Source organism: Bacillus sp. UNC41MFS5 (assembly GCF_000686805.1).
This window is the reverse complement of sequence record NZ_KK366018.1, coordinates 95,252-152,922: the sequence shown is the minus strand read 5'-3', so window position 1 is coordinate 152,922 and position 57,671 is coordinate 95,252. Positions and strand designations below refer to the sequence as shown.

The following is a 57,671-nucleotide window of genomic DNA, read 5'->3' as shown; positions in this document are numbered from 1 at the left end:
CCAAGCTTTCGTAAAGCTTTCCAAAAAAAGCGCTGTCTAGTCATTGCTGACAGCTTTTATGAATGGAAGCGGCATGAGGATAAAAGCAAAACCCCCATGCGGATTAAACTAAAGTCTGATGATTTGTTTGCCATGGCGGGTATATGGGAAGCTTGGAAATCTCCAGAAGGAAAAACACTCTATACTTGTTCTGTCATTACAACTGGACCCAATGACCTAATGAAAGATATACATGATCGAATGCCCGTTATTTTGAAGCCGGACGATGAAAAAATCTGGCTGGATCCATCCGGGTCAAATCCCAATGATTTAAATAAACTACTCGTCCCATTCGATGAAAGCCTAATGGAGACGTACGAAGTTTCTTCCTTAGTTAACTCACCCAAAAATAACTCAATCGAGCTTATTCAAAAAATCTGCTAATCCTTTTAAAAAAAATAGGCCTCTTTTTTAAAAATATTTTTTTAATATGGACAGGTTTACTACATGCATGTACAAGCTGCTACATATGATGTACTAACCCATAAAAGTTTTCCTTCTTTAGGAAAGTGGTTCGGCCACTTTCCTTTTTTTATGGAAAAAATGGTCAAAGCACCTGATAATATTTCATTAATCTACAAAAATAGGGAAATATAAGTAATATTTACTTGATATAGATAGGGTTGGATGCATATGGGGATGAAAATGAGAAAAATACTTTATCAATTAATAAAGGTTCGGGATAAAATTTTTATTCCATTTGTCTTTTTATACATATTAATGGCAGCCTTAGGAATTTATATAATTGAACCGAAAACATTTAAAACATATATTACCTCTATTTATTGGGTTTTGACCACACTGGCCACCGTAGGATTTGGAGACTATGCCCCTGTTACGCATGCTGGTAAGGTGTATACAATCTTCCTTTATATTACTGGAATCGGACTTGTCAGTGTGCTTATCGGAAAAATTTTCAATTCTGTCTTTCTAGTTGATAAAATGAAAGTTGGAGGCAATATGAAGTATACAGGAAAAGACCATATCATTTTGATTGGTTGGAGTGCGAAATCGAAATTAGCCATCGAAGAAATTCTAAAAACGGATAAAAAAATAGAAATTGTCATCATTGATAATTTAGAAAAAGCCCCCTTAATGGAAAAGCGTCTATATTATGTCCGTGGAGATGCCACCCATGAAGAAACCCTTTTTAATGCAAATCTACCGACTGCAAAGGGAGTAATTATTTTTGCCGACCAAATTACCCAGGATAATTATGCAACTCCTGACCAAGTACTAGTTGATGGAAAAACCCTATTAATTGCAACGGCCATTACTTCCATAGAAGAAAAATTACATAAATCGATTCACGTTACTGCCGAAGTGATTAATCAAAAGCACATCCGGTTATTTGAGCATGTAAATGTCGATGAGTTTATTCCTACTCAAGAAATGATCTCACACGCTGCAGTAAGATCATTATTTTCCCACGGTGTCACTCATATGTATTCTGAATTAATGAGCATTCAATATGGAGAAGCCATGTATGAAATTCCTACACGACCTGAATGGAAGACCTATCGGAATGCCTTTGAGGACCTTCTTAATAAAGGGGCAACCCTTGTGGCAGACCGAGGTGACCTTCATATAAATCAAAAGCTAGATAGTAATATCCCTGAAGACGCCCAACTTTTTGTGATATGTGATAAAGAGACCATTTCTCTTCTACAATAGAGTTACCGCACACGAAAAGGATGCCACTGCTAGCATCCTTTTTTAAATGGAATAATAATAAAAATAATTTGATTCTTTTTCAAAACCAATTTTTTCATAGAGCCGCTGTGCATTGTGATTTCCCTTACCTGTTTCCAGCATAATGCCTTTTGCTCCTGTTTCCTTTGCAAACTGAATCGCCTTATTTATTAATTGTTCTCCAGCACCCTTTCCACGGTACTGTTCCTTCACATACAAATCATTTAGTACCCATGACCGCTTCATACTTACAGACGAAAAGGTTGGATACAACTGAACAAAACCAACAGGATGATTCCTTTCAAACGCCAAAAAAACAATAGATTCTTCGTTCACTAATCTAGCTTTTAAAAACGCTTGTGCACCCTCCAAATCAGACTTTTGCTCATAAAAGACACGATATAAATCAAATAATTCTGTTAACGACCCCAATTCATTTATCGTTGCTTTTTGAATAATCATAAGTAAATTCCTCCAGGTTTTTAATATAATATAGAAGGGTAATTTTAATAAATGCAGAATATTTAAACATTATCAGAAAACTATGAAATTTGCTAGATTACTAATTCGCATTTTGGGGCTTGGGGGAAATAAAGATGAACGCTTTGAACGTTAGGCTCGATTTGTTTGAAAAAATTATTCCATTTAATCATAAGTTAGCACCATTATTTATTCGCGACAGCTTACATTCTATTATTCCGGAAGGAACAGAACATATTTTCGTGATTGGAATAGGTTCAAATATAATAAATGGTGACAGTCTTGGTCCATTTGTTGGTACCTTGCTTCATAATCTATATCCTCAACACTTAACAGTAGTCGGGAATCTACAGTCACCCTTAGATGGACAAACACTTGTCCCTAAGGTTTCACAGATTACTCTGCCCCAAAATAGTTTTGTCATTGCTATCGACAGTGTTCTCGGTTCAGAAAGAATCGTTAATTCCATCGTGGTTCGTGACGGGTCCCTCCTGCCTGGGTCCGGTTTAGGAAAAAAACTTCCCGCGATTGGTGACTGCAGTATTATGGGGGTTGTGTTGGAAAATGATCCGACATTAGAATGTTCTCTACTATCCACGAACCTTCATCTTATTTACACAATGGCCACAAATATTGCGAAAGGGATTTCCCTAGCTATCAGGCAGTACTATAAATATCCATCGTGCCATCCACTTTTACAAAATTGCTAGTAATCGCATGTCCGGTCTCTGGACCACCTAATAATAACAGATATTTCGAATAATTGAAATTTTAGTGGCCCGGAAGCGCACTATTCATCGAATCGAAACAAAATAGCCCGGAAGAGGCCCGGACTATCACGTTTATTTATGCTTTAGGTACTTTTACTTTTGATCCCATAGATAATTTACAACAGCATCATATTGTTCCTTTGATAATGAACCGGGTGCAGACTTAGGCATATTCTTTTGAATAAAACCTAAAAGCTCTTCTTTCTTTTGAAAATCGGCATGGATTTTCGCTGAATCTAGTTTTACTTGACCACCTGTAATGTCGCCGGAACTATGGCACGTGATACAGCTTTTTTGAAAAATGTCATCTCCTGCAGATGCTGTTGCAGGTTCACTAGCAGGTTTACTTGTAGGTTCTTTTGAGGAATCATCATCGCTACAAGCACTCAATAAACCAATCATTAAAATAAATAAACCCAAACCGATAATCCTTTTCAAGCTTTCACCCCTTTGGTAGTTTCCTAGGGGATTGCCTTTCTATTTGATTGAGCGGTATTCTGGCAATCTCTAGGTAAAAATAAAACATGCCCAATGACATCATATTTCTAAAGTCCTATGATTATTCCAGTATTAATACTGCGGTTTATTTTTACTGATTGACATTTTTAGCAAAGAAAAAGGACAGATTAAGCAGCGATGCTGCTATAATCTGTCCTTTTCTCCATTATCCGAATCATCTTTATTGAACCAAAGCGGGTCATTATTGTCCTCTTCCCCATTATAGTTGATCAGGATTTCTTCCCCTGCTTTGATATCTTTGTATGCGTAGAAATCGAACGTGTGATTTGGAAAATTAATTTCATACGTAGCATTCGGCTCATATGAATGGTTAAATAGCATCCCATATCCTAAAAGAAGTGCAGTGTGGTTGATTCCATATTCAAATGCATAATCAGCCAGCAGTGTTTTTTCAATATGAACATGCTCCTCATTTGGATAAGGAATAACGGGTGCTTCATGAATCAGCTCCCCTTTTGTAATATCACGAGTCGCAAATACCCCTCTATTTAATTCCCCATCACTAAGCTTGGATGTCTTAATCTCAATCATGTTAATCACCTATTTAATTCTTTCCAATGAAGTTTTTACTCTTTATATAGCTTGCCATTAACTAAACAAGAAAGCAAATGTTTTTTGCTTCTCCCACTTTTTCAGGTTCTTTTTTGAAGAGGTAAATCATAAAATAAGAATATATGTTCGCAACTAGAGGAGGGTACAAATGAGGAATCAGATTACAGGTGAAATGTTGGTGAAGTATTACGAGTTAAATAAGCAGAAGAAAGAAATAGAGATGGAAATGAATGCATTAAAGGATGCTTTTCAAAATTACTTTAATCATCTAGTGGGTACAGATCACAAAGGTGAAATTACCATTAGCGGCTATAAGCTCCAACGGCAAATTCGCAAAACTGAAAAATATGATGAAGCTGAAACCATTAAAAGATTAGAAGAGTTACAGATGAACGATCTCCTCCAGGTAGTGAAAAAGCCTGATGATGTAAAAATTAAGGCAGCTCTAAATTTAGGCTTGTTAAATTCCGATCATTTAGAAGGATGTATTATTTCGACTACCTCCCCAGCTATTAGCGTTAAGCCAATAACGCCTAGATAATCTTTAAGGCGAAAAAGGCGTAGAGTTATTTTCAACTCTATGCCTTTTTTGTATTATCTTATTTTACTAAAGCACTCCGTTACTTGAATAAGGAAACAGGCTCGACAAAGCAATCCTATCCTTAACTTACACACCCGTTACTTAACAAGCCTTTGTTCTAACTCATCCTTTTGGCGCAAGTGATGACGAAAATGCATACCAACTAAATCATACCATTCCCTGGCATTCAGCCAGCCGAACCCTCCATGCTCGCCTTTATAATTTGGGTTTATATTATCCACTTTCGATTCCCATTGGCTCAACCTTAGAATTACTTGATCGATTCTGCTGATAAGATCGTCCTTGCTATCTGAATTATTAGGTGGAGCATTTAGTTCATCCGGTAATTTAATTTTAATTGGTGGAAACCCTCCGATTTTATATAAATGCTCACCAAACTCCGTTTTCCCAAGGAGTTGTTCATTATTTAAGGTAGCACATGTTTCCATATTATCTAGATACTCATGGGCAACAAGGATTAAATGGTCATACATTTGCCCAATAGACCAAACCGCTTCTTCAGATATATATCTTAGCTGTGCCAAAGAGTAATTTTGAAGTTCGTTTTTGTAAGTATTAATCAGTTTAAGTTCGCTCAATTTAATTCTTCCTTTGTATTAATTAACTCAAATCTAAAACTTTTACATTTTTTGTATATATAACTAATTATTCAATATTTGATTACAAATACCTTCTTCAACAAACCTGCTCCTTTAGTTGAATAAGAAAAAAGCCTTACTCCTTATTGAAGTAAAGTACTCGTTAGTATAAGAATCGACTATTCTTATCGAACATTCGCTCGGCTAAATAATTATCTATCCTGCTCACTAAACTCTTTATATTCATCAATGTAGAAAGCTACATAACCACAATTTGAACAAACGGCTGCTTTAGCTTTTGCAGATACTTTGTTGAAAAAACCTTTCCCTTTTTTACTTATTCTAATCCCAGACGTATCAAATTCAACATTAACTTTACAATCTTTTATCATTTCATTTTGACATTGATTACATTTCATCTCTGTACCCACCTTTTTTTAACTAGCTAATTTTTTGGTGCAGGGCTTTTCGTTCATAAAATTGTTGTAAAATTGTAGAGGAATTTAAGGAATCATAGAGAAATAACTATATGTACGCGCTTACATTTTAGGTTGAAAGGAGAAAATCGTCATGGCAAGTCAAGAAAGTTTACTAGTTAGACAATATTTAATGACAGCAAAAGCAAGCCAAACAGCAGGAACTGACATTGAAATAGCAAGGCAGGGCCTAGAAGCATTGTCCTCCTTAACCCCTGTGGCACCGGATATCATAGTGGAGAAAACAAAGATTGAGGACATCACGGCAGAATGGGTCATCGCACCTAATGCTGTCGAAGACCGAGTGTTTCTTTATCTTCATGGCGGAGCATACATAATGGGAAGCTGCAACACTCATAGATACCTGGCTTCAAAACTATCACAGTCAACGGCCGCACGGGTTTTAGTTCCTGAATATCGACTTGCACCAGAAAACCCATTTCCAGCTGCGATTGAGGATGCCGTTAAAGTATATCGCGGGTTGGTTTCCTCCGGTATATCTCCTGATAAAATTATCATCGGAGGCGATTCGGCTGGCGGCGGTTTAACTCTTGCTACGCTCCTTTCTTTAAAAGATGAGGATGAAGCCTTGCCAGCTTTGGCAGTCCTATTGTCTCCGTGGACAGATTTGGAAGGTACCGGTGAATCAATGGAAACTAGAGCCGACGTTGATCCATGGTTATCACCAGATGCAACCCGAGCCATACCAACTTTGTATACCAGGGATTTGGATCTTAGTCATCCCCTTGTATCACCCATTTATGCGGATTTGTCTGGTCTTCCTACGATGTTGATTCATGTAGGTAACGATGAAATCCTTTTAAGTGATTCAGCCCGATTAGTCGATCGTGCACGTGAAGCAGGTGTGGAAGTAACCTTTAAAGTATGGGACGAGATGTGGCATGTTTTTCAAACGTTTGCCATACCAGAAGGTCAACAAGCGATTGATGAAATTGGGGAATTTGTTCAGAAGCATTTTAAATATTAATGGTTTAGTAGTTACAATTTTTTTAGAAGATAACATGTGCCGTCTTCGGCGAAGAATAAAGATTCGCCTTTGTGCACGTTAAAATTAACATTTTTTTTGTCATAAATCAGTTTTGCCACTTTTTCAAACTTCTCTACTTCTTCTACTGTCGGATTGACAATGATATCTTGTTTTGCGTTTGTCGTCACAAATCCTTTGGGGTTATATTTCCGATGAGGTTTCAATTCTGTGCCCCAACTTCCATCTAGGAGAACAGAAATGGCTGTAAACTTCGATTTTCGCGTTTGAATGGACCATAATTTCCGACAATTACAACGATGAATTTTGAATTTCATCACACGTACCCTCTTTCTGTAAATTCAAAATAGGATGATTGTAAATTGTATTCGCTTGGAAACTAAATTATTTATCAGGGTCAGGTTTGGAGTTTGGACTTAGTGGATATTTGAAATTTGTCCAGTAAATGGTACAATTACCAATGTTTAAATTTTATATAAAAGGGGTTATCACACATGTCTGTTGATGTTTATCTTAATTTTAATGGGAACTGTCGTGAGGCAGCAGAATTTTATGCGGAGGTATTTGGCTTAGAAAAGCCGCAAATTATGACGTTTGGGGGAGCGCCACAGAACTCAGACTACCCTCTTCCAGAAGAAGCAAAAGACTTGGTCATGCATACAAGGCTTAATATTGATGGAAGTAACGTTATGTTTTCTGATGTTTTCCCTGGTATGCCATTTGTAGCAGGTAATAACATAAGTCTAGCTATTGTTAATAAAGACTTGGATAAGATTAGCTCTTATTTTAACCAACTGAAAGAAGGCGGTACGGTAGTCATGGAGCTTCAAGAAACCTTCTGGAGCAAATGCTATGGTTCCCTAAAAGATAAGTTTGGAATTGAATGGCAATTTAATTATGATAATGGTGAAAGTGTGATGTAATTGGTTTAATAATAAAGGAAGACCGAGCAAAGTGCTCGGTCTTTTTTTGATTTTCTTATTGATGAGCATTTAGACCTTACACTGATTCCCATGGGTGGGATATTTTTGGACCAACGGGCATTAGAGGGCTTCTATGGTTACCGTTGGTCTTGTTTTTTTCGCTCAACGGGCATCATAGGACTCCTATGGTTACTGTTGAACGAATCTTCCGCATAACTGGCAACTAGGATGAACCTTTAATTTAAACCTCAATTTGTTGACTTTTTTGTGCTATCTCTTCCTCTTCTCCCCAACCTTTGCAAACATCAATCCATTCTTTTGCAAATGAATAGGTAAATAACTCTTCTTTCGTTAATTCAATCGCAGAGTTGGTACTTCCGCAAGCTGGATAAAGTGTTTCGAAGCGTTGCATGGAGACATCCAAGTATACGTCCAACTCATTATTCAATCCAAAGGGACACACACCACCAATGGCATGTCCGGTTTGTTCGAGTACTTCATCCGGAGAGAGCATGCGTGCTTTGTAACCGAACTGCTGCCGAAACTTCTTATTGTCGATTTTTGCATCCCCTGCCGCAACGATCAAAATAGCGTTATCTTCGCTCCCCCGAAAAGATAAAGTTTTAGCAATTCGAGCTGGTGCTACTCCAATTGTCTCAGCAGCTTGTTCTACTGTTGCGCTTGAAGTTTCAAATTCCATTACATCATTTTCACGATCCCATTGTTTAAAATGGGCCTTTACACTTTCCAAAGACATCTTATTCATCCTCTCTCGGTTGGTAATATTATGAATAATATCACACTTTAAAGGAATAAAGCGAACAAACGGCTTTTCCGGCAAGATTAACCTTTAATGAATCCCTTAGCATGATAATTTCCGCTAATTGCCTGAGTTGTTATCACACACCTGCATTAGGGGACATGTCATATGATATATTAGCTTTTGAATTTTCAATCACTTCTATCTTATAGGACGGTATTAAGGTGCAGATGCTTTTTTTCAAAAAAGGAACTTCAGGAGGGACATTTTGAAGACATTATTATTGGAAAACATTTTAACTGCCATGAACATTCAGCCTCATGAAAAGCAAAAAGGGATACGGATTGAGACGGTCACTGATGACAGATCTGAAATTAGCAGTCATACATTATATTTTCGTTTTAACAATAGAGAGGTGCCTGTTGATAGGATAAAGGAATACAAAAATGTATTCGTCGTTACTGATACACCTTTTTCTCACATGGAAAGTTTACATCCAAATCAAATCATTATGGTAAAGAATCTCAAAGATAGTTTCTTTAAATTCACCTCGTATTACAGGCACCTGTTTAACATTCCTGTGGTTGCCATTACAGGTACATGTGGAAAGTCTACGACGAAGGAAATGCTAAAACACATATTAGAAGATACACACAATGTCCAAGCAACCATATCCAGCAAAAATGCCGACTATTACAACCTTTCTTATTTATTGGGAATTGAGGAAGATACAGATGTGGCAGTGTTTGAAACAGCCGTTTCTAAAAAAGGGGATATGACGGAGTCTTGTAAGTATTTTTATCCGACGATGGGGATTATGACAATGATTGATGTCGATCATACGGATAAAATTCGATCATTTGATCGTTATCTAGCAGAAAAGGCAAAAATCATGCAAGGGATGAATAATGAGGGAATTCTCATCCTAAACTCCGACGACCCCTATCTCTCCTCGATTAATAAATCTAAATTTAAGGGAGAGATTATCACCTTCGGAAAAAACAAGAATGCTATTTTTAGGATTAAGAGATATCAATATACTTCATCCGGCATGACTTTTTGGATGGAATATATGCAAAGTGAATACAAAGGATATATTCCGGGACTTGGTGAGCATAGTGTATATAATGCAATCGCATCAGTAGCGGCTGCTGCCATGTTAGGTGTGGATATTCACTATGCTTTAAAAAGATTATCTTCTTATCCACACATGAGATCCCATTTTCAAGTAATGGAAGGACGAAATCAAATCACGTTAGTGGATGATACGTGGAAGTCAAATCCTGCTTCTTTAAGAACAGGCTTAGAAACATTAAGCAAGATCGCATTGCCATCCCAAAGAAAAATTGCGGTTCTGGGAAGAATGACGGCACTTGGAAAATATGCAGATGAAGAATACGAAAAGGCAGGACATTTAATCGCTGATTCGGGGGTCGATATTCTCATCACAAAAGGGTTTATTGCAAAAGATTTTCAAAAGCCAGCTATAGAGGCAGGAATAATTCCACATAATGTTTATCATTTTTCAGATGCAGATGAAATGAAGAGGTTTTTTGATTCATTTTTAATCCCAAATGACATTGTTTATTTCAAAACGGGCGGGAATGACTCAGACTTTGATGATGTCATCGAATATTTAAGAAGGTAAAATGATAGCAAATTTCATCAAAAAAAGGCAGCTTACCTAAATGAACCTCATCCCAATTGTTCACAATTGAAGGTGCAGTTCATTTGCGGCAAGCTGCTTTTTTAGTTTAATGTTTATTCGTATCAGCTAGATATTTTGCATACAAAATCGTATTTTTGGCTACATCTAATTCAAGACTATATATATTAGGCGGACCTGGTCTCCAGTTTACTTCAAAAAGCCATAATTTTTGGTCTCCATCAATTCCGACGTCAATTCCTAATTCATCTAATTCATTGTCATATAAAGAATCGAAATGATTTGAAAAACTTAGCGCAAACTGTTCAAGATACCTTTTAATATCATACCAAGAGTCACCAAACTCTGTTTTTAAAAAAATATCCAGATAAGTACTATAACCACCACTCCCCATATTAGATGTTATGGTACCTAAACGCCCGATCCTTGGATATATAGAAGTAATAACCCATTTTCCTTCTCCATTTTTTTGTACATGCAACCGGAAATCAAAAACATGACCAGATTTTGTTTGACTTGTAATAAACTGTTGAATGACGTAATCTTGTTCTTTTATTTTTGTGGATAACCAGTCTAACAATTGTTTTTCATTAATCGATGATTCTAATCCTGCATCAATTATTTTGTAATTTGAACCATATTTTTCAATAAAAACAACCCCTCCCCCTTGATGCCCAGATAAAGGTTTGATAATCACTTTTTGATATCGTTTAATCATGTCAAAAAAAATCTGAACGTCAGTTAATTCGTAAAAAGGAATAAGGTATTGTTTAAATTTATTGGCCTTTTTAATTCTGTTATATACCGTTAATTTGTCCCCGATTGAATGACTTGTAAACGGAATCCTATCATATAAATAATCAAAAATATCTTTAGTTTTTTCACTTGCTAGATAACTTGCATTATAAATGACATCTGGGAAAGGAAATTCCTTTTCAATCCATTTACCATTTTCATAGACTTTTCCTAATATTTTTTGCTGTTTAATATTCACCTTTCCTGGGGTAAAGTAAAAAAAGTTTACCCCTTCTGCTTTTGCTACAGCAGCATAAGCATATGCTTTCTTTACATTAATAGGATCTCTCCGATGATGAAGCATGCCAATTAGCGTCATTTCACTTACTTACCACCTCTCCAATTCTTCTTAAGCTAAGAATTTTTGTTCATCATTAATTTGCCACTCGGAAATTTTATATTGGGTCTAGGTAGAAATGCACCATGCTTGCTGCTCGTATGGCCATTCTTTTTGCTTCGAATTTTATATTTGAAGATGTCAAAATGTATCCGCAACGATCTCCCATTGATAAAGGCGGACGTACAATTTGTCCTTGTCTGGGTTTGATAAACACCTCTTCTACACCGGGAAATTGAGAGGCGAGGTCTTTCCCCGTTACCTTAATTAATTTTCCTCTAGATTCAACTGTTAAATAATGAGCGTATACATACTTACGGTGTTTTTTAGTAAGGCGAGGCTCTTTTCCTAGCATTAATTGAATGGTTTCCTCTACAAGATTAATTCCATATCCTACTTCAATGATTCGATTCATCGCTCCACCTGAGATTCTTGGATTAATTTCAATTAATTTCCATATACCATCAACTAAGCGCATTTCGAGGTGACAGGCACCATTTTTCATTTCAAAGGCCCTTAATATGGAATTTACAGTTTCATGAATACTCTCGTACATTCTTTGATTGATATTAGGTAGTAAACAATAACCGGTTACGATAAATCGTTTTAAAAAAGTAATCTGTTGTTCGATGATCGCGACGATATGAACTTTTCCATTGTGGACTAAAACTTCAATTAAATATTGGGGTCCTGTTAGATACTCTTCCAGTAAAATCTGTTCATTTTTTTTTCGTAATTCTTTTATGGCCACCTTCAGCTGGTTCTCGTTATTTGCTAGAATAACATCTTTTGAGCCAGCAGATGCGGGAGACTTTAGAATTAGAGGTAAATAGTCCTTTGCTTGATTGATAAAATAGTCTAAGGGGTAATCTGGTGTATAAAGGGCATAATAGGGAGAATTCGGGTGTCCTTTAAGAAGTTCACGAGTTAACACTTTATTTTCCATTTTTAAAATGGCATCAGTAGAGACCACACTTGTACAATATTCTTCTGCTAATACTGCTGCTAGGTGAACATAAGAATGTACAAAACTAAAAATGCCTTTTATTTGTTTACCTTGTTTTTGTAGATCATTGAGGTTATTTTTTATTACAACATCATTGGATAATTCCACTAAAATCATTTGATGGACTTCGGGAAATTCTGTTCTTTGCTGAATGTACTTTTGTCTATTGGTGAATAACACCGTAAAATAGCCTAGCCGCTCAGCCGCTTTTATGGCTTCTCTGCTAGAACCGGATTTATTCGTTTCAATAAATACAATAGTTCGCATAAGCTTTGTCATCCTATCTTTGAAGGTTTTTTATTGAAGGATGTATCTTTACCAGTTTTATTCTCAATTATCTGATAAGTACATTTTATTATATTGTCATAGGACAAGAGTGGTCTGGACAATCGTCATTATTCTTAAGACAATTAAATAAAAAAACAAAAAAAAATGTCACATATTTTATAGAACGAATATGTGACATCTTCATATTGTATTTGATCTTTAGATCTTGATAATTTACAGGTCTGCTTTAATGTTTATTCACCTAAGTCAACATTGTGATACACTTGTTGAATGTCTTCTTAGTCAGGGTAAGGAATGTTGATATACAGATAATTTTTAACTTACTTTTAGTATGAAATTATTTACATTTATAATAGTTTACAATATGGGTTTTTACAATAGCTAAAATTATGTATATCCTAATATATATATTCTTCATTTGTTTTTTTTGTCATATTATTTTTCACCAGTAATGTATTTACTTTTCAATACCTCTTTATCAATTTTTCAATGTCTAATTCCCCGACATATGTTACACTTCCCAAACCTTCAATGTGTTTAGATATAGATATTAATATTAAAGCCCCTCTCGATTGAGAAGGGTTTTATTTATCTGGTGTATGTATCCAATAAAAATTATTGAAAATACCAATGGCTTGCATAAATTCTTTGTCTTTTTCCTCAATTCCCATTTTTGATCCACCTCTCTTCCTCATATTCATTTAATGAAGTTCTTGTTTTATAGGAAGTCATCACTCCTTAATATTGTTGAGTTGTTGTTAATTCCATGTTAAGAAACATGTCATGGTATTCTTTATACTTCCTCTATCGAATAAGATTAAATGTAAATCCACTTTCTTAGGAGGTTAGTTAAATGGCAAATTTAAAAGATAAATTTACAATTGAAGACATGAAGGAATTAGATTATAGGATTAATCAGATCTTCTATCAAGTAACACATACTAATACAACGACAACTGTTGGTGTAACTGAGCTTCAATTACTTGGTGTTATTGACCATTTATGCAGAGTGTCAGGAATGCTCAGTGACATGATTGAACAACAGTTAGAAGGACATATTGAAACCTATGATCCTCATAGTTATATCGATAGAAAATTAAGTTCTGCTGAATTAGGAATAAAAAACTTCTTAAAGGTTAAGAAAATTGATTTAGATTAATTTCCGGGAAGCCTTTTAAGGCTTCTTTTTGAATTACCTTCCAGACTCAATCAGAGTTGTTATACCTTGATTTAATCCTAAATAATAGAAATACACGCTGAAGTAAATTTCGCTATCCAGATTAATTCCTAATGACTTTGAAAACGTTTTAAATGCTTTGTTGTTATTTTTATATCCTTTTATGGTTCGAGGGCTATAATTTTTTATATCCAAATCGTATAGAAATTCTTTATAAATATCATCTAAATCCATACAAAAAAACCCACCCTTGTTATGAATTTTTCATACAAAAGTGAGTTTAAAGTTTATCACAACATTTTACAGCTTTTTTTGTAAGTATATCACCATTCATAAATTCTAGTTGTTCAAAAAACCCTTTACAGGTCTGTTTTAATGTTTATTCACCTAAGTCAACATTGTGATACACTTGTTGAACGTCTTCTAGTTCTTCTAATACATCAATCATTTTCTCGAATTTTGCTTGTGCGTCTTCAGGAAGTGTCACATCATTTTGTGGAAGCATGGTTAATTCCGCCACGGTAAATTCTGAAACCCCTGCATTTTTAAATGCTTCTTGAACAGCATGGAACTGTTCTGGATCAGCGTAAACAATCACAGAATCCTCTTCTTCAATAATGTCACGGACGTCAACATCAGCTTCCATTAATAATTCAAGAACATCTTCCTCGTTTTTGCCTTCAACACCGATAACCGCTGTTGCATCAAACATATAGGCCACAGAGCCGCTTACGCCCATGTTCCCGCCGTTTTTACCAAATGCAGCACGTACATCTGATGCGGTACGGTTTACGTTATTTGTTAGAGCATCAACGATTACCATTGATCCATTTGGTCCGAATCCTTCATAACGAAGTTCGGAATAGCTTTCCTCTGATCCGCCTTTTGCTTTTTCAATTGCACGGTCAATAATGTGTCTTGGTACATTATATGTTTTTGCGCGCTCGAGTACGAATTTTAAAGCCTGATTGGATTCAGGATTAGGTTCGCCTCGTCTTGCTGCTACATAAATTTCAACTCCAAATTTAGCGTAAATACGGCTTGTATTTGCATCTTTTGAAGCTTTCTTTTCTTTGATATTATTCCACTTACGTCCCATTTCTGAACACTCTCTTTCTACTTCTGAATCTACACAAAATTAGTATAATGGACTATGCTGTATCCATAGCAAAGTTCAAAATAATAATTAGGAGTTCATAATTTATTGATGTTTCTATCATTGACAAATAATATTATACCTTAATTGCATCATTTGTTAAGAGTCTATTAAGCAAAATCGTGTAAGAAGTTGATTTTAGTCCCATTTAAACGACAAAAAGAGGTCGAACCCTCACGTTCGACCTTTACAAATGATAGGAACTATACCAACATTTGAAACAGAGTACTATCCTTATTTACTTCACGATATAAAAATCCTTTTGCTTTGATGCGTTCAATCAATGGCGAATAATCTCCTTTATCCTTCAACTCAATTCCCACTAATGCTGGGCCCGTTTCGCGATTATTCTTTTTCGTATATTCAAAATGGCTAATATCGTCGTTTGGACCAAGAACATCAAGTAAAAACTCACGTAATGCACCTGGACGTTGTGGGAAATTGACAATAAAATAATGCTGCAATCCTTCATAGATTTTTGAACGCTCTTTAATTTCCTGCATCCGGCCAATATCATTGTTTCCGCCACTGACGATGCAGACCACCGTCTTGCCTTTAATTTCTTCAGCATACATATCTAAGGCTGCCACTGAAAGTGCTCCAGTCGGTTCCACAACGATGGCATTTTCATTGTATAAGGATAATAGTGTTGTACAGACCTTGCCTTCAGGAACGACAAGGATATCGTCAATAATTTCCTTACAAATATTATAGGTTAAGGTACCTACTGTCTTTACCGCTGCCCCGTCCACGAATGGATCAATTTCCTTTAATGAGGTCACTTCCCCTTTTAAAAAGGATTCCTTCATGCCTGGGGCTCCTTGTGGCTCCACCCCAATTAATAGAGTTTGTGGAGAATAGTGTCTTAAGTACGTACCGACACCTGACATTAGCCCTCCACCGCCAATTGCACCAAAAAGGTAATCAATTTTCTCCGGGCAATCATTGAGTAATTCAACGGCCACCGTCCCTTGTCCGGCAATCACGTCAGGATCATCAAAAGGATGGATAAAGGTCCGATTTTCTTCTTGACTACATTCCATTGCTTTTTCATAGGCGTCGTCAAAGGTATCTCCAACTAAAACAATCTCAACATCTTCCTTGCCCCAAAATTTCACTTGGTTCACCTTTTGCTTTGGTGTGGTGCTTGGCATAAAGATTTTCCCATGAATATTTAAGAGATGACAAGAATAAGCAACCCCCTGTGCATGGTTACCTGCACTTGCACAGATAATTCCATTCTTTAACTCATCCTGATTGAGTTTTTTAATCCGATTATATGCCCCGCGGATTTTAAAGGAACGAACGCTTTGTAAATCCTCACGTTTTAAGTAGACATGGCATCCATATCGTTCTGATAACAAGTGATTGTATTGCAGGGGAGTTGGTGCAATTTCATCCTTAATGTTATGGCTGGCAATAATAATATCCTCTACATTAAACACTTTCTTATCAACTTGTTGACTCATCTTCCTTTTCCCTCCTAATTTTTTGCATCCATAAAGTAAAATTAATAAGTTCAACTACTATTTTTAAACACAAAAAACTCGTCCCCATTGTATAGGGACGAGTGAACTCGCGATACCACCCTACTTCCGCAGCAACCAACACTGCAGCTCTCGATCAACGTACCATCCTGGTACGAGTTCCATTGTAACGGCGGACATTCCGGTCTAGCTTACTCCATCGTTTCAGCTACACATCTCCGAGATGATCTTCGAATACGTCCTGACATCGACTTTCAGCAACTGTCGACTCTCTGTGGAACAAGGGCTTACTCTACTCTTCTCATCATTGATTCTTCTTCAATTTTTTATAAGGTTACCACTGAAAAAATAACCTGTCAATATTTTTTGACTATTTTAATTATTTTGTTAATTATAAAGCGCTTACATCTGTTCAAAACACTTTTAACACCGTTATTACCTTATTTTTTATATTTGATTTCGCCATCGATAATCGTCATAACAATCTCAGTGTTAAGTAATTCGTCGGGATAATCCATCGTAAATAGATTGTTTGAATAAACCGTGAAATCGGCGAACTTCCCTCTAGAAATGGATCCCTTATGATTCTCTTCGTTTGTGGCGTATGCGCCTCCAACCGTGAATAATTTAACGGCTTCTAGCATGGAGAGTTTCTCTTTCGCATTCCAGCCACTATGAGCATCCCCAGGTGCTTTACGGGTTACTGCTGCATGAATTCCAAGCAATGGGTCAACAGGTTCAATTGGTGCATCAGAACCGCCGGCACACAATACGCCAGAACTGAGTAACGTTTTCCATGCATATAAATATGACTCCCGCTTTTCTCCCACTCTTTCTTGCACCCATGGATAGTCCCCAACCACAAATCTAGGTTGAATATCAGCAATTCGGCTTGGGTCCGCTAAGCGCTGAATTAAATCCTTACGAACAAGGGACGTGTGGATGATTCGATCCCGGTATTTCACTTTTGGGAATTGATCAAGTATATTTAGAACATTTTCTAAGGCCTTGTCGCCAATCGTATGGACAGCCAGCGGCATCGAGTGTGCTCGGATCTCTTGTACCACTTGATAAAGGGTTTCTTGGTCATACATAGCATCACCGAACTGGTTAGGTTCATCGTGGTACGGCTCTGACAGCAACGCGGTTCTCCTTCCAAAAGCCCCATCAGCAAAAATTTTGATTGCGCCGATTTGTAATTTGTCATTTCCGAAACCAGCAAACATTCCTCTTTCTTTCAATTCAGGAAGATAGGGATAATCAATGAGCAGGTTACAGCGTAAACCTTGGCCTTCATGGTTAAGTAATTCGTCATACATTTTATAGGTTGAATCGAGACCGCTTAAATATGCAGGATCGTTAGTATGTACACTTGTTAATCCCTTTTTGACCGCAAATTGCATCGCTTGCTGTATACCAGCTTTTAACTCTTGATAGGTTCGCTCTGGTATGTACTTTGTAATCAGTCGAGAAGCGGACTCGAGCAGTAGTCCTGTCGGCTTTTTGGTCATCGGATCTACAACAACCGTTCCACCTGTTGGGACCTTATTCATCGGATGATATTGACTCATTTCCAGAGCCTTGCTATTCACCAAAAACGCATGGTGACAGATCCGCTTTAGATAAACGGGACAGTGTGGGGCCACGTGGTCTAATTCTTCTATAGTTGGAATTTGGCCTTCCGTAAAGAGATTTTCATCCCATCCCATTCCAACCAGCCACTGACCGGGTGCGACTGTGTTGGCCTTGTTTCTAAGTTTACCAAGCATTTCACTTTTGGATTTAACTCCGGTTAGATCCAAATCCAGAAAGTTGAACGCGACACCTGAAAGATGCAGATGGCTATCGATTAATCCAGGGGTAGCCATTTTTCCTTGTAAATCAACGATGTTTGCTCCCATTCTGCCCCATTGTAAGATCATTTCCTGATGAGAGCCGGTATCTACAATTCTACCATTCTCCACAACCACTGCTTCTACTATCGCCTGTCCAGCATCAAACGTGTAAATAACTCCATTTGTAAAAATTGTTTTTGTCATTTGAAACCTCCATTCAAAAATAACTTTTCTTCTATTATAATCAGTAAGCCGACATCACAAACAGAAAAAACTCTTTTCGAATGAACGAAAAGAGTTTTATAAAAGCATTTCAGGTTCTTTAATCAGATCCTGTAATTAACAAATCATCTTGGATGGTCGCAAGTACAGTTTGAGAATTTACTTCTTGCCCCTTCTTGACAGCTAATGAGGTGATATACCCGCTTATCCCAATTGAAATCTCTTCAATTTTACCGTTCTGGGTTTTAATTAAAAACAGTTTTTCCCACTCATAGACATGGTCGTTTTCCTCGGTTAAAACAGTTTCCACAGTACCCGAACATGGACTGAATATATCTTCTTCCGTAACTGACAAATTCCTTCACTCCTTTTTAGTTTCTTACAGCCGTTGAATAGTTAGAGATTTTTCCGTCCAAACGTTTTGGGAGAGTTCAGCTTATGATTTCTTTTATACCCAGCCTCTGAAACGAGAGGCCTCGGCTACTTTCCTAATTCCAACCATATATGCTGCTAAACGCATGTCAACCTGATGTGATTTAGCGGTTTGATAGATATTTTCAAAAGAATCAACCATTACTTTTTTAAGCTTTTCATCTACTTCTTCTTCGGTCCAATAATAGCCTTGATTATTTTGCACCCATTCAAAATAAGAGACCGTTACTCCGCCCGCGCTTGCAAGAATGTCTGGAACAAGGATAACACCACGTTCAGTAAGAATTCTTGTTGCTTCAATTGTTGTTGGTCCATTGGCTGCTTCGACAACAATAGGTGCTTTAATATTGGCCGCATTTTTGGCGGTGATTTGGTTTGAAATGGCTGCCGGAACAAGAATATCACAATCTAATTCTAGTAGTTCTTGGTTGGTGATGGTATTTTTAAATAGTTTAGAGAAGGTACCGAAGCTATCCCTTCGATCCAGTAAGTAATTAATATCCAATCCATTTGGATCGTAAATACCACCATATACATCGGAAACGGCAACTACCTTCGCCCCAGAATCATGCATAAACTTTGCCAAGTAACTTCCGGCATTTCCAAAGCCTTGAATGACAACTCGCGCTCCTTGAAGTTCCTTACCAATTTTCTTCAATGCTTCTTCAATACAAATCGTTACACCGCGGGCAGTGGCTGTTTCACGACCTTGCGATCCGCCAAGGACGATTGGTTTTCCAGTAATAAAACCTGGTGAATCGAATTCACGTAAACGGCTGTATTCATCCATCATCCATGCCATGATTTGTGAATTTGTATAAACATCTGGTGCAGGAATATCTTTGGACGGCCCAACGATTTGGCTGATTGCCCGAACATAGCCTCGGCTTAAACTCTCTAGCTCTCTGAATGACATGTTGCGCGGATCACAGATGATCCCGCCTTTCCCGCCACCATATGGAAGATTGGTAATTCCACACTTTAGGCTCATCCAAATGGACAATGCTTTTACTTCTTCTTCATCCACTTCCGGATGGAAACGGACGCCGCCCTTAGTTGGACCAACTGCATCATTATGCTGAGAACGATAGCCTGTAAATATTTTGACAGAACCATCATCCATTTTTACTGGTATGCGGACAGTTAATAATCTGATTGGTTCTTTTAATAATTCATACATTTCATTGTTATAGCCTAATTTAGTTAATGCCTGTTGGATGATCGTTTGTGTTGAATTAAATAGATTTAAGGATTCTTGTTCTTCTTGTTGTTGTTTTTCCATTTCAGTAACCATTGGTTTCACTGACATGCCTGACACCCCGTCGTATAGTAGATTATTAGATTTTATATTTTAAAAAATTAACTTAATACTGTTTTGATTTTTTCAAAGGCCCAATCGATTTCTTCCGTTGTAATGGTAAGTGGTGGTGCGAAACGAATCACTGTGTCATGGGTTTCTTTACATAATAAACCTGCTTCTTTTAATTGCTCACAATATGGTCTTGCAACTTCTGTAAGTTCAACTCCGATAAATAACCCTTTGCCTCTTACCGATTTAATTTTTGGATTGGTAATGGACTGTAATTTTTCAAAGAAGTATTTGCCTATTTCTAGCGAGCGGTCCGCTAGTTTTTCTTCCTCAATCACTTCTAAAGCAGCAAGTGACACCGCGCATGCTAATGGATTTCCTCCAAATGTTGACCCGTGGGAACCTGGATTGAATACGCCTAATACATCGGAATTAGCTACGACACAGGAAATTGGGAATACACCGCCGCCTAGTGCTTTACCTAGAATCAACATGTCAGGGTTCACATCTTCCCAATCGCAGGCAAACATTTTCCCGGTACGTGCTAAGCCCACTTGAATTTCATCAGCAATGAACAAGACATTGTTTTCCTTACATAAATCTGATGCCGCTTTCAAAAAGCCTTCTGGTGGTAAGATTATCCCAGCTTCACCTTGAATTGGCTCGATTAAAAATGCAGCTGTGTTTTGTGTGATGGCGGCTTTCAATGCTTCAAGATCACCATAAGGAATTAAATTGATTCCTGGAAGCATTGGTCCAAAGCCGCGCTTATATTCCGGGTCTGATGATAAAGAAACTGCTCCCATCGTACGGCCATGGAAATTTCCTACACAGGCAATTATTTCTGCTTGGTTTTCAGCGATTCCTTTTACATCATAACCCCAGCGGCGGGCTGCTTTAAGTGCTGTTTCAACCGCTTCTGCACCAGTATTCATTGGGAGGGCCATGTTTTTATTAGTTAATTGACAAATTTTTTCGTACCATGGTCCAAGTTGATCATTATGAAAAGCACGAGAAGTTAGAGTGACCTTATCTGCTTGGTCTTTTAATGCTTGAATGATTTTTGGGTGACGATGTCCTTGGTTAACGGCTGAATAGGCACTTAACATGTCCATGTAACGGTTTCCTTCTGGACTTTCCACCCAAACCCCCTCCGCCTTCGCAATAACAATTGGCAGTGGATGATAGTTATTGGCACCGAATTTATGTGTTTGTTCAATAATTTGATTCGTTTTCGTAGTTTCTGAGACTGTCATTATTGTTCCTCCTCTAATTTCCTCGGGTAGGTTGAGTTCCCGAACCCACCCGAGGGATCTATGATGTAGTTTTATAGTGTTTCAGATGTTGTTTTCGCTTGCATATGAAGCAGTAAATATTCTGGACCGCCCGCTTTCGAATCTGTTCCAGACATATTGAAACCGCCAAACGGTTGATAGCCAACAATTGCACCGGTACAAGTACGGTTAAAATATAGATTTCCGACATGGAATTCTTCACGTGCGCGTTCAATATGTTCGCGATTCTTCGAAATCAATGCGCCTGTTAAACCATAGTCAGTATTATTAGCAATGGTCATCATATGGTCAAAGTCACGGGCTTTACTGATACCAAGAACTGGTCCGAAAATTTCTTCCTGCATGAGGCGTGCATTTTCATCTAAATCAGCGAAGATTGTCGGCTGAATGAAGTACCCTTTAGAATCATCGCCTTCGCCGCCCGTCATAAGTCGGCCTTCTTGCTTGCCTACTTCCATATAATTCATGATTTTTTTGAACGATTTGCCATCAATAACAGGTCCCATATAAGTATTTGCCTCTTCAGGATTTCCAAGCGTAAGTGTTCTTGTTAATGCCACAACTTTCTCAAGCACGACATCATACACATCCTGATGAATCACTGCACGGGAACCTGCCGAACATTTTTGGCCTGAAAAACCGAAAGCGGAATAGACAATGCTTGAAGCAGCTAAATCTAAATCTGCATCGTTATCAACAACCACCGTGTCCTTACCGCCCATTTCAGCAATGACACGCTTGATCCATTTTTGTCCAGGATGAACCTTTGCGGCTCGTTCATTAATACGGCAGCCTACTTCACGTGAACCTGTAAAGGATACAAAGCGTGTTTTTGGATGATCAACAAGGTAGTCACCAATTTGCGCGCCACTACCTGGCACAAAGTTTAAAACTCCTTTTGGAAGACCTGCTTCCTCCATCAACTCAACGAATTTTGCTGCAACTACTGGTGTTGAGTTTGCTGGCTTAAGAAGAACAGTATTACCCGAAACAATAGCTGCAATGGTTGTTCCTGCCATAATCGCTAATGGGAAGTTGAAAGGTGAAATTATAATCCCTACACCTAGTGGTATATAGTGATACTGGTTAAATTCCCCATTTCGGCTATTTACCGGTGAACCTTCTTTCAATTTAAGCATTTGACGGCCGTAATACTCGATAAAGTCGATTGCTTCGGCTGTATCTGCATCTGCTTCTTTCCATGGCTTTCCGGCTTCTTTCACTAGATAAGCTGAAAACTCATGTTTCCTGCGGCGCAAAATGGCGGCTGCTTTGAATAAAATGTTGGCACGATGTTCTGGTCTCCACTTTTTCCACGTTTCAAATGTGGTTATTGCGGCATGCATCGCCTTTTCCGCTAATTCTTGGTCCGCCATTGACACTCGACCAATGATCTCCTCTTTATTTGCTGGATTAATAGATATAATTTTTTCCTCAGTTGTATTCTGTTCTCCACCGATGACTACTGGATAATCCTTGCCAAGCTGTGTATGTACAAAGGCGAGTGCCTCTTGGAAGGCTTGTTTATTTTTTTCATCTTCGAAGTTTGTAAATGGTTCATGTGAATATGTTTTCAATGGTTGTTCCCCCTTGTCTTTTGCTACATTAAATTAATATGCAAGTTCTGTGCCAACTTGTATTTTGCATAAATAAAGGGTTTTCATTGCATTTGGTGCAAATTAATTTTGCGCAAAATAAATAATTAATTAATATATGCAAAATATTTTTGCGTTTTAAACATTCTAACATTAGAAAAGATGCAAATAATTCATTTTTAACGAAAATAGAATCGAATTGATGATAAAAACCCTACTTGGACATTTTTTCATGGTATATTTAGATTAATAGAAAGATAATTCTGATAGTTAAAAGGAGAGATTGATTTGATTATCCCTTACAAAGGTATTTCCCCTGCTGTACATGACTCTGTATTTGTAGCACCTGGTGCCTATTTAATTGGTGATGTAAGAATTGGAAAAGATTCATCCGTTTGGTTTAATGCGGTACTACGTGGAGATGATGGCCCCATCATAATCGGTGAACGATGCAGCATTCAGGATAATTCAACGATTCATTTGTTCGAAGGATTCCCCGTCGAAATTGCGGATGATGTGACAATTGGACATAACGTTATTTTACATGGCTGTAAGGTTGGGAATCGATGCATTATTGGAATGGGTTCGACGCTTTTAGATAATGTAGAGATTGGTGAGGATTGTATTATTGGCGCCAATACACTGCTCGCTGGTGGTATTAAAATTCCACCTCGTTCGCTAGTGTTGGGTTCTCCCGGTAAAGTGGTCAGAGAAATAACCCAAAAGGACCTAGACCTGCTGCAGATGTCAAGCGAACATTATGTCCAAAGGGGGAAAGAGTTTAAGGAGATTCTTAAATAGATTAATAGCAGCAAAAAAACAGACCTCATGAGAGATTCATGAGGTCTGTTTATCGATCATTAAGGTTAGTTACTCTGACTGGAAGAGGTTGTTTTTGCAGGGATTAAAAAACTTAATACAATATTAATTACGCTTAATATCAGTGCGTATAGAAATAAGTTCTTCATTCCAATATGGATGTTTGCAGTCTGGTTGATAATCACTCCCATGACGGTAACCCCGATAGATGTTCCAATGTTTTTCAAAAACATTTGCAATGAGGTAGACATCCCTTTGATATGGGGTTCAGCAAATTCCTGAGATGCGATCGTTCCTACGGCAAACAACAAGCCAAAAGCAACACCCTGAATCATTAAGATTATAAACAAGCTAACATAGGATATATCTGTGATGAACAAATATAATGCTAAGCCTGAAGCAGTTGTGATGAAGCTTCCAATAATAAAAAGAAGCTTATAGCCAAAGCGAAGAATCCATTTTCCTGCAGGGGTGCTTCCGAAAGTCCAGCCAACGGCAATACTTAACAGGATGAGTCCACTTTTATAAATACTCATATGACTTCCTTCTTGAAGGTATAAAGGAATAAAGTTAGATGTTCCAAAAAAGGCCAAACAATAAACTAACATAAAAAGATTCGTCATCAGGATTCCCTTGTTCTTAAACAATGAAACAGGCAAGAACGGATGGGTTTCTTTTCGTTCTACTAAAACAAAGACGATTAAACCAAAAATTCCTAGAATCATTAACCAAATAGAATTTTTTATATTAGTAGATAACAATAATAGAGTAATCGAAATCCCAAATAAGAAGAAACCTTTATAATCAATATGTGTCTTCTTAAATTCCATGTGTTCTTTATAGGGTAGCAAACAGAGCACGCTGGCTATACATATGGGAATATTAATAAAGAATATCCATCTCCATGTTAATGCTTCAACAAAGAAAGATCCTAGTATTGGTCCAACAATAGATGAAATGGCCCAAATACTGCTAAAAACCGCTTGAATTTTTCCGCGTCGTTCAATCGTAAATAAATCTCCTACGATGATCATGGAAAGTGGAATCATCCCACCTGCACCTAAACCTTGAATTCCCCTAAATATTATCAACGTGACCATGGAATTAGCCATCCCACACAGGATGGAACCTAGTGTAAATAATCCTACGGAAAACATTAACAGATTTTTCCGGCCATACATATCCGATAATTTACCGTAAAGCGGCACTGTAACCGTACTAGCTAACATATAAACAACAAATATCCAAGCAAATAACTCCATACCGCCAAGTTGTTTGACAATGGTCGGACTGGCAGTTTGCATTATATTAGCATCTAGTGCTGAAATTAAGGTCGTGATTACTAGACCCCAAAATACATACATATTCTTTTTCATAACTTCCTCCAAAACCGATAAATAGGCATTAATTATAATTTCGTATCCCTTTATTAAACATAACTAAGACAGAAAGCAGAACGATGACTGAACTAAACAGTATAAACGTAAAGATTTCTCCCGTTCCTTCTGCCAGCCAGCCGGTTAGTAAATAACCTACAGGAAGCAAAGCAAAGGAACCCAGCATATCTAAACTCACTACCCGTCCGAATTTATCTTCAGGGACCAATTCTTGCAGACTTATTTCCCAAATTAAGCCAAATAACATCATCCCTGCCCCTTCAAGAAACATTAAGACCATTAACCAGGGAACAGACGAAACAAAGGGCATAAACAGTAAACCAAGACCACTTACCGCCACACCAATATAGGCGAGCAGACCTCGATTCTTCCATTCTTTCCTTAGTCCATACACGAGTCCGCAGACGATTGCACCTGCTCCTGATGCAGAAAGCACGAGACCAAAGACAACTGGTTCAAATTCATAATAGATATTTACGAGCCATGGAATTAAAATTCGAATAATCCCGCCTGAAAAAATATTTACTAACGAGAATGTAAGAATGGTAATCCAAAGCCAGGACTCCTGCTTCAGCACCTCTATCCCTTCAAAAAAATCTTGTTTGATTGAGGTTTTCTGGCCCAAGGAAACAGTCGCTTTTTGAAAGGTTAATGTGCGAAGGCTCAATAAAAAGAACAAGGAAATGATATATGTAACCGCATCAATCCCAAAGCCCCATGCCGCTGAAAAGGAACTGACAATCATTCCGCCAATAATGGGTCCAAAGATTCTTAAGGCTTGCACACTTACTTGGGTAATCGAATTTGCGGCATTGCGAATATCCTTGGTAAATACTTTTGCACGAACCGCCGAATAGGCGGGCTGAAAGAAGCTATCCATGGTGCCCATAATAAACATTAAAATAAACAAAAGGGGCATATTCAGTTGATCCATAAAAGCAAATACAACTAAAAGCAGCATGAGAAAAAATCGAACAAGATCCACCACAAACATAATTTTCACTTTGTTCATTTTATCAACTAGGATACCTGAAAAAGGGAGAAGAATGACAAATGGCAGCATGTAAATGGCCATAACGGTTCCCATTAGTGCGGTTGATTTTGATACTTGAAGGACAACAATCGGAAGAATTACATTTGTTATCGAACTACCCAATAAGGAAAAAATTTGCCCAAAAAGCAACGCAGTGAAATGCTTCGATTGCTTAAAAAGTTGAACAAAAGGCATTTCTCGATGTATCTGTTTTGTTTGTAACGAACTCACATTCTACCTCCTAATCTCTTATATCTATATCTATGAAGCTATTTTATCATTTTTTCCGAGAAAAAAATAAGCCATTCACTAAGAATGGCTTACTTCCATCTTCAATAAGGGCTGGGTAATCGTTGGTAAAATAATTTCAATTGTGGTTCCTTCATTTATTTTACTATAAATGTTTAGTTCCCCATTATGACTTTCGATAATTTTATAGCAGGTCATTAAGCCGAGACCAGTTCCTTTTTCCTTGGTTGTATAAAATGGCTCTCCCAGTGTAGATATCCGTTCTTGTGGAATACCGACACCTTGATCAATAATCTGAATAGATATTTTTCCCTCTTCTTTTTCTTTTACGAACACTTGGATAGATCCACCCTTAGGCATAGCTTCCATAGCGTTTTTAAGTAAATTTAAAAACACTTGCTTTAATTGATTTTCCTCGCAGCTAATCAATGGCAAATCATTATCAAATTCTACATTGATTTGAATATTATTTAATAGTGATTGGTTGTTTATTAACGTGATGACGTCTTTTAGGAGGATTTTAATATCTTGTGTCGTATAGACGGCTGCTGACGGTTTGGCAAGGACAAGAAATTCCCCAACGATTTCATTAATCCTATCCAGTTCCGATAACAAAATCTCAAAATATTCCTCTTTCTGAGTACTGGTTCTTAACAGTTGAATAAAACCTTTGATCGAGGTAAGAGGATTTCTGATTTCATGGGCAATCCCGGCTGCCATTTGACCTAACAGTGCTAATTTTTCAGACTTTTGAATGAGACGATCTGTTTCTTCGATTTTTTCAGTTATATCCTTTCCAATGGACAAGATGGCTTCTTTACCACCAAAAACGATTAATAAGGAAGATACCTCAAATAAAAAAGTGGATCCATCCAACCGCTTTGCTTTGTAATCAATGGTGTGAACAGGCTGCTTTTCCTTCTTTATTTGTTTAAATCGTTCAAGCAACCGACTTCTATATTCAGGAGCAATAAAATCCAAAATGGACTTCCCCATCAAATCTTCAAGCTTACGCGCACCAATCATGCTAAGAGCTGCTTTATTTACATATAATAATTTATGATTCCGCGTAACATAGACGGGTGCAGGTAATGAATCGATTAGCTTCTTATAGCTATCTTCACTCGCACGGGCCTTTTTTTCATAAAAACGTGCTTTGTCATATTGCCATCCCACCACCCAGGCAATTACGGTAAACAGAAAAAAGTCAATCGAGAAAAAAGGTTGATGATCGAAAATCTTTTGGAAGCTGGTAAATAGAATCGAAATCAGCACCAATATAATTTGACCGGATTTATTCATGGTTCAGCCCTCTTATTTAGGTATATTTACTTATGTAATTCGACATAATTTTACTAATTCCTCTATTAAAATCAATAAATATTATTATGGAGAGAAACAGAAAAAAAATCTACCTAAATTCAATGGAAATAATTGATTACCATCAAGAATTTTGCCCTCTTTCAAGTTTGTCAGACTTATTAGCAAAAAAAAGAGTCTATAATCTTCATTATAAACTCCAAAATCCCTTATAAAAATATCTCTTCTTTAAACTTTTCAGGAAACCACGATAATTTATTCGATAGTTTTACCACTTCCCCGATAACAATCATCGCTGGATTGGTGATTCGATTCTCTGATACTACTTCAACAATCGTCTCTAGTGTAGCGGCAACTGATCGTTGATTCCCTGTTGTCCCTTGTTCAATGACAGCAATGGGTGTAGACGAATCCTTGCCATGGAATCGCAATTGGTTACAAATATATGGGAGATGCTTGATTCCCATATAAATGGCCAGGGTATCGACACCACGGGCGAGATGATCCCAGCGAATGTTATTGGGTTGCCCATTCAAACAATGACCAGTAACCATGGCAAAGGATCGGCTCAGTTCTCGGTGAGTGACAGGTATTCCTGCGTAAGCTGGAGCAGCAATTCCAGATGTGATTCCTGGAACCACTTCGAAGTCGATTCCATTTTGAACTAATACTTCTGCTTCTTCACCACCGCGACCAAAAATAAACGGGTCGCCTCCTTTTAAACGAACGACCGTTTTACAAGCCCTGGCTTTTTCGAGTAATATCTCATGGATAGAGTCTTGGGAAACACAATGGTTCCCCGGCTCTTTTCCACAATAAATGAACTCAGTATCAGCCTTACCGTAATTTAGTAATACCGGATTGACTAACCGATCATATAAAATAACATCTGCCTGCTCAAGGCATTTCATTGCTTTTATCGTGATTAAATCAGGATCGCCAGGACCGGCTCCAACAATATATACTTTCCCCTTTTTATCGGTCATTTGAACCTGACCTCCTTTTTGTGAACTAATCGATGAGGAGAAACACTTCTTCCCCAACTATTTTCGTTTGATAGGTTTTCACACAGCCAGAATCCGGCTCTTGGACCTTGCCATTATCTAAACATATTTTCCAATCATGCATCGGACAGAAAACAAATTCGCCGCTGACCATCCCTTCGCTTAAAACCCCGCCTTTATGTGGACAGCGATTTTCAACCGCACGAATGGTCCCGTTTAATAATTTGAATACTGCTACTTCCTTATCCCCGACAAAAACGGTTTTACCTAATCTTTCTGGTAGATCCCTGACAGAACCGATCGAAACTACTTCTACGTTTTTCTTTATCATTGGACGATTTCCTCCTTTAGGTGTAAGTTTTAAGACATTACTACACTCTCAAACAATTCTTTTCTTACTTTTTCATCTTCTGTAATTGCTTTCCATGGATCTTTTATCACCGATAATGCATCATCCATCCGTTTATTTAATTCTTGACGTTTTGTCTTATCATCTAGAACGGATCGTACATGTGCTAATCCAACACGCTCAATCCAAGCAGAAGTACGTTCTAAGTAATTGGCTGTTTCACGATAATATTGAAGGTACGCACCAGTGATCTCCATCGCTTCTTCTGATGTTTTTACTTTGTATAATAGGTCTCCCCCGCGTACATGTGTACCGCCATTTCCACCGACATATAGCTCCCAGCCGCCGTCAATTCCAATAAAACCAATATCTTTAAACCCTGACTCTGCACAGCTTCTCGGACAAGCGGAAACGGCCATTTTCACCTTATGTGGTGTTTGTAGTCCCTCAAACTTCTTTTCGAGGTCGATTCCAAGTCCCATGGAATCTTGAGTTCCAAATCGGCAGAACTGTTCTCCGACACATGTTTTAACCGTACGTAAAGATTTCCCATAGGCAAATCCTGACGGCATATCCAAATCTGTCCATACATTCGGCAAGTCATCCTTTTTTACCCCAAGTAAGTCGATTCGTTGTCCACCGGTTAGTTTTACTAGCGGTATATCATATTTTTCTACCACGTCCGCAATTCGACGTAAGTCTTGTGCATTGGTTACACCGCCGTACATTCGTGGTACAACCGAATACGTTCCATCCTTTTGAATATTTGCATGCATCCGTTCATTGACAAAACGGGACTCTTTTTCATCCTGATAATCAATCGGATGGACCATCCCCAAGTAGTAATTCAGAGCTGGGCGGCATTTTGAGCAGCCTTCATCCGTACTCCAACCAAGTACATTCATTACTTCCTTGATATGGGTCAAACCTTTTATTTTAATTTCTTCAACCACTTCATCTCTTGATAGTTGTGTACAGCTGCAAATCGCTTCTTTCTGGATAGAGCCGTCAAATTCTGAACCAAGTGTATGCTGTAATACTTCCGCGACAAGCGGTTTACATCCGCCGCAAGACCGTGAAGCACTTGTACAAGCTTTGATTTCATCAACGGATGAACAACCCTTGCTCTGGATTGCCTCGATAATCGCCCCTTTGGAAACACCATTACATCCACAAATGATTTCCTCGTTACTCATGGAGGCAACTAAACTGCTGCCAAATTCCTCATTTAGTGGTTGCAATAGTGACACCTTAGTGGTGGAGGAAACATCTGCTTGTTTTTGAATCATTGAAAAGAGGCGATTTCCATCACTGCTATCACCAAACAGCACTGCGCCAACGATTTTATTGTCTTGGATCACAATTTTCTTATAAATGCTGTCATTTCCATCAAAGACCTTGATGGCTTCCTTTCCGTCGCCTTCCATAAAGTCACCAGCTGAAAACACTTCTACCCCAGAGACCTTCAACTGTGTGGATAAAACAGACCCATGATAACCTTTGGTTTCCAACCCGCAAATATGTTTCGCTAATACTCTTCCTTGTTCGTATAAAGGGGCGACTAGACCATATACGGTTCCATTGTGCTCTGCACATTCCCCTACAGAATAAACATCAGGAATACTCGTTTGCATATAGTCATTGACGACAATTCCACGATTGACAGCTACCCCGCTTACCTTGGCTAATTCGGTATTTGGCTTGATGCCAACAGCCATGACAACTAAGTCTGCTTCAAGCAACGTTCCATCGTTAAACCTTAGACCTTCTACGCGATCATCCCCAAATATTTCTTGCGTTTGTTTTTCTAATAAAAATTTCATTCCCTGTTTTTCTAATTCTCTTTGCAGCAACTTCCCTGCTTGAGGATCTAATTGGCGCTCCATCAAATATGGGGCAAGATGAATGACCGAAACATCCATTCCTAGGTTTAAAAGACCTCGTGCCGCTTCGAGTCCGAGCAAACCACCGCCAATCACGGCTGCCTTTTTATACTTTTTCGAAGTTTCAAGCATGACCTCTGTGTCCTTTATATCGCGAAAAGCTGTTACTCCTTTCTTTTCAGCTCCTGGAATCGGAAGAATAAATGGAAGAGATCCCGACGCGATAATCAATTCATCATACGGTTCCATTCTCCCTAAGTCAGTGATAACGACTTTCCGCTTTGAATCGACCTTGATCACTGTTTCACTTGTAAATAATTGAATGTTGTTGTCTCTATACCAATCCCAGTCATTAAGCGTTATGTCTTTTACATTTGTATCCCCTTGTAATACTTTTGAAAGTAGGATTCTATTGTAATTCGGATGCGGTTCGCTTCCGAATATGGTAATCTCGAATGATTCCTTTGATAGTTTTATAATCTCCTCAATTGTTTTAACTCCAGCCATGCCATTTCCAACAAGAACTAACTTTTTCTTATCCATGTCAGCTTTCCTCCCGCTTGTAAGTTTCCTAAACTATATCACAGACTTTTTTAAAACTAACTTAATGTGTAAGGTCTTCTAACATAAAACTTTTTAATTTAAGAAATCAGTAACTGGGCTCACCTTTACCGCACTGACTTTAAATCCAGGCATTTTGCAGGCAGGGTCCAATTCTTTTGAAACGAGGAGATTGATATTTTGTGAGTCTGCCCAGTGAAAAGGGACAAAAATAGTATCCTGACGGATTGTTTCCGACCATTTACTTCTAACCACAACACTTCCCCTCCGTGATTCAATTTTCACCAATGTTTGATCTTGGATCTGAAATTTTGCTGCGGATACCGGGTGGATTTCCATAAATGGTTCTATGTTTCTTGCCGCTAGTGCTGGACTTTTTCTGGTTTGGACACCTGTTAGGTAATGTGACATGACTCTTCCTGTTGTTAAATAGAGCGGAAATTCTTCACATAATTGTTCTTTCGGAATCTCAGGAATGTTCGGAACAACCACCATCGCCGCCTTTCCATCGGCGTGGGCAAAAGAGGTTTCAAACAGTCGTTTCGTCCCGCTGTGGTCTGTTTCCGGGCATGGCCATAATATTCCGCCCTCTTTTCTTAGACGCTCATATGTTATTCCAAAATAATCGGCAATCCCCCCGCGGCTTGCCATCCTTAATTCAGTAAAAATCTCTTCAGCAGATGAAAAGGAAAAATACTTTTCTTTTCCAAGCACACGGGCAAGTTCACAGATGATTTGCCAATCATGTTTCGCTTCTCCCGGACAAGGGAAGCTTGCTTCCCGTAACGTTACCCGCCCTTCTACATTTGTCATCGTCCCTTCATCTTCTAGATAGGATGAGGCTGGGAGTATTACATCTGCTAATCTAGCAGTTTCTGAAATGAACAGATCAACAGCTACAAAGAATGATAATTTTTTCATAGCCTCCTTGACGAAGTGGGCATTGGGATTGGAGACAATCGGGTTAGAACACATGAGAAACAAACCTTTGATTTCCCCTTCGTGGATTTTCTCCATCATTTCATAAGCCGACACACCTTTACGTGGTAAATCAACTGGATCAATCCCCCAAATGCCGGCAACATAATTTCGATGCTCATCATTCTCAATCGACCGATATCCAGGGAGTTGGTCGGCTTTTTGACCATGTTCTCTTGCCCCCTGTCCATTTCCCTGTCCCGTAATTGCACCATAACCACAATTCGGCTTGCCGATTTTCCCTGTGGAAACCAGAATATTTAGGAAATTGCGAACAGTCATTGACCCATTCGTGTGCTGTTCGACACCTCTCGCTGTAAAAATCATTCCGGTTTCTTCTTTACCAAACCGAACGGCTGCTTTGCGAATAAGCTGGATTGGCACCCCGGTGATTTCTTCAACTTCTTCTAAACTGAGGGATAATACATAATCACTAACCTCTTCAAATCCGTTCGCACGTTCCTGAATAAACTTTTCATCCACATAATTTTCTTCAATCATCACTTTCAATAGCCCATTTGCTAATACGGCATCCGTACCTGGTTTAGGTTTTAAATGCAAGTCTGCAATTTTCGTTGTGGCTGTTTCACGCGGATCAATAGCGATGATATAGGAGCCATTTTCTTTTGCTCTTTCAAAATAGGGCATAATTGTCGGCTGACATTCAGCGATATTCGTTCCCGCTAAAATGATACAACGGGTGGCTGGAATTTCTGCCAAGCTATTCGTGAATCCTCTGTCTAACCCAAAGGTTTGGTTCGCAGCCGAAGCAGCCGCAGACATACAAAGTCGGCCATTATAATCAATGTATTTTGTTTTTAACGCCACGCGGGCAAATTTCCCTAATAGGTAGGCCTCTTCATTTGTGATCGACGCACTACCGTACACCGCTAAGGCGTTTTGACCAGATTCTTCCTGAATCTTCATAAAGTTTTCTTTAATGTGATTTAAAGCTTCCTCCCATGACACACGGACAAATTCTCCATTGATTTTTACCAATGGATATTTTAAACGCTCTTTATGGAAAGCGTGTTGATGGGCGTTCATACCCTTTACACATAAGCGCCCTTCCGATGTTGGATTGTCTTTTCCGATGGTAATATATTTTTTTCTAGACACAATCGATTGTTCGATCAATTGCATTTTACATTGCATACTGCAGTATGGACATTGAGAGTCGTATCTTTTTTCTGATTTCACTTCTTGTTCCTTTGTACGAAAATACTTTAATAGCGCTTCTGTCAAGCTAATCACCCTTTTCTATTTTTGGCTGTTGATTTCCATTCCAGGCACTTGTTTTCCGCTGAACTTTTTGCGGAACATAGTATCCTTCTCTAAGCGAAGCAATAATTGCTGACGAAGTTCAAGATCAAAAATTACTTCTCTCACATGCACTAAACCGACTCTTTCGATCCATTGCCACGTACGTTCGAGGAAATTTGCTGTCTCACGGTAATATTGAATAAAAGCACAAATGATTTCTATTACAACCTGATTCTTCGTTTCCAGGCACAATAACTTTCCTTCACGTACATTTCGCCCGCTGCTGCCACCGACGTAAATTTCCCAGCCGAGCCCCGTTCCAATCACACCGATATCCTTGGTCGTTGAACCTGCGCCGTTATGCATACAAGCAGATACGCCCATGGTTACACGATACGGAGTTGTGAGAAATTCCAAACTTTTTTCGAGGGTGACAGCCAGTTCCATCGCTGAATGTTTGTCACAACGGCAAATATGTTCTCCAATACTCGTTTTTACATTTTGAACCATATTTCCATAAGTGGAACTTACCTCCATGTCTAAATCTGTCAATAAAGCAGACAAATCTTTTTTCTTCACTCCCATCAAATGGATTCTTTGTTCACTTGTGACAGCCAGATTTGTAATGCCGTACTTCTCAGCAACCGCGGCAATCTTCCCTAATTGTCCTGCTGTTGTTTTTCCGCCGTACATCTGAGGGATGACGGTGTATGTTCCGTCCTTCTGAATGATGGCGATCATTCGTTCGGAAATATATAGGTTTTCTTGCTGCCTCTCATATTCCGGATAGATCATGCCTAAATAATAGGCTAAGGCTGGCCTGCAGGCGGCACATCCTTCCTTATTCCCCCATGCAAGGACTTCCATCACTTCTTGTATCGTAGTCAAACCTTGCCATTGCATCTCGTAAACCACTTCATCCTCTGTAAGTGCTGTACAGGTGCACATTGATTTTTGTTCAATGACCTCATCAAATTCACCACTATGAATGTAGTTGAGTAAATCAGCTACTAATGGTTTACAGCCCCCGCAAGCCCCTGAAGCCTTGGTACATTTCTTCACTTCGTCGACAGTCGTTAATCCGTTTTTTTGAACCGCTTCAATAATGGCCCCTTTAGCGACTCCGTTGCAATTGCAAATCATTTCACTAGGGGCCATGGAAGCGACCGAATTCCCATCCCCATTTAATCCTTGAAAAAGAGTAACTTTCTCCAGGTCAGACACATCTTGTTTTTTCAAAATCATGTCTAGTAATCTTGTACGATCGCTTGTATCTCCAAATAAAACGGCGCCAACCATCTTAGATTCATCAAAAACTATTTTCTTATAAACACCATCTACCTCATCGTAAATCTTAAGTGACTTCAATCTTTCATCACATGAAAACTGTCCAACCGAAAACACATCCACTCCCGATATTTTTAATTGTGTCGAAAGGATAGTTCCTTCGTACCCTCTTCCTTCAAGTCCGCAAATCCGTTTTGCCAACACCTTCCCTTGGTCATAAAGAGGCTTAACCAACCCATAAACCATCCCCCGGTGTTCCACACACTCACCGACAGCATAAATATTAGGAATATTTGTTTCCATAAAATCATTGACGAGGATGGCTCGGTTCGTCGCTATTCCACTTTCCATTGCTAACTGGATATTGGGTCTCACCCCTGCAGCCATCACAACCAAATCAGCCGCCGCTTCGGTACCATCTTTAAAGGAAACTCTTTCCACTCGTTTGTTTCCGCGAATCTCCTTTGTATCTTTTTCAAAAAGGAAACGTAAGCCTTGCCTTTCTAATTCTGTTTGCAACAGTTTCGCAGCCGTTTCATCCAATTGTCTTTCCATTAAATAGCGGCCATTATGAACCACTGTTACTTCCATACCAAGATTAAGAAGACCTTTGGCAGCCTCTAATCCTAGGACTCCCCCTCCGATGACTACTGCTTTTTGATAATGGTTCGCTGTTTCCATCATTTTCTGACAATCTTCTATTGTCCGAAACGTAATTACTCCTTCTTTAGCTGAACCAGGTACAGGGAGTAGAAATGGCGCTGACCCTGTTGCGATAATAAGTCGATCATAGGAATGCTCTCGACCTTTATCGGTTAGCAACACTTGTTTTTCCGGATCGATTTTTATGACGGTTTCTCCTGTAAAGAGTTCAATATTCTGTTCGTCATACCAATTCCTATCATTGATTGTAATTTCGTCAAACGTGGTACTCCCCTGCAAAACAGATGATAATTGGATTCGATTATAGTTAAGGTGTGGTTCCGTTCCGAAAATTGTAATCTCAAAAAGGTCGGATGCTTCTCGTGAAATTTCCTCAATACATCGTACACCCGCCATTCCATTCCCTATCAATACGAGTTTTTGTTTATCCATTCTAAATACCCCCGCTAGTTAATTATGTTGGTCACAGCAATCATAAATATCACCTATTATTCCATAAAACTTAGGAAAAGGAATTTGTTGTGTAACATTTTCTAACACGATAAGTTTCCGTGTTAGAGTATCTAACATAAAAGGAGACATCTTCCTTCAACGTAGGCTATTGTTGAACAAAGCAAGAGAAACACAAATACCAAAGCAGGTTAAGGAGGAAAAGGGATGAAAAACAATATCAGTTTAGCTTCATTTTTGGTTTTACTAATAAGGGTAATGTTTTCAAAAGATAGCTGTTTTGAATGGTAATAATGATTAAATTACTGGTTTGAAAAATCACTATGATTCATACTAAAAATGTTTTCTAGAAAGGGGTACAACCTTATGAAGTTATCAGATTTAAGAAAAAGCGGACATACACCATCGTTAGCAGCTTCATTTTTATACTTTGATGTTAGTTTCATGATTTGGGTTATTTTAGGGGCTCTGGGGGTATATATTACAAAGGATTTTGGACTAACCCCCTCACAGAAGGGTTTTATCGTTGCACTTCCAATCTTAAGCGGATCGTTTTTCCGGATTATCCTGGGGGTTTTAACAGATCGAATCGGGCCACGGAAAACGGCAATCAGCGGGATGCTCGTGACCATCATCCCACTAGTATGGGGTTGGTTATTTGGTCAAACCTTAACTGAACTTTATATGATCGGGATTCTTCTTGGTGTGGCAGGTGCGAGTTTTGCTGCAGCCATCCCGATGGCAAGCAGATGGTACCCGCCGCATTTACAAGGGCTGGCAATGGGAATTGCCGGGGCTGGGAACAGCGGAACACTGTTTGCCACCTTATTTGGACCGCGAATAGCGGAACAAATGGGCTGGCACAATGTCTTGGGATTAGCACTTATACCTCTATTAATTGTATTTCTCTTGTATATCTTTTTGGCAAAAGATGCGCCGTCCCAACCAGCACCAAAACCAGTCATTGAATATTTGAAAGTTTTTAAACAAAAGGACACATGGTATTTTTGTTTGCTTTACAGTGTTACCTTCGGGGGATTTGTAGGTTTATCCAGTTTCCTAAGCATCTTTTTTGTGGATCAATATGATTTATCTAAAGTAACGGCAGGAGATTTTGTCACACTCTGTGTGGCAGCAGGGAGCTTTTTCCGCCCGGTTGGTGGTTTTATTGCTGATAAAATCGGCGGTGTCCGCCTTCTCACCTTTCTATTTATCGGTGTTGCGCTCAGTATGTTTGGCGTGAGCCAGCTCCCTCCTTTGGCTGTTGTGACCACTTTATTGTTCATCGGAATGCTCTGCTTGGGAATGGGAAATGGAGCAGTCTTTCAATTGGTTCCGCAGCGTTTTCAAGAAGAAATTGGGATGATAACTGGGATCGTAGGAGCGGCCGGCGGGGTTGGCGGATTTTTCGTTCCCAATATATTAGGAACTCTTAAAGAAGTAACTGGATCTTATGGAACGGGCTTTATGGTTTATACTGGGATTGGAGTTGCCGCATTAATAGTGTTATTTATAGCACAAGTGTCATGGCGAAAAACTTGGTCAACGAAGGAAGTCTCATTAAAAAATTAACACAAAACGCATTTGCCATTTATGGTGGCAAATGCGTTTATTTTTTTGCTCAAATATTACTTTTTTTGCTCAAGGTTTTGGTAAACCGCCATCATATCTCGCTTATTCAACTCACGAATACGATTGAAAATGGGAATCTCTGCGACAGATTCCATGCATTCTGGAACCACATCACTTACTTTTCCAGTCAACCATGTTTGCACATCAATACCTTCGACGATTTCTTTCCGCCCTTCGTCATTGATGCCGCTTGCAGAACATCGCACACATGGGATGGATAATTTATGGACGCCATCATGGAGATTATCTTCTGAAATGACTTTCTTCCCTTTACAAAATGGACAGGGAAGACTCGCCTTAATTTTGTTAATTTGTGTAACAATTTTTTTGTATCCAAACGCCTCATACACATAGGTGAGTTTCTTGTATTTACCATTGGTGAAATACTTATCAATGATCGTTTCTCTCGTTTCGAAGATGTTAGCAAAATCACAAATGGTGAGTTGATTCTTGCTGATAATGGATTCCACATTGCCTTTAATACTGCCCCAGAAAGGTAAGGCATTTTGTAAAACCACTTCATAGTGGGAAAAGCTTGCAAGTTCTAGTTCAAGCATTTTCAGCGCAACTTGTATTTCCCGAGGAAGTAACGAGACATCTTCGGTTAGTGTCATTTCGCCGCCAACAATCGCTTTTAGCTTTTCGAGTTCTGGTAACTTCCCGACTATTTTTAAAACTTGATCAATCGGCAGCTGAATAAGGTCGCGAATATCCGTATCCCCAAATAATAGTTTTTTATGATGTTTAAGCACGGTTCCTTGACAAACTGGACAGGTAATCATTTCTTTGGATGCCTTCATCTGCTCTTTAATAATCGATTTCGAAATAAACATATAACGCCCAATGATGAAATTAAAGCCTTCCCATGTTCTCGAAGCCTTGCCCGCTTTATCATAAAAGGACTTTTCCCAATATCCATATAAAAAGGTATGCTTTTCTGCTTCTGTCATCTCATTAAAGCTTTTACTAATGTCTTGACCAAGTTCATTCTTGATCTCATCAAAGAGAAATTGCAATTTTGGATATTGATAGTATTTTAATACTTCCATCACGTCCGGATGTAATAAGCCATCCCAAAATGGTACGGTTTTGTCTTGAATGACCACATCAAAATCAAATTTTTCAATGACCCGGCGCCCAGAACAGGATGGACAATGATTGTCTTGATGATAGAAATCGAAGCTTCTTGTATCTTTATTGATTGGATGAGCAGCCACGATATGGTTGATCAATCCCCCTATCTCATAGAGAAAACTATATTGACTATATAAATGCCTTTCAAGATCAATGGCGATGACGGGTGCAATGGTGTCAGATTCGTATTCAGCATAAATCAGACGAGCCATTGATGATAAGCTTTTTAAGATGCCGCCCTTATAGATGTTTTCTGCATTCTTAAAATAGCTCATATGATTTTCTGTTAAGTAGTGAATGCCGGTTTTTGACTTAAGAGTGGAAGAAATTTGCTCTGGTGACACTTCAACTTCTTTGTTTCTTTGGCGATAATACTCGTCATGACTGGCAACATCAAGATGTTCCACAGGTTCAAGCTGTCTTTTACCAAAATCAACGATAAAATCAGAGCTATCTAACATATAGTCATTATGTTCAATCATCATGATGGAAACAGTAGCATCTTCAAGGATAACTCTTACACTATCAATAAATTGGTTTAAAATATTTTGAGATAACCCTTTTGAAGGTTCATCAAAAATAAACATCGTATGTGGATGTCTTGAGCTCCCAAACAGCTCCGAAACTAAGTGAACACATTGAAATTCACCCGTCGATAAGGTTTGTGTCTTTCTTTCCAACGTTAAATACCCAAGACCCAGTTTGATCAATAAGCTCAAACGTTTATGTGCGATATCCTCATTTGGCAGCTCATCGATAATATCCTCAATCGAACGCTGAAAAATATCATCAATTTCTTCACTATATTTTGTAAGTTTCTTTTTTATATCAAGAAATGTCGCAACGGTTGACCGGCTGGTAATGGATTGATTTCGGTCTTGCCCCACAATGACCAGTTTATCTTTTGGATAGCGCTGCAGAAAATCTTTTGCGATACACTCATTAACCAGTGTAGATTTCCCACACCCAGATTCCCCTGTAAAAGTTACCAATCTATTTTTCGGGATCTGAATTTCAGCCATTTGGATATTGCGACAGTAAAGGTCCTTAAATTGATAGTATTCTGTTGGATTGTCCTGGATCCGGTCCCACAGAATAGGCTTAGGACGTGGTGATTCCTCGACAATTTTACCTCCATATTTGCCACTGCCAGGGCCAAAGAACAATTGTTCGTCAGTAGCGTCAAGGACCGTATCCGAATGATCAATCAGCCAAATTTGATTCTTATAGCCTAATTGTTTGATCTGTTCTAGGATTTTCAATAATGTTTGACGATCCAGACCAACGGAGATTTCATCAATAATAATAACGGTATCAACACTTGCTGCCATGAATTCAGCCAGGTAAAGTCGTGTTAATTCTCCTCCTGACAAAGTACCTATGATCCGATCTAGTGTTAAATAACCAATATTCATATTGATAATATTTTGAAGAATATGTTGTTTAGCCTCACTAATATGTAATACGTCTGATAGGGACAGAATGGATTCAATACTTAAGTTATTGATATCGGAAATACTATGTAGTTGATCAAATAATTCAATTTTATATTGCTCCACTTCTTGATTAAAGCGCTTCCCATTGCACTTGGGACATTCGACATTTTTCGTGGTTCCGCGTCCTTTACAAGCCGAACACCAGCCTAATTCATTATTAAAGGAAAATACTTCTGGTGACAGATTATATTTCTGAGCTATACATTCTCGAATTTCTTTAAAAACGCCAGTATGAGTGCCGATGGTTGACCGGGGATTGGATGAAATCGATGATTTTCCGAGAAAAAGGACCAAAGGTATCTCTTTCATCTTAATGGCACTAAAATTGGTTTCCATGATATTGGAAAATAAGTACTGATATTCAGACTTTGGCAATAAAGAAACGAGTCGCTTTTTGGATTCTTCACCAATCGTTTGACAAAACGTTGTTTTACCAGATCCAGACAAACCGGCAATTCCTAGTGATTTATCAATAGGTAGTTCTGCATTTAATTTGTTAATATTATTGGCAATTAATTCATTTATTTTCATCGTTATTTCCTCTGGATTCTGTAAATTTACTCATTTCATGTTAACACAAGTACTTATTCAAACAAATAAAAACTCGTCCAAAAATCAACGAGTTTTTTGATTTATTATAATTTTCAGCTCAAGTAGTCATTACCATCTTCAAAAGGAAGATCTCTTTTTATTAAAACCACAATCTTAAATGATAGTCATATTCATAGATATCAACTTTTTCTTCCTCTTCTTTTTTAGGGTTACATTCATCACAAGGTTCTTCCGCCTGGTTATGTTTACATTGTTCAAATAAAAGTTCCATGGTTATGTCCCCTTTCGCTCTTCTTACTTTTTATTTTACTGGAAGCGTTTTCATTTGTCTTGTGGTTTTTATTGGAAATCATTAATAAGGTAAGGAGAGGGCGCTTCACATAAAGTAAAAACGCCCTCCCCAATGATTTTAATCAAGTTTTTGAATTTAAAGAGAGTCACTTTTTCTCAGGCAGTCCCCTGACACTCTCAAAAACTCATCCGGCTCCTCCACATACGGCATATGAGCACTGTGCTCATAGACATGGAACGATGAACCTGGAGTTAAACTGCTGTAGTACTGTGTTGTTTCTGGAGTAGCCTCATCAAACCGACCGCAAGTATATAGTGTTGGACAGGTGATTTCCTTTAACTGTGCTGTACAATCAAATTCTTTCAAATTCCCGAGAACGGTAAATTCAGAAGGTCCCCACATGATATTGTATACTTCAGGATTTCTATTTTGAGAGCCTTTCTTTAACCATTCTGGATATGGATCTAAACGGCAGACAAAGGTTTTGTTAAATTCTTCTGTTGCCTTTTTAAAATCCTCTGAATCAGTCGTACCATTTTCTTCGCATCTTTTAATGGTTTCCTGAATTTCTTGAGGCAACTTCTCAAGGTTACGTCTTTGATCCTGCTCCCATAAAGGGGCACTTAAACATGGACTTGAAAAAATAACACTTTTCACACCATTAGGTTTGGTCAAGCAATAGGCTGCTGCGAGCGTTGTCCCCCAGGAATGGCCAAGAATATGCACTTCTTTAAGCTTGAGGGCTTGTCTCACCTGGCCCAACTCCTCAACAAATCTTTCAATTCTCCATAATGTTGGATCAGTTGGCCGATCTGATTTCCCGCATCCTAATTGATCGTAAAAGATTACGGGCCGTTCCTCTGACAGAGCCTTTAAACCTTGAAGCGAATAGCAGGATGATCCTGGCCCACCGTGCAGAATAATTACCGGAGTTCCTTCAGCGTTTTTATTAAAAAGTTGATACGCAACCCTTCCCCCGGTTACATCAATGTATCCTTCTTCGAGCATATTCATTCCCCTTTATTTGTTTATGTTCCTTTAATTCAGTGTTTCGACATCAAGATTAAAAAACCCTGTTTTTATATTTGAAAATCACTAGGTATAGTATAAGTTAGTAGGGAAATGAATCAGGTTAGTTGTTTTTCTTGTTTTAGGACGTTTCGTTGATCATATTTCCGAGGGCAATATAGGTCTGCTGGCAGGACCAATCATATTAAGTTCTCTAACCTCTTTTATTTTGCATTCTCTGATCAAATTTAATCATATTAATATAAATAATAGAGTATTTATGATTTTTTTACATACGAAAGGTAGCCTAACTGGTAATTAGTTCTTTCTAACGGCGGATTATAAGGTTCTATCAGCGAATTCTACGGTTTAATCAGCGAATTTATACATTCAATCAGCGGATTTTTAGATTCTATCAGCGAATATATATAAATGGCAATTTTCCTTTAAAAATGAGCAAAAAAAACAACCTTTTCAGGGTTTTATGGGATTGGCTAAACCTCGCAGTCACGTTCATTAATATGGATTGAATTCATATTTCGGACATGTCTTTTATTTTCTTCCAACAAAAAAGCAACTACATGAAGTTTTGATTATCCGGACAATATATAGAGGTGCTGTGTTAAAGGGAAGGTGGCACTTTGTATGAATAAACTTACTTATACACTGAGGAGGGCAACGATGGGAATATTAAGTGGAAATCCGAAAGAAGAGCCATTGCACTACGGTGAAGTCTTTGATATTTGGTCATCACAATTAGTTGGAAACGGTATGATTGCTGGATATCAGACGTTGTTAAATCATGCCGGTGACGATGATTTAAAGAAATTATTAGTTGAAGCAATTGAAATCGGCCAGCAGGAAAAGAAACAAGTGGAAGAACTTTTAAAAGAAAATGGTATTGGCTTACCACCAGCAGCACCTGAGCCTCCTGAAGCATGCCTAGAAGAAATTCCTGTTGGAGCAAGAATTCCCGACCCGGCTATTGCAGCAACACTTTCTGCTGATATAGCAGCCGGTTTAGTATTATGCAGTCAGGCAATCGGTAAATCAATAAGAGAAGATGTAGCATTGATGTATGCGCAATTTCATAATCAAAAGGTTGCGCTTGGAGGAAAGGTCCTGCGTTTAAATAAAGAAAAAGGCTGGTTAATCCCCCCTCCATTACACCTTAATAAACACCACGATTGTTAAAAATATGTCGTTTAAGAAACACGGTTATCTTTAGCCGTGTTTTTCTTTTTTTATACACGTAATTATCAAGTAACATGGGAAACTGTTTTGCTATAATAATTATGATATATAGATAGTAACATTAGAGGTGGCACAATGAAAAAAACGATAGGAATGTTTGCTCACGTCGATGCTGGAAAAACAACATTGGCAGAACAGCTGCTCTACCATACGAAAACGATTAGACAAAGAGGTCGTGTCGATCATCAGGATACCTTTCTTGATACACATCACATAGAAAAACAACGAGGAATTACAGTATTTGCCGATCAGGCGGTGTTTTCATATAACGAATCCACCTATTATCTGATAGATACTCCTGGACATGTCGACTTTTCACCCGAAATGGAACGGGCGATTCAAGTGATGGATTACGCCATAGTGATTATTAGTGCGGTAGAAGGAATTGAAGGACACACAGAAACCGTTTGGAATCTCTCGCAAAAACATCATGTCCCAACATTTTTCTTTATCAACAAAATTGATCGTGTGGGTGCCGATGCCGCACGAGTTTTAAACGAAATTCGCAGCTACTTAACAACAGAGGTTTTTGATATCACTGACACTTTGACGGATGGAGAAATGAATGACGAACTGATTGAATTTATTGCTGAGCGGAATGAATCCCTTTTGGAAATATACATGGAGTCCGGATATCAACCCCAACTTTGGTTAGAAACGATGAGGAAACTTGTAAAAGAGCATCAGCTTTTCCCTTGTGCTATTGGATCTGCTTTACAAGATATCGGTGTTGAAAGCTTTCTTGAAAAACTGGACCTATTAACTATTACAAATTATCCAAATGAAGAACCCTTTGCCGGACGTGTCTACAAAATTCGCTATGATGAAAAAGGAACACGAATGACGTTTATTAAGGCACTGCGTGGGACATTAAAAGTAAGGGATGAATTAAATTACAGTGTGGATGAGAACCTTCTCCACGAGAAAATTACTCAAATTAGACTTTATAACGGAAATAAATTTAAAACGGCCGACCAAGTATCGGCAGGAGATATTTTTGCTGTAATAGGATTGTCGGCCGCTTCAGCTGGAGATGGTTTGGGGTCATTAGAAGAAAGAGCGGAATACGAGATGGTTTCTGCGCTAAAGTCCAAGGTTTTATTCGAACCATCGATGAATGTGAAAGAAGTGTTAAGGTATTTTAACATGTTAAATGCTGAAGACCCTGCTTTAAATGTCAGCTGGGAAGAACGCACCCAAGAGATCCACATCCATGTCATGGGGGTCATTCAACTTGAAGTTCTAAAACATGTAATTAAGGAACGCTTTTCTTTTGATGTCTCATTTGCAGATCCGGAAATCTTATATAAAGAAACAATTGATTCAACGGTTATCGGTTATGGTCATTTTGAGCCACTTGGCCATTATGCCGAAGTACATCTTAAATTAGAGCCTTGTGGGAGAAACACTGGAATTTCTTTCGAAAGTGTGTGTCATACCGATGATTTACCTGTTGGGACACAGAACGTTATTCAAAATCACCTGTTTGAAAGAGATCATCATGGATTACTAACTGGGTCTCCCCTTACCGACCTGAAGATAACCTTGGAAACTGGACGGGCCCATGTCAAACATACTTCTGGCGGGGACTTTAGGGAAGCAGCTTTCCGCGCTTTGCGGCAAGGTCTTGAAAAAGCAAACAATATTCTGCTGGAACCATTTTATGATTTTAAAATCCGATTGAATTTAGAACATATGGGAAAAGTGTTAACAGACATTCAAAATGCGCACGGCAGCTTTAATCCTCCGATGACCGAAGGAAATAAAACCATATTAACTGGCAAAGTTCCTGTTGCTACCTTTATGAATTATGGCCCTCAGTTCTCCTCGATTACGCAAGGGAAAGGCTCTCTAAATCTAGTTTTTGGCGGTTATTACCCTTGCCATAATCAAAATGAAGTTATGGAAAGAATTAATTACAAAAAGGATGCAGATCCGGAATACACATCGTCTTCCATCTTTTGCTCCAAAGGACAAGGCTATTCCGTGCCATGGGATGAAGTGGAAAGTGAAATGCATTGCTTGTAGGGTTGGGTAGGGGGTAAGAACAGTCTATTGACGACCGTCTCTTCTTATTTTCGAAAGTTTCGGTCGTCTATACCCTTTATTATCGACCGTCTCTTCAATTTTTCGATAGATTCGGTAGGCAAGAACCTCTATTGACGACCGTCTCTTCAATTTTTCGAAAGTTTCGGTCGTCAAGAACCTCTATTGACGACCGTCTCTTCAACTTTTCAATAAATTCGGTCGTCAAGAACCTCTATTGACGACCGTCCCTTCTCATTTTTCAAAACTTCGGTCGACAATCCTCCTCAGATTATCATAATCTTAATCTGCTATCCAATGAGCAGGTCTTTTTAAGTCAGATGGTAATTTAGTTGTACGATCTCCCTTTGCTGAATTGACTTGAGCTTGCGTCAGAAATAAACTATCTGTTAGATTAGCCCCGCTTAAATCAGCATCTCTTAAGTCGGCGCCAATCAAATCTGCCTTTCGCAAATCTGATTTCCTTAAATCCGCTGCAATAAGCAACGCACCTCTTAAATTAGTTCCTCTAAGGTCTGCTCCTTTTAACTTTGCTCCAATGAAGACTCTCTTTTTTATGTTTTTCTTTGACGAAATCTTAGCACGTACAAGTTCACTTGTGCGGAGAAGTAACTCATTTACCATTGCTCTATGGGCAGGAACATTTAACGCAATGATGGATGGAGGACTTAGAGTTGTAAGCTGCTCCGTTTCTTCTAATACAGACATCAATTCTTTTGAAATAGGCTGCGCCTCTTCTAAACTTAGTGCTTCATTCAAGTAACAAAGCATCTCATGAAGTTGCTGCATAATCGGAAATACTTCAAACATTTCTTTAGCTAAAGATGGATCATCTCGCCAATCTTGGCCCTTATAGGTAATTTGCGAAACTTTTTGACCTGCGCCAAAACACTCATATCCAACGCAGCCTCTATATCCTTCGTTTCTAAGATTCTTATGTATCCCACAACGGAAATCGGATTGCAAATTTGGACATGGGGTACCTGCTTCTTTATCCACGGCAAAGTCAGCAGATTTCGCATAAGGCAAAGCCACACAGCACAACCCAAAACAATTCAAACAATCCGCACGTAAATGATCATTATTTTTTATAAGTTGACTAGACAATCAAACCCCTCCTACTATTCTTCTAATTTACCACAAAAAACCTCTTATCCGAAAAATATGATAAGAGGTTTTTCACATGAAGTCTATTTAGGTTAAAGCTTTTCGTTTAAGCGCACGGCTGTTTAAATTTTTCTCATTCCAATAGGCCATTCCGCAGGCGATTAATAATAAAATGCCTGTTACGATAAAGACACTTTGAACAGGGAAAATCCCACCGAGGAAACCACCAATAATCGGGCCAATCATCCCGCCAATTTGGTTGGCGGTTTGGTTCAAACTAAATGCCCGGCCACGGAAATCCTCAGGTGTTGATTTTACAACAAGACCATTGAGCGCTGGGAAGACCGCACAGAAAAATATTCCAAACACAAAGCGCATCAATGAAAATCCCCAAATTTGACTGAATAGTATTTGAGTGATTGTTCCGATTCCACCGCCTAGTAAACCAATAAATAAAACTCGTTGAAAGCCCACTTTGTCTGCCCATTTCCCCCAAAAAGGAGCAAATAGCGCACTTGCAATACCTGGAAGTGAGAACACCACTCCCGCTAATAATGAGGCATTTTCGGAAGACCCTCCCAATTTTACGATATATAAAGGGAGTACAGGTTCGATTGTCATAATGGAACAGCTTGTAACAACCGTGAGAATGAGAACGAGGAAAAATGGACGATTCGTTAAGGCCAGTTTAAAATCATTTTTAACAGACCCACGAACTTTACTAGGAGTAAAATTTTCCTCCACTACCCAAAAAATGATTAGAAGTGTAGCAAGGAAAACGATCATCCCTGCACTGGCAAAAGCCCAGCGATTTCCCACCAAATGAGAAATCCCACCACCTAGCAAGGGACCAAGAATACTTCCTGAGGCGGAAGCTGACGAAATAAGGGAAAGTGCATAACCCACTTTGTTACCTGGTGTATTGGTACCAATCAAAGCGATGGCACCAGGAATGAATCCACTTAATAATCCTTGCAAGATTCGTAGAACTAATATCTGATAAGGATTGGTGACAAAGGCCATTAACGTATAGATGGCAAAGAGGACAAAGCCGGCCCGAATAATCATCGGTTTCCGCCCATATTTATCAGCCATCCTGCCCCAAAACGGTGAGGCGATTGCCCCTGAAAAGAAGGCTGCACTAAATAACAATCCTGACCACAATTCCGTATGTTCATGTACGCCAATTTGCAACAGGAAAATTGGCAAAAAGGGAATGACCATGGAAAAGCTTGCTGCTGTAAAAAAGACTCCGATCCAAAGTACCCACAAATTTCGTTTCCAGTTTAGCATGCTACTCCATCTCCCAAAGCTTAAATATATTTAGAAAATTTATCCGTTTGTAATATATGGTCTATAATAACATACTAGTCAATTATTTTCATTTCCGAAATATTCGCAGTTAGAAATTTCACCAAAATAATATACATGTAGATTCTGCTTGCAAAACAAGAAACCATCCAAATGAATGGATGGTTTCTGATATGGTACCGATTACAATGTTTTTTCATTCCCAGAATTTTTCCTTACAAAATGAACAAGGAATGTTCCCGAGAACACAGCAATTAAGATAGAAAAGAAGACAAATTCATCTAATTGGTACCCAAATGCAGAGATAATCATTTTAATAGCAATAATAGCTATTAAAATAAAGGCCGTGATTTCCACTTCAGGAACTTTTTCAATTAACACTAAGAATAGTTGAGCTACCCCACGCATCATTAAGATCCCAATTACCCCGCCAATAAATAAAACCCATTCCTGATTAGAGACACCAAATGCCGCAATCACACTATCCAGACTAAAAGCAATGTCCATAAGTTCCACAGTTAAAACCGTTCGCCAAAACCCCATTTTATTATTTTGAACTTCACCCTCACTGTCATTGTCCTTGACAAAATTTTGAATAACAATCCAAAGTAAGTAATGCCCCCCGACAATTTTTATCCAATTAATATTAATTAAAGTAACACCTATTCCAATCGCAATTATACGAAAAAGATATGCCCCAAAAATACCGTAGAACAATGCTTTTTTTCGTTGATTCTTAGGTAATTTCTTCACTAATACAGCTAGAACGAGGGCGTTATCAGCTGATAATAACCCTTCTAGAATAACAAGAGTCCCTATTACACCCCAACTCGTTGGGTTCATAAAAACATTCTTGAGGGCTTCTAGTGAAAAAAATGTACTATAGCTACTGATTATTTCATGTAGAAACTCCATTTTTTCTCCCTTTCCTCGCTCCATTTTTATCATTGACATAAGACATGTCCATATTGTGCTTGTAGTGCTTGTACCTCAATTTGGCGATGTTCTAACATCCTCATTTAAATGTATGTAACGAATTAAGATAAATGAACCAAAACATCCCTAACCTTGATCTCAAAATCAATAAAAGTTGAGAATATCCAATGATTGCTCAAAATTGGTTATTCTCAACTAGAGGATAAAAAAAGATTCGAGAGCGTGTGAACTTCGAATCTTTTTTTTGTGCTTTATTTTTGATTTAATGAAAATTAACCTATCATTTTACACATGTTGTACCATGTAACTCCCCCATGTGTGGAAGCGGACACACCGAAATTACGGTAACCTAACTTTTCATAGAAACGGATTAAATCCTGTTTACAAGTAAGTGTAATCGTTTCGCGGTTGTTTGTTCTTGCTTCTTTTTCAAGATGGGCTAGTAAGGCAGCCGCTATACCGTGTCTTTGAAAATGAGGAGACACCGCTAGTCCTAAAATACTTTGATGACCACCCTTTGCTGGATTTCTCTTGGTTATACTAAATAAATCATCTGTGATGAATTCATTATCAATCACGGGACCATTGACTAATCCTGCGATTTTTCCATCCACTTCGGCAACAAAAAAACTATCTGGAATCAGTTCAATTCTCTTTTCGAACGCATTTTTCGTTGCTGCTTCTTCTTTTGAAAAACATAGATTTTCTATAATCACCAGCTGAGTCAAATCTCCCATTTTTACATTTCTTATCATGATCATACTATCAATCCTCCAACTATACTAATTATATTAATATTTTTTCATTAAATGATTGATCATTTATAAAGCCTGATATAATGTGAATAGTTGGGATTCCCGATGCTTTTTAGAAATCCAAGCGAATTATAAAAAAGATCCCCAGTCACAGTATCTGTATGGAGAACTACTTCTTTAAAGGTTCTTCTTACGTCAAATAGGATCTTGTTTATTAAGAATCTGCCAACTCCTTTTCTTCGATACTCCTTTAAAACATAAAATCTTCTGAGGCGTCCTATTTCGGGGTCATTAGAATATGGATCAATATTTATTCCGCCAATTGCTATTAAAGCATTATTCTCGTTGAAAACACCGTATAGGCCCTCGCCTCTTTTATTAAACGTGTTTTTACCATTTTGATAATCATTAACCAATCGACCGATAAACCGAAAACCTTCTTCGTTGCTTTCCATCAATAATGGAGATAACTCAATCGTAGGAAGGTTGGTTATTTTCTCAATCCTAAATTCCAGCATAACAGGCCTCCGTTCGTTAACTGCATAAATGCCGCTGATATTATTATAAAACATCGCCTCTCCTAATAGAGGTATAGGCGGCCCACATCACACATTTTAATAAATTTACCGCTATGTCCTTTACAGGCTAGTTTTACTTACATACACTAGAACAATTCATCAGTTTGGAGTGAAAAAAATGTCCACACACCTAATTACAAATGTAAGAACAGCATTGGCATATACGGTACAAGCCATCCGTTATGCTGACAATGCCTTAATCCTTTTTCTCGAAATGTCCGATTTTCCCTTACCACCTAACCCTATTAAAATCCAATACTATCAAGATGTCATTGACCATCTAACAGAGGTGTATCTTGCCATGAAAGGGTTACCTTTTGATACGTATTTTCCGGGTGATCCCGTCATTCAAGTCGCCCCTGTAGTTGCCCAAATTCAAGATAACCAACACCTTATCAATCTTTCGGACAATCGGATATCCTTGGCATTGGACAAGACGGAAGATTCCATTAACTACATGGACCAAGCACTATTATTAAGCGTTGACGATGAACGCCTCAATGGACAGCTTTTTTTCATTAAACTTGGTTTAGTAGAAGCGCGGGATGCTTTAGTCTCAGGATTAAATGAACCTGATTTTGTTGTAAGTTAAAAGCTGCTAGAACGATAGGCTCTTTCTTAGTTGATTCTTTTTATATCCATCAATACGTAGCGAAGCGTTTCCTCCTTGTGCTGAAACGCTTCGCTTTTTATGTTTGTTTTGATTTTTCACGAAAAGGAGTCCGAATACATAATAGCCTAGCTCTTGGAAATGTGTTGAGACAAAAATTTGGCGTCATCTCCCACTCCTAATAGGAGAGCGGATCCCCTTGTGTGCTGCCATGGTAAACCAAGAAAATACACTCCTTCGATTTCAGTTACCCCTCTATTGTGCTTAATGAGTCCTCGATGATCTAAAAGAGTCGGCATATCTATCCATGAGTAATTCGGGTTAAAGCCTGTTGCCCAAATAACATTCTCCACTTTTATAACCGACTGATCCTCAAAACGAATCTCATCATGATCGATTGATTTGGTTCTGCCTTTAAGCATGACACTATTATTCTTTAGATTCTCTTTTAGATTATAACCGAAGATTGGATCTCCCTGATTTTGAATGTTCTTCCCAATGAACGAGTGGCGATTTGCTTTTAAAATTCCGAGTTTGTCAAAGTACCAAAAGATACTTCTCCCGGCAACGGTTAGGGGAAGAAAACGGAGCCGTTGCCCAACTGATAAGAATGTTTCATGATGTTCAGATAATTCCACTGCTATTTGTGCGCCAGAATTACCGCCGCCGACAACTAAGACAGCACCACTTTTAAGTTGACTACGGTTTTTATATTGGGAAGAATGAAGTTGTACGACATGGGTTGATTGTTCTTTTGCAAATGATGGTAGTTTAGGAGTGTGGAATGGACCGGTTGCCACCACTATATTCCTTGCTTTTATAAGGGAATCTTCGGTTGTCACTGTAAATAGTTGGTTTTCCTTTTGTACTTTTTGAACATGACAATGATGCTGAATCGGCAATTCAAAAGTACGAGCGTAAAGTTCTAGATAATCAGCGATTTCATCCTTGGTCGGGAATCCGGATGGTTCACCAGGTAATGCCAAACCAGGTAAGGAACTGTAGGCTCGTGGTGTAAATAAGACCAGCGAATCATACCTCATCCGCCAAACATCGCCTGCTGCAGCATGATCATCTAATATGATAAAAGATAACGAGGATGGCTTGAGGTAATACCCCATAGATAAACCAGCCTGGCCCCCACCAATCACAACTACGTCATATGTCATTCGAATCTCCCCTTTATATAACCGTTTATGTTGTGACAGTCTTATTCTTTTATCTCAATCACAAACGGAAAAGCTCTTACCTTACCATTTTGTTTAAACTCTGCCCAAATTTTATAGATGCCAGGCTTTTCGAAAGATGTTTCAAAAATTGGCTCATGATCATTGGACGGATGAACATGGAGGAACTCTTTCCCATATTCATCTAGGATAACTACGTGCCCCATTGCTCCTAGATAAGGAGTCAAATTGGTTTGATCTAAATCAAAAGATATCGTTACTGGTTCGCCTGCCTTAAAGGAACTTACCTTTAAGGAAACCGTTTCTCCATCCACCACTTTGCTGAACTTCGTGTCTGGAATTAGCTTATGACCATCATTTGTTTCGTTGGGATTTCCAACGATAAATGGAACCGGCTCTACTTTATATGCAAAATATGTCGGTTTAATATCGATAAACGCTTTATAAAAACCATCTGGGAGGGTGTTCTTTATCGTAAATTCGCCTTTCCCTGTTCGTTTCGGGTGCACATGATAATATTTCTGCAGTTGTTCATCAACGATGATTAGATGTAATTCTTTCTCATGATTCACTTCTAACTCGTCAATCGGGTTACCAGCCTTGTCTTTTAAGAAGATCTTGAGGTTATTTTTATCATTTTGGACAAAGACATTAACCTCGCTGCCTTCATGATTTCCTGAAGCCATTTCATGCCCATGAGTGCTTGCCTTCTCTTCCTGCTGATGACCTCCACTCATTTTTTGATTACTTTTGTTTTCACCCATCTCCATTTTATCGCCTTTGCTTTCTGCCTGAGCAGCCGAGCCTTGATCTTCCACAACCCATTGATCATATGCCTGGAATCCAAAAATGACGACCGTAACATAAAGAATCCCTGCTATTGCCCATTTCCTCATACCTGTCACTCCTTTATTAATGAATTTTTTTGCCTCATTTAGTTTCACTCGCTGTAAACGCAGCGCATTTAACACTACCGATACCGAGCTAAATGCCATCGCTGTTCCTGCTATCCAAGGTTCTAGAAACCCCGCGGCGGCAAAGGGAACGCCTACGGCATTGTAAGCGAATGCCCAAAATAAATTTTGTTTAATATTCTCCATCGTCTTTTTGCTCATAAAGATCGCATCAGCAATGGTGTGTAAATCTCCGCGGATGAGCGCAATATCTGCTGCCTCTACCGCAATATCTGTTCCTGTTCCAATCGCCATGCCGATGTCCGCGGTTGCTAGGGCCGGCGCATCGTTAATTCCGTCTCCAACCATAGCGACCTTTTTTCCTTGTTGCTGCAGCTTTTTCACTTCAGCTGCCTTTCCTTCCGGCAATACCTCAGCAATGACCTTGTCGATTCCAGCCTCTCTAGCAATGGCGTCCGCCGTCCTTTGGTTATCACCAGTGATCATAATGACTTCAAGTCCTAAATCCTTGAGTCGCTGAATCGCTTCTTTTGAGGTGTCTTTGATGGTATCGGCGACAGCAATCATACCTGCATATACCCCATCAATCGAAACGAGCATCGCTGTTTTGCCGGTCTTTTCGAACGCTGTCATCTGGTTGGTTTTTCCATTTAAATCCACTTGGTTCATACTCATTAATTTTCTCGTTCCGACCAATACTTCTTTTTTATTCACCATTGCTCTTATCCCAAACCCTGGGATCGCTTCAAAATGGCTTACCTCTCCAAGCTCCATTCCCTTTTCTTTGATGGCACAAACAATCGCCTCGGCTAATGGATGTTCAGATTGAAATTCTGCGGAGCCTGCTAAGAAAAGAAATTCTGCCTCGTTTATTCCTGGTTCAATAAGAATGTCTGTTACCTTTGGTTCCCCATTCGTTACCGTTCCTGTTTTATCCAGCAACACAGTGTTGATTTTTTGAGTGGTTTCTAGATGTTCTCCACCTTTAAAAAGAATCCCAAATTCAGCTGCACGACCAGTTCCTGCCATAATCGAGGTAGGGGTAGCAAGACCAAGACCACAAGGACAGGCGATCACCAGTACAGCAATCATTTTTTCAAGAGAATCCGCAAGTTGCCCTGGACTAATCCAGAAATACCAAAGGGCAAAAGTGAGAAAAGCAATCGCAACAACTATAGGTACAAAGATAGCTGATATTTTATCAGAATGACGTTGGATGGGTGCTTTTGATCCCTGTGCATCTTTTACGATTTTAATAATTTGAGCAAGAGCCGTTTCCTTGCCCACTTTCACTGCTCTTATCTTTAAAAAGCCATTCTTGTTGATGGTTGCACCAATGACATGATCGCCGACCGTTTTATCAACCGGAATACTTTCCCCCGTCAGCATCGCTTCATCCAATGCCGATTGCCCTTCAATTATTACACCGTCAACGGGCACTTTTTCACCTGGCCGGACTAAAACAATATCCCCGATCATTACCTCTTCCAAGGCAATTACCTGTTCCATTCCATTTCGAATGATGTTTGCCGTTTTTGCCTGTAATCCCATTAATTTTTTAATCGCATCAGAAGATTTACCCTTTGCTTTTATTTCAAAAAGCTTCCCGAGCACAATAAATGCAATCAAGATGGTACTCGTTTCAAAGTACCGGTCAAACATATTTGTTTCCGGTCCAATTGACTTAATGGAAAGATACAGACTGTAAAAATAAGCGGTGGATGTGCCTAGTGCCACTAATACGTCCATGTTAGCACTACGATTGCGCAGGGCTTTATAAGCGCCTCGGTAAAATTGCCAGCCGATGATAAACTGCACCGGTGTGGCAAGTGCCAATTGGACCCAGGTATTCATAAGGAAATCTGGAAGGTTGATAAAAGAAGTAAATTCAAAATCAGAAGCCATCGCCCATATCAGCGGGGTCGCGAGTATGATCGAAAAAATCACCTGTCCCTTGAGTTTTTCCAAATCTTTTTCGCGTAGTTCCTCTATCTCGTGCCTTTGTTTCAGAATGGCTTGATATCCGATGCTCTCAACCTTCATTTCGATATCCTCTATGGTAAGTTGAGAAGAGCTATATTCGACTACAGCTGTTTCCAGCGCTAAATTAACATGTACTGTTTTGACACCATCCAATTTTTCAAGCCCTCGCTCGATTCTGGCCGCACAGGCAGCACAAGTCATTCCTACCAAATCGAATTCGACCTTTTCGTTATTTTTCATTACCTTTCACTCCTTTCTATTGTCAAGTACAATACCCCTGTACTGTATTCAAAAACTAAAAGTATCTACTCTCTATATCTACATTTTACAATTTATCATCTTTTTTAAACCGCAAGATGTTTTCGTGTTTCCGCAATTATTTTGCAAGGTGATGAAAAAAACGTACCAATAACATGGCACGTTTTTGCATAGTTAAGCAATATCATATCCCTGTTCATCGATTGTTTCTTTAATTTGCTCCACGGTAACCAGATTGGACTGAAATTCAATTGCTACATTCCCATTTTTCAAATCGACTAGTACTTTTTCCACACCAGCTAGACTTGCGACACTGCCTTCTATGACCTTTGCGCAATGCTCACATGACATCCCAATCACATTTAATTCTACCTTTTTCATAATTAATTACCTCTCTTATATATTTTTCTGACAAGCTACTTTATTAAACACTCCTCAACGCATCGATCGGGTTCAGCCTTGATGCCTTTCTTGCAGGAGCAAGACCAAAAATAATTCCGATCGCCGCCGAGAATCCTAGGGCCAAGATGACGGTCGATGCTGAAAGGGAGAAACTTGCTCCAATGATCAGGCAAACGACGAACGCGATGAACACACCAAGCAGGAAGCCAATCGTGCCTCCAAAAAGTGACATAAAGACCGCCTCTAGTAAAAACTGCTGCTGGATTCGTTTCGGTTCGGCTCCGAGTGCCTTTCTTAGCCCAATTTCTGTTGTCCGTTCCGTAACAGAAACTAACATCATGTTCATAATCCCGATGCCGCCAACAACAAGTGAAATCGACGCAATCCCACCAAGCATCAGAGATAACATCGTTGTTACTTGTTTAATTGAAGAAATCATATCCTCCATATTCATCACGGTAAAACTGTCAGCCTTATAGTTAAATGCTTTAGTTAATACTGATTCGATATCACTGGTTATTTTTTCAGAGTCATTAGAATCCTTCATATACACATCAACACTTGTAATGTAGCCTGTTCCAAGCAGACTCATGGAGGTGGTATAAGGGATAATAACTGCATCGTTAGTAGACGCTTCTGAAAAGTTGCTCGATTTCTGTAAAGTTCCGACAACCCTATAAGTAACCCCGGCAATCATCAGTTTTTTCCCAATCGGATCTTCTCCCCAAAATAATTCGTTAGCAATTTCGGAACCTATTAGACAAACTTTGTTTTCACTATTAATATCTAATATATTTAATCCCCTTCCGGATTCAACAAGGTCTTTTGTCTTGGAAAAATACACATCATTTTTTCCTTGAACCAAAACATCTGTTTTTTCACTGCCGTTATAGACCACATTTGTCGTTCCTGTAAGGGTTGGGGAAACACCGGCAACATCTTCAATTTCTGCCAGTTTTTGAATATCCGTATCTAGTAAACCTTGTTTGAGCGGTGTCCCGATGGCCTGAACTGAGATTTTATCTGCACCAAAGGATGAAAACTCACTGGTCATCCCATTCATGGCGCCTTTTACGATGGTAATTAGCGCAATGATTGATGCCACACCAATCACAATCCCTAGCATTGTCAGGAAGGAACGCATTTTATTATGAATAAGATTCATCCAAGACATCTTAAGATTCTCCTTAAACATGAACATGCTCCTCCTTCAGATTACCATCCAGAATGTGTACAATTCTGCTTGCATTTTTGGCAATTTCAATATCATGCGTAATCATAATAATGGTTTTACCTTCTTCGTGAAGTTCATGAAAAAGCTCCATAATTTGCTGACCGGTTTTTTGATCGAGCGCTCCAGTGGGTTCGTCAGCGAGTAAAATAGTCGGTTCGGTCACCATTGCTCTCGCAATGGCAACCCGCTGCTGCTGGCCCCCTGAAAGCTGATTGGGGCGATGATGCAATTTTTCACCAAGACCCACCCTTGTTAGCATATCGCGCGCTCTTTGTTTACGGGCTTTTTCAGATACTTTCGAGTAGATCAAAGGAAGCTCAACATTTTGAATCGCACTAAGTCTCGGAAGGAGTTGGAACTGCTGAAACACAAACCCAACCTCCTGATTACGAATCACGGCCAGCGCAGATTCATCCAGTTCATCTACCTTTTGATTCGATAAAATATAGTCACCGCTGGTGGGTGAATCGAGACAGCCAATCATGTTCATCAGAGTCGATTTCCCTGAACCTGAGGGCCCTAAAATGGCAACGAAATCACCTCTATTAACTGTGAGATTGATGTTATTTAAGACCACTTGATTTTCATCGCCCATAAAGTAGGTTTTAGTGATATGCTCCATTTTGAGGATCTGCTCATTCATTATTCATTACCTCCATGCATCATGGCTGCATCGGAATTGTTTTTCTCTTGATTCGGAATAAGGACAACATCGCCAGCGTCCACTCCG

The 57,671-nt window shown here is 38.8% G+C and carries 52 protein-coding genes, 1 pseudogene and 1 other annotated feature (2 of these 54 running past the window's edge); of the genes and pseudogenes, 13 read left to right on the top strand and 40 right to left on the bottom strand.

Annotated features, from left to right (window positions below; translation table 11 throughout):
- Positions 1–423, top strand: partial view of an SOS response-associated peptidase gene (locus BR30_RS0124280; protein WP_026567269.1) — the 3' portion only. 255 nt of this gene lie to the left of the window's left edge; only the last 423 of its 678 coding nucleotides appear in the window; the start codon falls outside the window, past its left edge; its stop codon occupies positions 421–423.
- Positions 424–684: 261 nt separating this feature from the next.
- Positions 685–1,713 (top strand): ion channel, encoded by a 1,029-nt coding sequence (locus BR30_RS0124275; RefSeq protein WP_197032404.1) that lies wholly within the window; start codon positions 685–687, stop codon positions 1,711–1,713.
- A 42-nt stretch (positions 1,714–1,755) separates the two neighbouring features.
- Here BR30_RS0124275 and BR30_RS0124270 read toward each other — a convergent pair whose 3' ends face one another.
- A complete protein-coding gene (locus BR30_RS0124270) occupies positions 1,756–2,193 on the bottom strand; it encodes a GNAT family N-acetyltransferase (RefSeq protein WP_026567267.1) in 438 nt (145 codons plus the stop codon).
- Between the two features lie 134 nt (positions 2,194–2,327).
- Between BR30_RS0124270 and yyaC the strand changes: the two genes are divergently transcribed.
- Positions 2,328–2,921 (top strand): spore protease YyaC, encoded by a 594-nt coding sequence (gene yyaC / locus BR30_RS0124265; protein WP_051633765.1) that lies wholly within the window; start codon positions 2,328–2,330, stop codon positions 2,919–2,921.
- A gap of 153 nt (positions 2,922–3,074) precedes the next feature.
- Here the strand turns inward: yyaC and BR30_RS34460 are convergent, their stop codons facing one another.
- Together BR30_RS34460 and BR30_RS0124255 are read right to left on the bottom strand one after the other, a co-directional pair.
- Complete coding sequence (locus BR30_RS34460; RefSeq protein ID WP_035446096.1) at positions 3,075–3,419, bottom strand: c-type cytochrome; 345 nt, start codon at positions 3,417–3,419, stop codon at positions 3,075–3,077.
- Between the two features lie 204 nt (positions 3,420–3,623).
- Positions 3,624–4,031, bottom strand: a complete 408-nt coding sequence (locus BR30_RS0124255) for an SET domain-containing protein (RefSeq protein WP_026567265.1) — start codon at positions 4,029–4,031, stop codon at positions 3,624–3,626.
- A gap of 169 nt (positions 4,032–4,200) precedes the next feature.
- Between BR30_RS0124255 and BR30_RS0124250 the strand changes: the two genes are divergently transcribed.
- Complete coding sequence (locus BR30_RS0124250) at positions 4,201–4,593, top strand: hypothetical protein (protein ID WP_026567264.1); 393 nt, start codon at positions 4,201–4,203, stop codon at positions 4,591–4,593.
- A gap of 137 nt (positions 4,594–4,730) precedes the next feature.
- On the opposite strand, the gene BR30_RS0124245 is transcribed toward BR30_RS0124250, so the two are convergent.
- Both BR30_RS0124245 and BR30_RS34455 read right to left on the bottom strand, forming a co-directional pair.
- Positions 4,731–5,231, bottom strand: a complete 501-nt coding sequence (locus tag BR30_RS0124245) for a DinB family protein (RefSeq protein WP_026567263.1) — start codon at positions 5,229–5,231, stop codon at positions 4,731–4,733.
- Between the two features lie 212 nt (positions 5,232–5,443).
- Entirely contained in the window at positions 5,444–5,650 is a 207-nt protein-coding gene (locus tag BR30_RS34455) for a hypothetical protein (protein ID WP_035446095.1), read from the bottom strand.
- 151 nt (positions 5,651–5,801) lie between these two features.
- Here BR30_RS34455 and BR30_RS0124235 point away from each other — a divergent pair, with 151 nt between their 5' ends.
- Positions 5,802–6,695, top strand: coding sequence for an alpha/beta hydrolase (locus BR30_RS0124235; protein ID WP_026567262.1), 894 nt, complete (start codon positions 5,802–5,804; stop codon positions 6,693–6,695).
- A gap of 11 nt (positions 6,696–6,706) precedes the next feature.
- On the opposite strand, the gene BR30_RS0124230 is transcribed toward BR30_RS0124235, so the two are convergent.
- Positions 6,707–7,030: a hypothetical protein gene (locus BR30_RS0124230; protein ID WP_026567261.1), complete on the bottom strand. Its 324-nt coding sequence runs from the start codon at positions 7,028–7,030 to the stop codon at positions 6,707–6,709.
- A gap of 177 nt (positions 7,031–7,207) precedes the next feature.
- Here BR30_RS0124230 and BR30_RS0124225 point away from each other — a divergent pair, with 177 nt between their 5' ends.
- On the top strand, positions 7,208–7,636 hold the full coding sequence (locus tag BR30_RS0124225; RefSeq protein ID WP_026567260.1) for a VOC family protein: 429 nt from the start codon (positions 7,208–7,210) through the stop codon (positions 7,634–7,636).
- Positions 7,637–7,877: 241 nt separating this feature from the next.
- Here the strand turns inward: BR30_RS0124225 and BR30_RS0124220 are convergent, their stop codons facing one another.
- Complete coding sequence (locus tag BR30_RS0124220) at positions 7,878–8,393, bottom strand: YbaK/EbsC family protein (protein WP_026567259.1); 516 nt, start codon at positions 8,391–8,393, stop codon at positions 7,878–7,880.
- Between the two features lie 271 nt (positions 8,394–8,664).
- On the opposite strand from BR30_RS0124220, the gene BR30_RS34450 reads away from it, so the two are divergent.
- Positions 8,665–10,044 (top strand): Mur ligase family protein, encoded by a 1,380-nt coding sequence (locus BR30_RS34450; protein ID WP_051633764.1) that lies wholly within the window; start codon positions 8,665–8,667, stop codon positions 10,042–10,044.
- A gap of 106 nt (positions 10,045–10,150) precedes the next feature.
- Here BR30_RS34450 and BR30_RS0124210 read toward each other — a convergent pair whose 3' ends face one another.
- Positions 10,151–11,176, bottom strand: coding sequence for a YheC/YheD family endospore coat-associated protein (locus BR30_RS0124210; RefSeq protein WP_026567258.1), 1,026 nt, complete (start codon positions 11,174–11,176; stop codon positions 10,151–10,153).
- A gap of 76 nt (positions 11,177–11,252) precedes the next feature.
- Positions 11,253–12,467: an ATP-grasp domain-containing protein gene (locus BR30_RS0124205; RefSeq protein ID WP_026567257.1), complete on the bottom strand. Its 1,215-nt coding sequence runs from the start codon at positions 12,465–12,467 to the stop codon at positions 11,253–11,255.
- Between the two features lie 874 nt (positions 12,468–13,341).
- Between BR30_RS0124205 and BR30_RS0124195 the strand changes: the two genes are divergently transcribed.
- Positions 13,342–13,647 carry a hypothetical protein gene (locus BR30_RS0124195; RefSeq protein WP_026567256.1) on the top strand — a complete coding sequence of 102 codons (306 nt, stop codon included), beginning with the start codon at positions 13,342–13,344 and terminating at the stop codon, positions 13,645–13,647.
- A 33-nt stretch (positions 13,648–13,680) separates the two neighbouring features.
- Here BR30_RS0124195 and BR30_RS37485 read toward each other — a convergent pair whose 3' ends face one another.
- From BR30_RS37485 to pruA, 8 genes are all read right to left on the bottom strand, one after another.
- A complete protein-coding gene (locus BR30_RS37485) occupies positions 13,681–13,899 on the bottom strand; it encodes a hypothetical protein (RefSeq protein WP_026567255.1) in 219 nt (72 codons plus the stop codon).
- A gap of 145 nt (positions 13,900–14,044) precedes the next feature.
- Positions 14,045–14,764 (bottom strand): YebC/PmpR family DNA-binding transcriptional regulator, encoded by a 720-nt coding sequence (locus BR30_RS0124185; protein ID WP_026567254.1) that lies wholly within the window; start codon positions 14,762–14,764, stop codon positions 14,045–14,047.
- Between the two features lie 260 nt (positions 14,765–15,024).
- Complete coding sequence (gene ilvA, locus BR30_RS0124180; protein WP_026567253.1) at positions 15,025–16,290, bottom strand: threonine ammonia-lyase IlvA; 1,266 nt, start codon at positions 16,288–16,290, stop codon at positions 15,025–15,027.
- Between the two features lie 90 nt (positions 16,291–16,380).
- Positions 16,381–16,625: a binding site (T-box leader), on the bottom strand.
- 123 nt (positions 16,626–16,748) lie between these two features.
- On the bottom strand, positions 16,749–18,347 hold the full coding sequence (locus BR30_RS0124175) for an amidohydrolase (protein ID WP_026567252.1): 1,599 nt from the start codon (positions 18,345–18,347) through the stop codon (positions 16,749–16,751).
- Between the two features lie 118 nt (positions 18,348–18,465).
- Positions 18,466–18,720, bottom strand: a complete 255-nt coding sequence (locus tag BR30_RS0124170) for a biotin/lipoyl attachment domain-containing protein (protein WP_026567251.1) — start codon at positions 18,718–18,720, stop codon at positions 18,466–18,468.
- A gap of 93 nt (positions 18,721–18,813) precedes the next feature.
- On the bottom strand, positions 18,814–20,079 hold the full coding sequence (locus BR30_RS0124165; RefSeq protein ID WP_155928851.1) for a Glu/Leu/Phe/Val family dehydrogenase: 1,266 nt from the start codon (positions 20,077–20,079) through the stop codon (positions 18,814–18,816).
- 77 nt (positions 20,080–20,156) lie between these two features.
- Positions 20,157–21,362: an ornithine--oxo-acid transaminase gene (locus BR30_RS0124160; RefSeq protein WP_026567249.1), complete on the bottom strand. Its 1,206-nt coding sequence runs from the start codon at positions 21,360–21,362 to the stop codon at positions 20,157–20,159.
- A gap of 71 nt (positions 21,363–21,433) precedes the next feature.
- A complete protein-coding gene (gene pruA / locus BR30_RS0124155; protein ID WP_026567248.1) occupies positions 21,434–22,978 on the bottom strand; it encodes an L-glutamate gamma-semialdehyde dehydrogenase in 1,545 nt (514 codons plus the stop codon).
- A 306-nt stretch (positions 22,979–23,284) separates the two neighbouring features.
- On the opposite strand from pruA, the gene BR30_RS0124150 reads away from it, so the two are divergent.
- Positions 23,285–23,797, top strand: coding sequence for a gamma carbonic anhydrase family protein (locus BR30_RS0124150; RefSeq protein WP_026567247.1), 513 nt, complete (start codon positions 23,285–23,287; stop codon positions 23,795–23,797).
- Positions 23,798–23,862: 65 nt separating this feature from the next.
- Here the strand turns inward: BR30_RS0124150 and BR30_RS0124145 are convergent, their stop codons facing one another.
- The 8 genes from BR30_RS0124145 to nirB (BR30_RS0124110) all read right to left on the bottom strand — a co-directional run bounded on the left by BR30_RS0124145 (position 23,863) and on the right by nirB (BR30_RS0124110) (position 36,234).
- Entirely contained in the window at positions 23,863–25,191 is a 1,329-nt protein-coding gene (locus BR30_RS0124145) for an MDR family MFS transporter (RefSeq protein ID WP_026567246.1), read from the bottom strand.
- Positions 25,192–25,219: 28 nt separating this feature from the next.
- Complete coding sequence (locus BR30_RS0124140; protein WP_231507799.1) at positions 25,220–26,476, bottom strand: MFS transporter; 1,257 nt, start codon at positions 26,474–26,476, stop codon at positions 25,220–25,222.
- A 78-nt stretch (positions 26,477–26,554) separates the two neighbouring features.
- A complete protein-coding gene (locus BR30_RS0124135) occupies positions 26,555–27,796 on the bottom strand; it encodes an ATP-binding protein (RefSeq protein ID WP_026567244.1) in 1,242 nt (413 codons plus the stop codon).
- A 227-nt stretch (positions 27,797–28,023) separates the two neighbouring features.
- A complete protein-coding gene (gene cobA, locus BR30_RS0124130; protein ID WP_026567243.1) occupies positions 28,024–28,800 on the bottom strand; it encodes a uroporphyrinogen-III C-methyltransferase in 777 nt (258 codons plus the stop codon).
- A gap of 25 nt (positions 28,801–28,825) precedes the next feature.
- Entirely contained in the window at positions 28,826–29,149 is a 324-nt protein-coding gene (gene nirD / locus BR30_RS0124125) for a nitrite reductase small subunit NirD (RefSeq protein ID WP_026567242.1), read from the bottom strand.
- A 29-nt stretch (positions 29,150–29,178) separates the two neighbouring features.
- Complete coding sequence (nirB, locus tag BR30_RS0124120; protein ID WP_026567241.1) at positions 29,179–31,593, bottom strand: nitrite reductase large subunit NirB; 2,415 nt, start codon at positions 31,591–31,593, stop codon at positions 29,179–29,181.
- A 93-nt stretch (positions 31,594–31,686) separates the two neighbouring features.
- Positions 31,687–33,834, bottom strand: a complete 2,148-nt coding sequence (nasC, locus tag BR30_RS0124115; RefSeq protein ID WP_026567240.1) for an assimilatory nitrate reductase catalytic subunit NasC — start codon at positions 33,832–33,834, stop codon at positions 31,687–31,689.
- Positions 33,835–33,849: 15 nt separating this feature from the next.
- The gene (nirB, locus tag BR30_RS0124110; protein WP_026567239.1) at positions 33,850–36,234 is read right to left on the bottom strand and encodes a nitrite reductase large subunit NirB; all 2,385 of its coding nucleotides are present in this window, start codon (positions 36,232–36,234) and stop codon (positions 33,850–33,852) included.
- A 384-nt stretch (positions 36,235–36,618) separates the two neighbouring features.
- On the opposite strand from nirB (BR30_RS0124110), the gene BR30_RS0124100 reads away from it, so the two are divergent.
- Positions 36,619–37,824, top strand: coding sequence for a nitrate/nitrite transporter (locus BR30_RS0124100; protein WP_026567238.1), 1,206 nt, complete (start codon positions 36,619–36,621; stop codon positions 37,822–37,824).
- Between the two features lie 56 nt (positions 37,825–37,880).
- Here the strand turns inward: BR30_RS0124100 and BR30_RS0124095 are convergent, their stop codons facing one another.
- From BR30_RS0124095 to BR30_RS0124085, 3 genes are all read right to left on the bottom strand, one after another.
- Positions 37,881–41,045 (bottom strand): ATP-binding cassette domain-containing protein, encoded by a 3,165-nt coding sequence (locus BR30_RS0124095; RefSeq protein WP_026567237.1) that lies wholly within the window; start codon positions 41,043–41,045, stop codon positions 37,881–37,883.
- 160 nt (positions 41,046–41,205) lie between these two features.
- Positions 41,206–41,337 (bottom strand): hypothetical protein, encoded by a 132-nt coding sequence (locus BR30_RS38540; protein WP_269320646.1) that lies wholly within the window; start codon positions 41,335–41,337, stop codon positions 41,206–41,208.
- Positions 41,338–41,493: 156 nt separating this feature from the next.
- Positions 41,494–42,366, bottom strand: a complete 873-nt coding sequence (locus BR30_RS0124085; protein WP_197032403.1) for a proline iminopeptidase-family hydrolase — start codon at positions 42,364–42,366, stop codon at positions 41,494–41,496.
- Positions 42,367–43,047: 681 nt separating this feature from the next.
- Here BR30_RS0124085 and BR30_RS0124080 point away from each other — a divergent pair.
- Together BR30_RS0124080 and BR30_RS0124075 are read left to right on the top strand one after the other, a co-directional pair.
- Complete coding sequence (locus BR30_RS0124080) at positions 43,048–43,560, top strand: DUF3231 family protein (protein ID WP_026567235.1); 513 nt, start codon at positions 43,048–43,050, stop codon at positions 43,558–43,560.
- Between the two features lie 135 nt (positions 43,561–43,695).
- Positions 43,696–45,648, top strand: coding sequence for a GTP-binding protein (locus BR30_RS0124075; RefSeq protein WP_026567234.1), 1,953 nt, complete (start codon positions 43,696–43,698; stop codon positions 45,646–45,648).
- A gap of 24 nt (positions 45,649–45,672) precedes the next feature.
- Here the strand turns inward: BR30_RS0124075 and BR30_RS38165 are convergent, their stop codons facing one another.
- From BR30_RS38165 to BR30_RS0124050, 6 genes are all read right to left on the bottom strand, one after another.
- Entirely contained in the window at positions 45,673–45,822 is a 150-nt protein-coding gene (locus tag BR30_RS38165) for a hypothetical protein (protein ID WP_231507798.1), read from the bottom strand.
- 126 nt (positions 45,823–45,948) lie between these two features.
- Entirely contained in the window at positions 45,949–46,773 is an 825-nt protein-coding gene (locus BR30_RS0124070) for a pentapeptide repeat-containing protein (protein ID WP_026567233.1), read from the bottom strand.
- An 87-nt stretch (positions 46,774–46,860) separates the two neighbouring features.
- Positions 46,861–48,066: an MFS transporter gene (locus tag BR30_RS0124065; RefSeq protein ID WP_026567232.1), complete on the bottom strand. Its 1,206-nt coding sequence runs from the start codon at positions 48,064–48,066 to the stop codon at positions 46,861–46,863.
- 201 nt (positions 48,067–48,267) lie between these two features.
- Entirely contained in the window at positions 48,268–48,999 is a 732-nt protein-coding gene (locus BR30_RS0124060) for a DUF475 domain-containing protein (RefSeq protein ID WP_026567231.1), read from the bottom strand.
- Positions 49,000–49,292: 293 nt separating this feature from the next.
- On the bottom strand, positions 49,293–49,781 hold the full coding sequence (locus BR30_RS0124055; RefSeq protein WP_026567230.1) for a GNAT family N-acetyltransferase: 489 nt from the start codon (positions 49,779–49,781) through the stop codon (positions 49,293–49,295).
- A gap of 56 nt (positions 49,782–49,837) precedes the next feature.
- On the bottom strand, positions 49,838–50,293 hold the full coding sequence (locus tag BR30_RS0124050) for a GNAT family N-acetyltransferase (protein ID WP_026567229.1): 456 nt from the start codon (positions 50,291–50,293) through the stop codon (positions 49,838–49,840).
- A gap of 178 nt (positions 50,294–50,471) precedes the next feature.
- Between BR30_RS0124050 and BR30_RS0124045 the strand changes: the two genes are divergently transcribed.
- On the top strand, positions 50,472–50,945 hold the full coding sequence (locus BR30_RS0124045; RefSeq protein ID WP_026567228.1) for a hypothetical protein: 474 nt from the start codon (positions 50,472–50,474) through the stop codon (positions 50,943–50,945).
- A 146-nt stretch (positions 50,946–51,091) separates the two neighbouring features.
- Here the strand turns inward: BR30_RS0124045 and BR30_RS0124040 are convergent, their stop codons facing one another.
- The 6 genes and pseudogenes from BR30_RS0124040 to BR30_RS34440 form a co-directional block, all read right to left on the bottom strand.
- Positions 51,092–52,132, bottom strand: coding sequence for a flavin-containing monooxygenase (locus BR30_RS0124040; protein ID WP_442852992.1), 1,041 nt, complete (start codon positions 52,130–52,132; stop codon positions 51,092–51,094).
- Positions 52,133–53,085: 953 nt separating this feature from the next.
- Positions 53,086–55,278, bottom strand: a pseudogene (locus tag BR30_RS34445) (heavy metal translocating P-type ATPase); the annotation flags it as partial.
- A gap of 201 nt (positions 55,279–55,479) precedes the next feature.
- Complete coding sequence (gene copZ, locus BR30_RS0124030; RefSeq protein ID WP_026567225.1) at positions 55,480–55,686, bottom strand: copper chaperone CopZ; 207 nt, start codon at positions 55,684–55,686, stop codon at positions 55,480–55,482.
- A 43-nt stretch (positions 55,687–55,729) separates the two neighbouring features.
- On the bottom strand, positions 55,730–56,902 hold the full coding sequence (locus BR30_RS0124025; protein WP_026567224.1) for an ABC transporter permease: 1,173 nt from the start codon (positions 56,900–56,902) through the stop codon (positions 55,730–55,732).
- Positions 56,895–57,572 (bottom strand): ABC transporter ATP-binding protein, encoded by a 678-nt coding sequence (locus BR30_RS0124020; protein ID WP_197032413.1) that lies wholly within the window; start codon positions 57,570–57,572, stop codon positions 56,895–56,897. Before BR30_RS0124020 ends, BR30_RS0124025 begins: the two co-directional genes overlap by 8 nt.
- Positions 57,573–57,583: 11 nt before the next feature.
- Positions 57,584–57,671 carry the end of an efflux RND transporter periplasmic adaptor subunit gene (locus BR30_RS34440; protein ID WP_051633763.1) on the bottom strand. The gene runs 776 nt beyond the window's last position, so only the last 88 of its 864 coding nucleotides appear in the window; the start codon falls outside the window, past its right edge; its stop codon occupies positions 57,584–57,586.

Coding starts and splice junctions, on each gene's coding strand:
- BR30_RS0124275 (WP_197032404.1), top strand. CDS start 685: ATGAGAAAAATACTTTATCAATTAATAAAGGTTCGGGATAAAATTTTT.
- BR30_RS0124270 (WP_026567267.1), bottom strand. CDS start 2,193: ATGATTATTCAAAAAGCAACGATAAATGAATTGGGGTCGTTAACAGAA.
- yyaC (WP_051633765.1), top strand. CDS start 2,328: ATGAACGCTTTGAACGTTAGGCTCGATTTGTTTGAAAAAATTATTCCA.
- BR30_RS0124255 (WP_026567265.1), bottom strand. CDS start 4,031: ATGATTGAGATTAAGACATCCAAGCTTAGTGATGGGGAATTAAATAGA.
- BR30_RS0124250 (WP_026567264.1), top strand. CDS start 4,201: ATGAGGAATCAGATTACAGGTGAAATGTTGGTGAAGTATTACGAGTTA.
- BR30_RS34455 (WP_035446095.1), bottom strand. CDS start 5,650: ATGAAATGTAATCAATGTCAAAATGAAATGATAAAAGATTGTAAAGTT.
- BR30_RS0124235 (WP_026567262.1), top strand. CDS start 5,802: ATGGCAAGTCAAGAAAGTTTACTAGTTAGACAATATTTAATGACAGCA.
- BR30_RS0124230 (WP_026567261.1), bottom strand. CDS start 7,030: ATGAAATTCAAAATTCATCGTTGTAATTGTCGGAAATTATGGTCCATT.
- BR30_RS0124225 (WP_026567260.1), top strand. CDS start 7,208: ATGTCTGTTGATGTTTATCTTAATTTTAATGGGAACTGTCGTGAGGCA.
- BR30_RS0124220 (WP_026567259.1), bottom strand. CDS start 8,393: ATGTCTTTGGAAAGTGTAAAGGCCCATTTTAAACAATGGGATCGTGAA.
- BR30_RS0124210 (WP_026567258.1), bottom strand. CDS start 11,176: ATGACGCTAATTGGCATGCTTCATCATCGGAGAGATCCTATTAATGTA.
- BR30_RS0124205 (WP_026567257.1), bottom strand. CDS start 12,467: ATGCGAACTATTGTATTTATTGAAACGAATAAATCCGGTTCTAGCAGA.
- BR30_RS0124195 (WP_026567256.1), top strand. CDS start 13,342: ATGGCAAATTTAAAAGATAAATTTACAATTGAAGACATGAAGGAATTA.
- BR30_RS37485 (WP_026567255.1), bottom strand. CDS start 13,899: ATGGATTTAGATGATATTTATAAAGAATTTCTATACGATTTGGATATA.
- BR30_RS0124185 (WP_026567254.1), bottom strand. CDS start 14,764: ATGGGACGTAAGTGGAATAATATCAAAGAAAAGAAAGCTTCAAAAGAT.
- ilvA (WP_026567253.1), bottom strand. CDS start 16,290: ATGAGTCAACAAGTTGATAAGAAAGTGTTTAATGTAGAGGATATTATT.
- BR30_RS0124175 (WP_026567252.1), bottom strand. CDS start 18,347: ATGACAAAAACAATTTTTACAAATGGAGTTATTTACACGTTTGATGCT.
- BR30_RS0124165 (WP_155928851.1), bottom strand. CDS start 20,079: ATGGAAAAACAACAACAAGAAGAACAAGAATCCTTAAATCTATTTAAT.
- BR30_RS0124160 (WP_026567249.1), bottom strand. CDS start 21,362: ATGACAGTCTCAGAAACTACGAAAACGAATCAAATTATTGAACAAACA.
- BR30_RS0124145 (WP_026567246.1), bottom strand. CDS start 25,191: ATGAAAAAGAATATGTATGTATTTTGGGGTCTAGTAATCACGACCTTA.
- BR30_RS0124135 (WP_026567244.1), bottom strand. CDS start 27,796: ATGAATAAATCCGGTCAAATTATATTGGTGCTGATTTCGATTCTATTT.
- cobA (WP_026567243.1), bottom strand. CDS start 28,800: ATGACCGATAAAAAGGGGAAAGTATATATTGTTGGAGCCGGTCCTGGC.
- nirD (WP_026567242.1), bottom strand. CDS start 29,149: ATGATAAAGAAAAACGTAGAAGTAGTTTCGATCGGTTCTGTCAGGGAT.
- nirB (WP_026567241.1), bottom strand. CDS start 31,593: ATGGATAAGAAAAAGTTAGTTCTTGTTGGAAATGGCATGGCTGGAGTT.
- nirB (WP_026567239.1), bottom strand. CDS start 36,234: ATGGATAAACAAAAACTCGTATTGATAGGGAATGGAATGGCGGGTGTA.
- BR30_RS0124100 (WP_026567238.1), top strand. CDS start 36,619: ATGAAGTTATCAGATTTAAGAAAAAGCGGACATACACCATCGTTAGCA.
- BR30_RS0124095 (WP_026567237.1), bottom strand. CDS start 41,045: ATGAAAATAAATGAATTAATTGCCAATAATATTAACAAATTAAATGCA.
- BR30_RS38540 (WP_269320646.1), bottom strand. CDS start 41,337: ATGGAACTTTTATTTGAACAATGTAAACATAACCAGGCGGAAGAACCT.
- BR30_RS0124085 (WP_197032403.1), bottom strand. CDS start 42,366: ATGCTCGAAGAAGGATACATTGATGTAACCGGGGGAAGGGTTGCGTAT.
- BR30_RS0124080 (WP_026567235.1), top strand. CDS start 43,048: ATGGGAATATTAAGTGGAAATCCGAAAGAAGAGCCATTGCACTACGGT.
- BR30_RS0124075 (WP_026567234.1), top strand. CDS start 43,696: ATGAAAAAAACGATAGGAATGTTTGCTCACGTCGATGCTGGAAAAACA.
- BR30_RS0124065 (WP_026567232.1), bottom strand. CDS start 48,066: ATGCTAAACTGGAAACGAAATTTGTGGGTACTTTGGATCGGAGTCTTT.
- BR30_RS0124060 (WP_026567231.1), bottom strand. CDS start 48,999: ATGGAGTTTCTACATGAAATAATCAGTAGCTATAGTACATTTTTTTCA.
- BR30_RS0124055 (WP_026567230.1), bottom strand. CDS start 49,781: ATGATCATGATAAGAAATGTAAAAATGGGAGATTTGACTCAGCTGGTG.
- BR30_RS0124050 (WP_026567229.1), bottom strand. CDS start 50,293: ATGCTGGAATTTAGGATTGAGAAAATAACCAACCTTCCTACGATTGAG.
- BR30_RS0124045 (WP_026567228.1), top strand. CDS start 50,472: ATGTCCACACACCTAATTACAAATGTAAGAACAGCATTGGCATATACG.
- BR30_RS0124040 (WP_442852992.1), bottom strand. CDS start 52,132: ATGACATATGACGTAGTTGTGATTGGTGGGGGCCAGGCTGGTTTATCT.
- copZ (WP_026567225.1), bottom strand. CDS start 55,686: ATGAAAAAGGTAGAATTAAATGTGATTGGGATGTCATGTGAGCATTGC.
- BR30_RS0124025 (WP_026567224.1), bottom strand. CDS start 56,902: ATGTTTAAGGAGAATCTTAAGATGTCTTGGATGAATCTTATTCATAAT.